This is a genomic window from Kocuria sp. MNB10 (assembly GCF_054073685.1).
Map to the genome: position 1 here is coordinate 1,780,497 of NZ_CM133411.1, position 56,899 is coordinate 1,837,395.

Consider the following 56,899-nt stretch of genomic DNA (forward strand, 5'->3'; position numbering starts at 1 on the left):
GCTCTGGGCACAGATCTGGTCCAACAACCCCAACGAACGCCTCAACCGGGAGATCCGTCGCCGCACCGACTCCGTCGGCATCTTCCCCAACCGCGACGCGATCATCCGCCTCGTCGGCGCGGTCCTTGCGGAACAGACTGACGAATGGGCCGAGGGACGCCGCTACCTCGGCCTCGACATCCTCGCCAAAAGCCGTCTCACCCTCGTTCACGACACCGGAGCGGAGGAGGTGACCGACACCGTTCTCGAGCTCAGCGCCTAACCCTCACACCGAAGGACAGCGCTACACCACTACCCGGGACTTGACCGCGCAGGGGCGTGCCCTCGCGTTCGTAGTGTTCCCGCGCAGTGATCTGCAGGTGGTCGGGCAGCGTGCCGTCCGCGCGCACCACACGCCACCACGGGACGTCCGTCCCCGCCAGGCCCATGGCCATGATCCGCGCCGCGAGCCGCGGGGTGCTCAACCACGCGAGTTCCGCCACGTCCCCGTAGCTGAGCACCGCGCCCGGTGGGATCGCGACGACGACGCCGCGCACGGCCTCGACCGCGTCCGTCCCGGTCCTCGGGGCGTCCGGGGTGTCACTCACGCGACCGGGATCCGCACGTCCAGGTGCCACACGGCATTGCGCGGACCGTACTCCACCTGACCGTTGAGCAGGGCGACCCGTTCCTGGATCCCGCGCAGCCCGAACGCGGAGGTCAGTTCCCTGCGCCCGGAGTCGGTGCCGGCACCCCGGCGGATCTGGTTCTCGGCGTGGACGCGCACGGCGCCGTCCCGGACGAACACCCGCAGGGCGCACCGGGAACCCGTGGGCGCGTACTTGATCATGTTGGTCGAGGCCTCCTGCAGCACCCGGGCCGCGGTGCCGCGGATGGACGTGGGGATCTCGTCCAGGCCGTCGCCCAGTTCGAGCTCCGGCACGAGTGCGGCGCGTTCGAGGCTCGCCGCGAGTGCCCGGGCCACGCCGTACAGGGACCCCGTGGTGAGCCCGGAACTGCTGTCCCGCTCGTCCGGGGCGCCGGGGGAGTCCCGCAGGATGTGCAGCAGCGTGCGCAGCTCATGCAGCCCGGAGCGGGCGGCGGAGTCCATCATGTCGATCGTGCGGTGCAGTTCCCCGGGGTCCTGCTGCCGGTGGGACCCCGCAGCCTGCATGGTCACGAGGGTCAGTTCGTGCGCGACCACGTCGTGCAGGTCCCGGGCCAGGGCGAGCCGTTCCTGCTCCCGCAGCCGCTGGTGGGTGACCTCCAGAACCGCGAGGCGGCGGGTGTTGAGCCGGTACTGGGTCACGAAGAACCGCACGGCCGCACCGATCAGCGCGGACACACCCAGGGGGATGCCCACGGTCCACGCGAAATCGGAATTGCGCAGCACCCCCGCGGACACGACCATCCACGTGGCGGTGACCGCGAGGTGGGCCAGTGCGGTCCCGCGGGAGAGCATCGCGAGCACCGCGACCATCACGACGCACCCGCACAACAGGGCCAGGGCGTAGTCGTGCAAGACCGTGGCCAACACGTACGACAGCGTGATGGCCACGGCGCTCGCGAGGGGCGACCATGCGAGCAGCGCCACGGCCCCGTAGCTCAGGACCAGGAAACTGCTCGAGAGCACGGCGGGTGCCGGGGGCATGAACGACCACGGCATGGACCGCAGGTCGTCGAGCAGTGCCACCGCGGCGAAGAGCACCACGACGACACGCAACCAGCTCGGCATACCGCCGGATCGAGGGGCGGGGTCCACTCCGATAGCAGTACCCCCCGGGATCACCGGTTGGGGCAGAGAACGGGCCAGTAGTGGCAGATCACGTTCGTGGGGCCGCGCGGGACCGTGGGGGACGCGGCGTGCGCCGGCGCCGCGCTGAGGATGAGGGCTCCGCTCAGCAGGGCCGCGGTGGCGGTGCGCACCCAGCGTGTGCGGGTCGAAGTGGTGGTGGTCACGGGGGACGAATGCTCAGTCATGCGCTCAGTTTATGATCAGGCCATGGATTTGTGCAGGCTTCTCTTGGTGGACGATCATCCGCTCATGCGTGACGCCCTCGCGAACCTGTTCCGCGCGGAGCCGGGTTTCGAGGTCGCGGGGGAGGCCTCGGACGGCGCGGAGGCCGTGGCCACGTGCCTGGAACTGCGCCCTGACGTGGTGCTCATGGACATCCGTATGCCGGGGATGGACGGGATCGAGGCCACCGGGGAGATCGTGCAGCGCTGCCCGGAGACCAAGGTGCTCGCGCTGACCACGTTCTCGACCCTCGAGTACGTGGTCCCCGCTCTGCGCGCGGGGGCCTCCGGGTACCTCGTCAAGGACGCCCGGCACGACGAGATCGTCTCCGCCGTGAGCCTGATCCGCGAGGACGAACTCGCGCTGTCCCCGTCCGTGGCCAGCTCGCTGGCCAACAACGTGTTGGGGGACGTCCCGGTGCCCTCCGTGCGCCGCGGTCACCTGCGCGCGGCGGCGGCCGGCGCCGTCGAACCCGCATCCCGGGGACCCCACCCGGACGCGCCCAAGCTCTCGCCGCGCGAACTCGAAACGCTCGAGTGGATCGCCAAGGGGCTCAACAACAATGAGATCGCCGAGCGCATGTCCGTCTCGCACGGCAGTGTGAAGGCCTACGTGTCCCATCTGTGCGAGAAACTCGCGGTGCGGGATCGGGTCCAGGTGCTGATCTCGGGCATCCAGTGGGGCCTTGTGCATCCCGAGCTGGACGACGAGCGGTACCCCCGCCTGACCTGATTCCCAGGTTACCTTCAGGTTCACGCTCGAAGACTGGCCGAATGGCCATGGTGGCGCGGGTCCCCGGTACGGCACAGTTAGTGGTGGACATCGGAAGAGATGTCCACCACTCCACGGGGGTCGAGCGAGTGTACGGCCTGCGGCCCCGAGTAGGAGCGGACCGCTGAACTCGCGGCGGGGGTCCTCGTACCCCCTTATGACAGAGCTCCGCGAGGCCTGGATCACCTCGCGTGCAGTTCCGAGGTCCTCCGTCGCGTCAGCGGGCCAGGGCGGATGCAAGCCTGACCCCGGCGCCTCCCGGCCAGGAGGCGCCGGGGTTTTTCCTTTGTCAGGGGAGTGCCGGGGAGTTTCCGACGTGCGGGTCAACGGCGCCCCTTCATCGATCCGACGCTGACGCCCGGGTCGGTCGTGGCCGGTCTCGGGACCGTTCGCTGCTGGGCCGTTCAGTCCTGTTCGGCTCGGTTTCTACCCGGCTCAGTCCCGTTCAGTTCAGTCCTGCCGGGCCCGGTCCTATTCGGCGCGGTCGTGGTTGGCTCGGTGCTAGTCGGCCGTGCCGGTCGCATCCGGCACGAAGCCGTAGAACCACATGATGTGCTCGCGCAGCAGGCGCGCGGTCAGGGCGCCGTCGCGTTCGGTGGTCGCGCGCAGGATTGCGCGGTGCTGTTGCTGCAGGTGCGCGCGGATCTCCGGCCAGCCCGTGACCTTCGCGACCGTCTCCTGGACGTACCCGATCGTGGCCTCGCGCAGGGACGCCATGATCGTCTCGAGCACCACATTCCCGCTCAGGGATGCGAGGCGCACGTGGAACTGCGCGTCCAGCGCGTGGAACTCGGCGTCGCTCACCTCGGGGTCGTCCATGCGGTCGAGCAGTTCGCCGGCCTGCGCAAGGATCTCGTCCCGGTGCGGATCGGTCGACGACGCCGCCTCAAGACTCGCGTGGCTCTCCAGCAGCACGCGTGTGCCCACCACGTCCGCGACCGGCAAGGAACGGGTGGCAATGTGCATCCGCAGGGCCCAGCCGAGCGCCGCGGAGGGGTCCGAGATAACGGAGGCCCCGGACTGCGGGCCCGAGCCCGTGGCCGTCCGTACGAGCCCCATGGCCGCGAGGATCCGCACGGCCTCCCGTACCGACGCCCGGGAGATGCCGAAGTCCTCGGCGAGCGCGCGTTCGGCGGGGAGCTTGTCGCCCACGTGCAGCCCGCCCGTGCGCAACTGGTGTTCGAGCCAGTCCAGCACGAGGGTGTAGGCGGGGGTGGTGCTCATTGATTCCTCTCGGGGCGGGTCCGTGGTCCGTTGCGGCGAGGTGCCGCCGGACCGGGCTCCTCACTGTGCCCACAGGGTTGCGGGTGCCATGGCGTGCTGAGCCCCATGGTGCTCGGCGTCCCCGAGGTGCCCGCAGCTCCGCGGCGCCCGGACGGTCTGGTATCTCAGGAGTGCTCAGGCGGCGGGCAGCATCCATGCGAGCACGTTGGACTGCAGGAACACCAGGCAGCACAGCACCAGCAGCATGCCCAGGGACCACGGGACCACGGAGCGGAAGATCTGAGACTCCTTGCCCTGCATGCCCACCGCTGAGGACGCGATGGCCAGTGACTGCGGCGAGATCATCTTGCCCACCACACCGCCGGACGTGTTCGCGGCGGTCATCAGGTACGGATCCAGCCCAGACCCCAGGGCCGCGGTCTTCTGCAGGTTGGCGAACAGTGCGTTGGCGGACGTGTCCGAACCGGTGACCGCGGTGCCCACCCAGCCCAGCACGGGGGAGAAGAACGCGAACGCCGCGCCAAGACCGGCCACGAACGTGCCGATCGCCAGGGTCTGGCCGGAGAAGTTCATCACGTAGGCCAGTGCCAGCACGGACATGATGGTCAGGGCGGAGAAACGCATCTTCCAGAAGCTGCGTCCGATTTCGGCAAGGGCATCCGCGATCGAGAGTCGGAACATCCCGTGGTGGTTGAACAGGGCGTAGATCACGGCCACCAGCAGGCCGGTGATGAGCAGCAGCGTGCCGGGGCTGGAGAGCCACTGGAAAGAGTAGACCGTGCCCGAAATGGCTTCGCCCTTGGCATTGAGCAGGTGCCCGTTCAGGCCGGGCCACGGGATCTTGACGTCCGTGGACGCCAGCGCCTTGGGCACATTGACCCCGGCGGTCCAGAGCTTGGCGACGCCGAAGACGGCCACCACCAGCAGGTAGGGCAGCACTGCCATCCACACGCGCCCGGCCGTGAGCACCGCAGCATCCTCCGGGCGGGAGACGCCCAGGTCCGCGCGCACGGCCTCGGCGCCCTTGGGACGCCAGAAGCGCATGAGGATCACCACACCGGCGAGCCCGGCGAGGGACGCCACCACGTCGGTGAGCTCGTACGAGAAGTGCGTGGCGCACCACCACTGGGCGATCGCGAAGCTGCCGCCCACCACGAGGGCGGCGGGCCAGGCCTGCTTGAGACCGCGGGCGCCGTCGACGATCAGCAGCAGGAAGAAGGGGACCACGAACGCGAAGAACGGGGCCTGGTGACCCACCACGGCACCGATGTGGGCCGGGTCGAGGTCCGTGAGCGTGCCCGCGGTGGTGATGGGGATCGCGATCGCGCCGAAGGCCACGGGGGCGGTGTTGGCGATCAACACCAGCGTGGCCGTCTTGAGAGGCTTGAGCCCAAGGGCCAGGATCATCGTGGCGGTGATCGCCACGGGTGCGCCGAAGCCTGCGAGAGCCTCGAGCAGACCGCCGAAGCAGAACGCGATGAGCATGGCCTGGATGCGCAGGTCACCGCCCCCGATGGTGTCGAAGATGGTGCGCAGGTCCTCGAAACGCCCGGAGAGCACGGTCACCTGGTAGAACCACAGGGCCATGACCACGATCCACACGATCGGGAACAGTCCGTAGACGGCGCCCTGGGTGGCGGTCAGTGCGGCGAGGTGCGCTGGCATGCCGAAGCCCAGGGTGGCCACCAGCAGGGCCACGGCGAGGGACGTGAGACCCGCCACGTAGGCGCTGGCCTTGAAGGCCAGCAGCATCACGAAGAAGGTCAGCAGGGGCAGGCAGCCGACTAGGGCGGACAGCCCGACGCTGCCTCCCACGGCGTCGGTGGCGGCGGTAAAGGTATTCACGCGTTCTCCAAGGGGTGGGGCCGGATCGGAACCGTGGTTCCCGGATCGAGAGTGTGGTCTCGGCGGGGCGGTGTGCGCCACGTCCGGGCAAGTCGTACGATGAGTGGTCAGACCACATTGGTCCTACCGCACAGCGTACATGATGCAGGTCACATGGTGAACACCTCGCGCCCCGCCGCGGAGAGCCCGCGCACGGCCTTTCATGCCTGTCCCATGCCACGCCGTACGTTGTTGTGACCGGGCTCACGGGCGTAGCCTGGTATGGCCACAGAGTATGGACCGGGGCAGACGGTTAGGAGACCACACACATGAAAATCGCGCTCTTCGCCACATGCATTGTGGATGCCATGTATCCCAAGGTGGCGCTGGCCACCGTGCGGATCCTCGAGCGGCTGGGACACGAGGTCGTGTTTCCCCAGGGGCAGGGCTGCTGTTCCCAGATGCACGTCAACAGCGGGTACTTCCAGGACGCTGTGCCGGTGATCCGCAACCACGTGCGCGCGTTCACCAGCGTGGACTACGACGTCGCCGTGGCCCCCTCCGGCTCCTGTGTGGCCTCCCTGGGGCACCAGCAGCCGATGGTTGCGCGCCAGTGCGGCGAGGACGCCCTGGCCGAGGATGCCGCCATGGTGGCCAAGAACACCTACGAGCTCTCCGAGCTGCTCGTGGACGTGCTGGGCGTGACGGACGCCGCCGAGCAGCTCGGCTCCTGGTTCCCGCACCCGGTGACCTACCACCCCTCGTGCCACGGCATGCGTCTGCTGGGACTCGGGGATCGCCAGAAGGACCTCGTGCGTTCCGTAGCGGACATCGAGTTCCATGAGCTACCCGACGCCGAGGAGTGCTGCGGCTTCGGCGGCACGTTCTCCTTCAAGAATCCGGACGTCTCCGGTGCCATGGCGGACGCCAAGCTCAACAACATCCGCAGCTCGGGCGCCTCGCTGTGCACCGGCGGGGATGCCTCGTGCCTGCTGCACCTGGGCGGAGCCGCATCCAAGCGGAACGTGGACGTCCAGACCGTCCACTTCGCGGAAATCCTCGCCTCCACCCGGGCCAACCCGCTGCAGGTAGAGGGCCCCGTTGAACTGTCCATCCCCCAACCCGGCCGTCGCGCGGCGAGCCCGGCCACCACTGCAGGAGCAACTCGATGAGCGTCACGTCCCTCGGCATGCCCGCCGTGCGTCCCGTGCACGGGCAGGGCAACCTGCACGCGCAGGTCGCCTTCCCCAAGGCCGCCAAGAAAGAGCTGCAGAACAAGCAGATGCGCGCCAACATCCGGCACGCCACCCACACCATCCGCGCCAAGCGCGCCGGCGTGGTGGGGGAAGTCCCGGACTGGAGCGAGCTGCGCGACGCCGGCTCCGCCATCAAGGAGACCGTGATGGCGGAGCTGCCCGAGCTGCTCGAGCTGTTCGAGGCGAACGTGACGGCGCGCGGCGGCGTCGTCCACTGGGCCCGGGACGCGGACGAGGCGAACGCCATCGTGACCCGCCTGGTCCAGGAGCAGGACACCACGGACGTGATCAAGGTGAAGTCCATGGCCACCCAGGAGATCGGGCTGGACGAGCACCTCTCCGAGCACGGGATCACCGCCACGGAGACGGACCTCGCCGAGCTCATCGTGCAGCTGGGGCGGGACAAGCCCTCCCACATCCTGGTGCCCGCGATCCACAAGAACCGCGAGGAGATCCGCGAGATCTTCAGCCGCGAGATGCCCGGCGTCACCGAGGAGCTCACGAGCGAGCCCCGAGTGCTCGCGGAGGCAGCGCGGCAGCACCTGCGGGAGAAGTTCCTCACCTCCAAGGTGGCCATCAGCGGCGCGAACTTCGGCATCGCGGACACTGGCACCCTGTCCGTGGTGGAGTCCGAGGGCAACGGGCGCATGTGCCTGACCCTGCCCGAGACCCTGATCACCGTGATGGGCATCGAGAAACTATTGCCCACCTACCAGGACCTCGAGGTGTTCTTCCAGCTCTTGCCGCGCTCCTCCACTGGCGAACGCATGAACCCGTACACCTCCCTGTGGACCGGCGTGACGCCCGGGGACGGCCCCAAGAACTTCCACGTGGTGCTCCTGGACAACGGGCGCTCCGCGGTGCTCGCGGACCCGCAGGGTCGCTCCGCACTGCACTGCATCCGGTGTTCCGCGTGCCTGAACGTGTGCCCCGTGTACGAGCACGCGGGCGGGCACTCCTACGGCTCCACCTACCCCGGTCCCATCGGGGCGATCCTCTCGCCGCAGCTCACGGGCATCACGTCCGAGAAGAATGCCTCCCTGCCGTACGCGTCCTCCCTGTGCGGGGCGTGCTACCAGGTGTGTCCCGTGAAGATCAACATCCCCGAGATCCTCGTGCATCTGCGGGACGAGGACATCCGCACCCAGCACGGGCAACGCGCGGACCACGCCCACCCTGCACCGGTCTCCAAGGACCCGGCGGTGGGCGGGGACGACAACTGGCGCGAGGAGAAGTCCCTGACCGCGGACGAGGGCCGGGGTGGGCAGGACACTGCCCCCCAGAAGGGCACCCTCCAGGAGCTCGGTTCTCGGGCGCGTCGCGCAGGACGCCGCATCCGAGGAGCCGTGCCTTCCCGCGGTGTGCCCACGCAGATGGACGCCATGATGAAGGGCGCTTCCTTCGTGATGTCCTCTGGTCAGCGGATGTCCTTGGCGGAGCGCGGGCTACCCATGGGCCGTGTCATCGCCGGCCGCGACCGCGCCATCGGTTGGCTGCCCGGCATGGTGGGCGGCTGGACCGCCGAGCGCGACATCCCCGAGCCCCCCAAGGAGTCCTTCCGCAACTGGTGGAAGAAGCACGAGGGGGAGACCGGGGAACGACTCGAGCGCGACGGCGTCACTGCGGCGTCGGGAACCGCGCGCACCGGTGCGGGGCCCGCGGAGGACCACCCGGCGTCGTCCGTCGAGGTGGCACCCACCCAGGGCCCGCACGGCGAGTCCAAGGCAGCCCGGACCGAGGAGACCGCGGCCGGCACCGGCCAGGACGCCGCCACCCCGGGTGCCGGCGCGGATGCCGTGGCCGGGGCGTACAGTGCTGCCACGGGCGACCCCCACGAGGACAACATCGCACCCCGCAACGGCCACGCAGGCCGCGGGAACCAGGACGGAGAGCCGGCATGAGCGCCGACGCCAAGACCGAAATCCTCGAGCGGCTCAACGGTGCGCTCGCGGACCACCCGCGGGCACCCCACGTGCCCCGCGACTACCGGCACACCTCGGACCTCGGGCGGGACGAGATCATCGACATGCTCGAGGACCGGTTGCTGGATTACAAGGCCAACGTCTACAGGGAGACCGCGCAGACCGTGGCGCAGCGCGTTGCCACCCAGCTCGGGACCTCCGCGCGCTACGTGATCCCCGAGGGCCTCGACACCGCGTGGTTGCCTGAGGAGACCGCCGCGCGCCGGGCCATCGTGGACCCCAATGACGGTCGCAAGGCCTCCGCGCTGACCGTGCGGGACCTCAACCAGGTGGATGCCGTGGTGACCTCCTCCACGGTCTCGTGCGCGCAGACGGGCACCATCTTCCTGTCCGGGCGCCCGGACGAGGGTCGGCGCGCCATCACCCTGGTGCCGGACCACCACATCTGCATCGTGCCGCTGGAGTCCGTGGTGGAGCTCATCCCGGAGGCCATGGCCCGTGTGGAGCCCACTGCGCCCACCACCATGATCTCGGGGCCCTCGGCCACCTCGGACATCGAGCTCGAACGCGTGGAGGGTGTCCACGGTCCGCGCACGCTGGACGTGATCCTGCTGGGTTGAGGCCGCGCGGTCCTGTCCCGCATACTTGCGAGAAAGGTCCCCGTCGCCCGCGTTACCGCGGTGACGGGGACCTTCGCGTTCACACGTTGCTCACCAGCAGTGATCGCTCACGAGGAGCTGCCGCGCGCTACAAGCGATCAGTCAGTCCGACGGCTATTCACCACGAACCGCTGGACCTCATGGTGACACACACGCGGAAACCGCTCCTTGAGGAGGAGCTGTGATCGAACGGGTCAGTAGCGCGGCAGCGCCGGGTCCACCCGGTCGATCCACGCGAGCACCCCGCCGTCCAGGTGCTTCACGGTGTCCTCCCGCAGGGCGTAGTCCCTGCGCAGTGCCGCGAGGGCCTGGGCGGAACGGGCACCGGCCTTGCAGTGCAGGATCACGGTGCCCTCCGCCTCATCCGGAAGAGCCGTGACACCCCGGTCCAGGACGTCCTGCAGCGGCACGTGCACGGATCCGGGGATGGCCACGAGTTTGCGCTCCCAGTCCTCGCGCACGTCCACGAGCGTGAAGGACGTCTCCCCGAGGGACCGGGCGGTCAGTAGCTCGGCCAGCTCCGGGGCGGTGACGGTCTCGTGGGGGGCGGGAGCGGCGTCGTCGTCGGAGGGCAGACCGCACGCGAGCGCCACCCGTGAGAGATCCGTGACGGGCGGGCGGTGCGGGTCCGGCAGGACCGTGAGCTCGCGCCACGTCTGGGCCAGGGCGTCGTGGATGAGGACCCTGCCGAGCAGGGGACGGCCGATGCCCGTGATGAGTTTGAGCGCCTCGGTGACCATGACCGAGCCGATCGTGGCCGGGAGCATGCCCAGCACACCGCCCTCGGCGCACGAGGGGACCTGGCCCGGCGCGGGCGCTTCCGGGAACAGGTCGCGGTACACGGGGCCGTGACCGGACCAGAACACGGAGACCTGGCCGTCGAAACGCAGGATGGAGCCCCACACCACGGGGATGCCGGTGAGTTCGGCGGCGTCCGAGACCAGGAAGCGTGTGCCGAAGTTGTCTGCGCCGTCCATGATCAGGTCGTAGCCGGAGAAGATCTCCAGGGCGTTGTCGGTGCTCAGCCGCTCGGGATGGCGGTGCACGGTGACCAGGGGGTTGAGCCGGGCCACGGCATCCGCGGCGGAATCGACCTTGGGCCGGCCGATGTCGGCCATCCCATGGACCACCTGGCGTTGCAGGTTGGACACGGATACGACGTCGTCGTCGACCACGCCGATGGTCCCCACCCCGGCGGCCGCGAGGTACTGCAGCGCGGGAGCGCCGAGCCCGCCCGCGCCGATCACCAGGACGCGTGCGTTCTTGAGCCGACGCTGCCCCTCCTCGCCCAGTTGCGGCAACGTGAGGTGGCGTGAATAGCGTTCGAGTTCCTCGCGACTCAGATCGGAGGCGGGGGCCACGAGGGGTGGTAGTGGGGTGCTCATGAAACCTGCGATTCCAGCTGTGGGGTGGTGGATGAAGGCGCGGGCCAGTCCCCGCGGGGCGCGTCGGCGGTGTCGATGCGCCCGGCCATGGGCGAGGACGCCACGGCGTGCGTGCGCCGCGCGATCCGCCCCGCGCCGCGGGCCAGGTGCCCCGCGAGCACGGCGTGCTTCATGGCACTCGCCATGGCCACGGGATCCTGCGCGCGGGTCACGGCGGACGCGAGCAGGACGGCGTCGCACCCGAGTTCCATGGCCAGGGCCGCCTCGGACGCCGTGCCGATCCCGGCATCCAGCACCACGGGCACGGACGCGCGGGACGCGATGAGTTCGATGTTGTGCGGGTTGAGGATCCCCAGACCCGTGCCGATGGGAGCACCGAGGGGCATCACGGCCACGGCCCCGGCGTCCTCGAGTCGCAGCGCGAGCACGGGGTCGTCGGACGTGTACGCGAAGACCTTGAAACCGCGCCGAGCGAGTTTCTCGGTCGCGTCCAGCAGCTCCACACCGTCCGGGAGCAGGGTGTCCTCGTCCGCGATGATTTCGAGCTTGACCCAGTCCGTCTCCAGCGCCTCGCGCCCCAGTTCAGCGGTCAGCAGGGCGTCCCGCGCGGTGTAGCACCCCGCGGTGTTGGGCAGCACCCGGATGTCGTTGCGGCGCAGCAGCCCGTACAGGCTGTCCTGCGGTGTCCCGGTCGACGAGGCCGCTGCGCCACCTCCCGCGCGACCGCTCGCCCGGTAAGCCGTGCCGGATGCTTGCGCGCCCGCTGGCGAGGCGGGGCCGGGCGCGAAGCGGCGCAGGGCCACCGTGGTCAGTTCCGTTCCGGAGGCCAGCAGGGCCCGTTCGAGCATCGCGAAATCGGTGAGGCCCCCGGTGCCCATGATCAGCCGGGACGAGAGCTCCACCCCGGCCACGGTCAGGGGGGTTCCGTGCGTGGTCATGTTCAGCCTCCCTGCACCGCGGTGACGATCTCCACGGATTGACCCGCTTCCACGGGGGTCGTGGCCCACAGGGAGCGGGGGATCACGGCGTCGTCCACCGCCACGGCGATCCCCAGGGGATGGCCGTCCGCGGCGGTGCCCTCGGGGGTGATCTCGCGGCCCGTGAGGTCGCCCACGGCGCTCGCGACCGTCAACCCCGGGGTCACCGCCACGGGGGAGCCGTTCACGACGGCCGTGGAGGAATTGTCAGTGGTCTCGGGCGCGGTCATGCGAGTCCTCCATGCATCTGGGGATAGCTCTCGGGTGTAGTGAACGGGGCCTCGGGGGCGGGGTTCGAGTGCCGGGCCGGGTCGGTGTCCGCGAGGAACGCGGCGTCGGACCCGTGCTCCGTACGCGGGTCCAGGACGCCGGTCACGAGCTCCGCCGCGAGCCGGGACGCCACGGGGGTCAGCAGGATGCCATGGCGGAAGTGACCCGTGCTGATCACGAGCCCGGCCACGGAGGTCTTCCCCACGTAGGGCAGGTCGTCGGAGGTTCCCGGGCGGGCGCGGGCCATCATCTCCAGGACGTCGCAGTCGTCGATCGCGGGCACCACGGCGCGCGCGTCCCGCAGCAGTTGATGCACGCCACCGGCCAGGACGGATTCGCGCCCGTCCTCGCGGCTCGTGGCACCCAGCACCAGGGTGCGGTCCTCGCGGGGGACCATGTACACGGGCCGGCCCAGGACCTGGGCGCGCACCGTGCGCGTGAGCAAATGCGATTCCCCGGGGGCCAGGGCGGTCTCGGGGACCCGCAACCGCAGGATGTCCCCGAACACCGGGCGCAACCGGAGGTCGAGTCCCTCGGGCAGCCCACCCATGGTGTTGGCGGTCAGCCCGGTGGCTACGACCACGGCGTCCGCGGGGATCAGCTCACCGGTGTCCAACTGCACACCCGTGGCCTGCCGGGGTTCCCTGCGGGACGTCAGCACGGTGTCCACGCGGGAGGTCAGCCACTGCGCCGGCCCGGCGTCGGGGACGTCCCCGATGGTCGCCACGTGCGGGCAGTTCAGGGTTTCCACGAGGGCGGACGCGAGCATCCGGGGGTCCACCTGGCGGTCGGAGACGATGCGCACCGCGCCGCTCAACCGCGGGGCGAGGGCCGGTTCCAGGTGCCGGGCCTCGCGCGTGGAGATCTCCTGCGCGTCCATCCCGGAGGCGATTTGGTGGGAGGCGAGGTCGGAGAGGGACTGGGCGTCCGCGGCGTCGGCGGCCACCACGAGCGTCTCCTCGGTGCGGTAACCCGTGGGCAGGCCCGTGGCCGCGGTGACGCGCTCCACGAAGTCCGGGTACTCCGCGGCGGAGGCCCGCATGAGGGGGTAGAGGCGTTCCTGGCCGTATTGGGTCTCAGCGATCGGCGCGAGCATGCCCGCGGCCGCGCGGGTGGCGCCCCACGCCGGGCGGGGATCGACGACGGTCACGGCGGCCCCGCGGCGTCGTAGTTCGAAGGCCGTGGCCAGGCCCACGAGACCAGCTCCGGCCACGACCACGTGGTCACCGAGGTGCTCGGGCATTGTTCCTCCCTCCGGCGGCATGATCCGCATCAGGTGATCCGGTCGGCGGCTCACGCCCTCTCAGCCCGCTGCGGTGGTTGTTGCCAACGTGTGCGGGCTCCCGTGGAGTTCGTCGAACGGCGACGAACGGCCCTGCCAGTCTAATCACCCCTAGCTGTGGAACGCAGGGGGACTTCGCGGCGGGCTGATCGGGCGAGGTGTCCGCGGGCGCGCGGTTCGTGCCACGATGGCCGCATGGGACACACGAGCCAGACGGGTACCGGGCGCCGCGCCGTCCTCGAGAACGCGCGACTCTACGTGTGCGTCACGGCACGCCGCGAGCGCGGTGACCTGCGGGAATTCCTGCACGCCGCGTACGAGGGCGGGGTGGACATCATCCAGTTGCGGGACAAATCCCTCGAGGCCGCCGCGGAGATCGAGGCCATCCAGGTACTCGCGGAGGTCGCGCGGGAGCACGGCAAGCTCTTCGCCGTCAACGACCGTGCGGACGTCGCGCTGCTCCCCGGCGCGGACGTGTTCCACGTGGGCCAGGGCGATCTCACCACCGTGCAGGCGCGGCGAGTCCTGGGCGACGACGTCATCATCGGGCGGTCCTGCCACTCCCCGGCCCAGGTGGACGCCGCCGTGGCCGACGCCGGGCTCGACTACTTCTGCACGGGGCCCGTGTGGGAGACCCCCACCAAACCGGGTCGCGCGGCCGTGGGGCTCGAACTGCCGCGCTACGCCGCCGAGCACGCGGGGGACAAGCCGTTCTTCGCGATCGGCGGGGTCGACGCCGCGCGGTTGCCGTCCGTGCTCGACACGGGTGCTTCGCGCGTCGTGGTGGTGCGCGCCGTGACCGATGCGGAGGACGTCACCGCGGCGGCAAGGGCGCTGCGGGACGCGCTGCCCGGGTGAGCGCCGGCCCCTGAACGCGGTGGAGCGGCGGCGCCGCGGTGGGGCGGCGTCGTGGAGCCGTAACGCTGCGGTGTGGTGGCGCCGCGCGGATAGTGGCGTGCCCGGTGGGCGGAGCGGGACCGCTACGGGGTGCCGCACCGTCCGGGGTGCTGCTGGCACCACGGGGTGACGCCGGGGAACTTCCCCCGGTGATCGGCCACCCACCGGTACACGCGGTCCTGGACCCATCGCACGGGCGGTAACCGGTAGAACCGCTCGAACACCCGGGTGCCCAGGGCGCTGTCCAGGATGACGGCCACCGCGTGCGCCCCCGAGGACCGTTCGTCCGAGCTGTTTCGGACGGCCCAGACCGACGCATTGCCCTGCGCGTCCGTGAGTCCGAACCGCTCCAGTACGCCGGGGACCTGGTAGGCGTGCAGGGCGATCCGGTCATGGCGGTCCAGTGTCCGGGCCCATCCCACGCAGCGCGTGCAGAACCCGCAGTTGCCGTCGAAGACCAGGTGCAGGGACGCGCCCTGCTCGGTGCCCGGGGGTTTCACAGCAGCACCGTCCCGTCGATGCACGCGGTGCAGTGTCCGCCCACGAACACGTGGTCCCCGTCCGACGTCACGGTCACGAGGCCGCTGCGTCCCATGAGGGTGCCCTGTCGGGCGATGTAGTTCGCGGGCGCCCGGTCCGTACGGATGAGCCACTGGGCCAGGCTCGCGTTGAGGCTTCCCGTGACGGGGTCCTCGTACCCGCCGGTCCCACCCACGAAGGCGCGGACCTCGAACTGGTGCGGACTGCTCTGCGGGTGGGGACCCACCACGCCGATCTTGGCGCCGTGGAGAGCGGGAAGGTCGGGCTCGATCGCCAGGACGTCCTCGGCGCCAGCCAGAAGCAGCGCGGCCCAGCCGGGGCCGTTGTCGACCCACTGATGGGCGACGACCTGCTCGTCCCGCAGGCCCAGGGCCGCGGTCACGCCCCCGAGCAGTTCCGGGCCCAGGTCTCCCGTGCGGTCGGTGGGTGGGGCCTCGAAGGTCAGTGCGCCGTCGTCGGACGGGCGGATCCGCACGAGGCCCGCGGCGCATTCCTGGACGATGACGTCCTTGGCACGCGCGGTGTTGCCCGCGGTGAGCCATGCGTGAGCCGAGCCCAGGGTGGGGTGACCGGCGAACGGCAGCTCACGGTCCGGGGTCCAGATGCGCAACCGGTAGTCGGCGTCCGGGTCCGTGGGTGGGAGCACGAACGTGGTCTCGGACAGATTGGTCCAGCGCGCGAAGCGGGCCATGGCGTCGTCGGTGAGATCGGTGCCATCCAGGACGACCGCCACCGGGTTGCCCAGATAGGGCTCCCGGGAGAAGACGTCGACCTGGGTGAACGGGCGCGGACGAGGTATTGGGCTCATGGGGTGATTCCATCACGATGCGCCGACGGGGTGTCATCTCGCGCCCGGGCCTCACACGGCGCGGCCAGAGACAACATGTCCGGCGCATACGCGTGCCGGACGGGCGTCCGGCACGCCATGCCCCGCACCCCCGGTGGGCTCACCCCCGCCGCAGCACCACCCCGCGGCGGGGCTGCAGCACCAGGTGGGACCCCGCCGCCCGACCCCGGACGTCGACCATGCCGCGCGGCACCCGGACGCGGCGGCGTCGTCGGCGGTCGGCGTTGAAGTTCACCGCGGCCCAGCCGTGCGTGAACTCGCGCCACCACGTGTGACCGCGGCGCACGGGGTCCTGCACCGGTGTGCCGAGGTCCCAGTCGAGCTGCGCGGTGTGCTGGGTGCGGCTGTAGTCGTCGTGCGCCGTGGCCGCGTACGCGCCGCGGCCCGCCCCGAAGATCCAGAACGCGGCCAGACCGTACTCGACATTGGGGTGGTCGTCGTCGCCGTCCGTGGGCACCCGCAGGATGCTGATGCCCGGCCCGTCCGCCTGGGGCAGCTGCGCCTCGGTGGTCTCCGGGTCGAACAGGTCCACCGGGCTGAAACCCAGCCACACCTCCTCGAATCCGCCGCCGTAGGCCGCGTGACTCGCCCAGCGGCCGGGCTCGCGCCGCGATTCCGCGATGTTCGGGACCAGGATCTTACCGACCTCGTTCAGAGCCGTGCCCGCGGCATGCACCAATTCGCCCGCGCCGTCGCGGAAATCCGCCATCGTCCGGGCATGACGGATGGGCAGGTCCAGGCCGTAGTAGTCGTCGAACACGTCGTTGTCCGCCATCACGCCGTCGAACGGCGAATCCCGCAGCTCGGCGACGACGTTGCGCACCCAGCGCTCGCGGTACTCGGGCGACCACACGGTCATCTGCCAGTGTCCGCCGTAGCGGGCCCACTCGATGCGTTCACCGTCCAGGCGCCGCGCGAACCACCGGTCCGGGGCCTCTGCGTACGAGACCCCGGAACTGTGGATCGGGCCCGGTTCGTAACTGCGGGTCGAGGACAGGCACTTGTAGCACAGCACCGTCATGTCCGGGCGGCGCCGCTTGAGGTCCGCGGCCGCCGCCGTCTCCCACGGCTGCAGGATCGCCGCCCGGTAGTGCTGCGCGGCGAAGTCGAGCTGCTCGGGGCTGATCGGGCCCCCGTACCGGATCCAGGCGCCGACGCCGCTCACTCGCCCGCGCCCGCCAACGGCGCCTCGAGCGCCGGTTGACGCAGGTCCGAGTACTCGAAGTTGCGCTTCTCACCCATGTTGCCGAGCATCCGGTAGATCTTGTTGTAGGAGGACATGACCTCGTGGAGCTGGAAGAAGTCCTCCACGCGGCCGCGGGCGTTGGTGCTGTAGGAGCGGTAACGATCCACGTTCCCGATCACGGCCTGGACCTTGTCCGCCATGGCCACGATGTCACCGGGTGCGAGCAGTTCACCACACGGTCCCCACGTACGGCCGTCGGGGGTCACCAGGTCGTCGCCCACGAGCTGGCTCATGCCACCCACGTCCGAACCCACCGTGGGGATGCCCGCGGCCATGGCCTCGAGCACCACGATCGGCTGGCCCTCGTTGTAGCTCGGGAGCACCAGGAGGTCGAACTGGTCGAGCATGTCCCGTACGTTCACGGTCCCGTGGATGGTCACGAGGTCGTGGAGGCCCAGGGCCTCGATCTTCTCGAGGCACGCCTCGTAGTACTCGGGCACATGCTCGGTGGGGCCCAGGACGTCCAGGTGGATGTTGGGGTACCCGCGATCCCGCAGGATGTCCATGCTGGAGAGCAGATCCATGAGTCCCTTGATGGGCACCACGCGGGCGATGTACACGAGTCGCCAGGTGTGTTCCTCCGGGGACTGCGCAATGCGCTCCACCGCGGCTTGGCGGGCGTGGTACTTCTCCTCGAACTCCTCGATGATCATGCCGTTGGGCAGCACCACGGACTTGTCCACGTCCGCGCCCAGGCTCGCGGCCTCCGTGATGGCCGTGGGGTAGAGGTAGGTCACGAGCTCGGCGCTCGGGTAGCAGAAGTGCCCGATCTCGATCCACCACGCCATCCACGCCCGGTCCTCGGCACTGACGTCGAACGTGCGGTAGTCCTCGGACGTGATAGACAGCGCCATGTTGCGGTCGAGCAGGGTGTTCACGGTGTCGCGCACGTACAGGTTGTGCTCGGTGAGCAGGAACGACGTGCCGTGATCGCGCGCGGCCGCGGCACCCAGCAGGGACGCGTAGCCGGTCGTGTGCGCGTGGTACACCCGGGCCCGGGGCATGGTCTCGCCCAGGATCGCGTGGGCCAGGGAGAAGAATCCGCGCAGCAACCAGAACGATTCGGACAGGGAGAGCCCGAGCTGCGGCATCCGCTCCGTCAGCGCATGCAGGAACTCGCGGGAGCCCAGGACGGCCCACAGCGGGTACTGCCGGGTGCGTTCATTGAGTCCTTCGTCGATGAGCTCCCACAGTGGCTCGGTGTCCCGGGCACCGGCCAGGGCGTAGATCGCGTCGAAGATCCGGTGGGACAGCACCGTGCGCTGCTCAGCGGTCATGCCCAGATCCTTGGGGCGCACGGACATGAAGTCGTCCCGGTGCTCCTGCATGCTCAGGTAGACCACGCGGACCCATTTCACGTTCTCGGGCATGGAGTAGAGGTCCTCCTGGGGTGCCTCGGAGTCCCAGGAGATGTGGATGATCCCGTAGCTCAGGTCGGGGTTCCCCGTGACGATGTCGTGGACGACCGCCGAGACCCCGCCCTTGAGGAAGGGGTAGGTGGATTCCATGACGATGGCGACGTCCACGTCCTCGTACTGCTTCTGGCGCTGTTGCGCGGCGGGGGACAGACGGGTGGGTTCCGCGACGGCCACGGACTTGGTGGCGCGGTGCTTGGCGTGTGAGCGCGTGAAAGGGTACATGTCAACTATTCCTCACGGGATGAAAGGGTCCGGGGTCGCAATGTGGCGACCAGCAGGGACGTGCAGTGGGGGCCGAGACCGGGCAGGACTGCGCCCGGGCGCGGCGGATGCGCTTGATAGGAAGCGCTTACGTGGACTGCGTTACCAGGACGTGGCGTGGCGCCAGAAGAGGGTGTACTCGGGCTGGGCCCAGTGACGCTTGTACAGTGCCCAGGCACCGGCGACCAGCACCAGGTCCGCGAGCAACAGGAGGGCGTACGCCCCGTTGGTGGAGAACACCGCGAACGCGAGGATGCTCACGACCAGGTGCACCGCACCCAGGGCCTGGGCCGTGATCTTCTCCCCGATGTAGTCCAGTTCGTAGCTCAACAGCGTGAGCATCATGAACGTCCAGGACGCCACGGCCACGGTCACCGCGAGGAGGACGTGGTGGGGCTGCAGTCCGCCCAGCAGCAGCGCGGCCGCCAGGGTCAGCACCATGCCCACCGCGCCGGTGCGCAGGACGGAGCGGTCCACCACGTAGCTGAGCAGCGTGGAGCGGGAGGCCAGCACGGGCAATGTTTCCTTCTCGATGGCCCGGTGCAGTCCGCTGACGGCGCGGTCCACGTGCGGGGCCATGTTGACGAAGTAGAAGTTGTAGGCGAGCACCGCGGGGAGCATGGCCATGAACACCACGATCACCTGGAAGGTCCCGTCCGTGGCCAGGAACAGCACGAACTTGTCCGCCCACAACACCGATCCGAGCAGCAGTCCGCGCAGGGCGTCCGCGGCGAAGTTGCGGTGGTCCAGGCGTTCGAAGACCCGCACGTGGGACAGCTGACGGCCCATTGCCGCGATCTGGGTGGCCGCGGCGACCAGGGGCGGAAGGATCCATACGGTGGGAACCACGGCCAGGGCCAGGGCGTAGGCGCCCCATGCCACGGCCCATAGGCCGCGGCGTTCTCCCACGTTGGCGAGGACCAGGGACTGTACGAACAGCACGTGCGCGCCCAGCAACAGCAGGTAGGCGCCCATGGCCTGCCAGGACCAGCCGGTGGCCAGCCACAGCGGCAGTGCGAACAGCCCGGCGAGCGGGAGGGTCTGCAGGAACATGGCCGGCCACACCTCGCAGAAGCGCCGGGTGATCTTCTGCATGTCCCGCTCGGCCATGAGTTCACCGATCGCGCGGTACGCGGGCATGCACGCGGCCTGCGCGAGCCAGGGCACGGTGATGGAAGAGGCCAGGACCACGTGGGTCAGTTGGACCCCACCCACGGTCGCCTCCGCCATGCGCGGGCTCACGAGCGGGAAGACGATGTTCAGGAAGATCACCGGCGAGAGGTAGAGCAACAGCTCCACCCCGCCGCGGGAGCTCACGGCGGTTTCCGATGCGTGCTCGGTGTCCGCCGGACGGGAGCCACGCAGCACTAGGAACGCGGTGAGCAACACCAGCAGTCCGCCAGCGATGACCAGGACCTCGGCGTGTGAGCCCACGAGTTCGAGCACCACGGGGACCAGCCCCGTGAGCAATAGGGCCACGACGATCGTGGCGGTACGAGTGCGACTGAAAGAATCGTGCACCAAAGTTCTCAGAGCTGTCACAGCTGTCCCCCGGGGATCCTGGCGCTTCCCGTCAGCCCCCGCTGACGAGAATTCCCCCATGCAAATGATGTGAAGGCGATGAGGCCAGTTCCGCTGTCGCCGCAGTGAATATATACAGTTCATGTGTGCACTAGCAAACCAGCAAATGAATTGTGTCTGAACTGGAGGGGCTCGTCGTCAGTGCTTGTCATCGCGGAGTTCACCGGTGCGCCGGGGGCTGGTGACGGATTGCCGGTTAGCTACGCGATCATGACCGGAGTGCATATCGATTTAGACAATGAATGATTATGCATAGGCTTCTCTGTGCCGCTGCCGAGTATCGCCGGGCCGGAACATGTCGCGGGAAGAGGCTCGGAATGGGTTTCCGGGATCCGGGTCCGTGGGGAAATGCAGAACACCCGGACCCACGATTCATGGGTCCGGGTGTTCAGGAGGTCGGGATGACAGGATTTGAACCTGCGACCTCGTCGTCCCGAACGACGCGCGCTACCAAGCTGCGCCACATCCCGATGTCACACGGCAGAGCCGCGAACAACTGCTCCAGCATAGCGGCAGCACGGGAGGAATGTGAAATCCCCGAGTCACCGAAAACGTCCGAGAGCGGTGTCAGCGGCTGACCCGCTCCAGCACTTGCAGGACGTGTTCGTAGGGTTTGCCCGTGGCCTCGGTCATGCCTTGCTCACACGTCCGATTCAAAGATGCATATGCATCAAAGTCTCCGGCCTGTACCTCCGCCGCCTCGGGAGCCGTGGCGGCCGCCGTGAGCTCGGGATGCAGCATGCCGCGGTCGCCCGCGTACCCGCAGCACCCCCACGCGAAAGGAACGGTGGCGTGCTCGGCACATGCGCCAGCCACGCGCAGGAGGTGATCGTTGATCCCCAGTTGCACGGACGAGCACGTGGGGTGCACCGCGAGCGCGCCCACGGGCGAGGACACGGTCAGCCGGTCCAGCACGTTCTCGGCCACGAACTGCACCGCGTCCACGAACCGCAGTCCGGCGTACCGGGGCGAGTTCGCCGCCAGTTCTCGCATGGTGACGAGCCCCTCGGTGCATGAGGAGGCATCACACACCACCGGGAGTGTGCCGTGCTCGGAGGCCTCCCACAGGGTCTCGAGGGTCCGCCGGGACATGGTCTCGTATCCGGAGGGTAGGCCCTTGGACTTCCACGGCGTGCCACAGCACGTGGAGGTGATGCCCTCGGGAACATGTACGTCCACTCCGGCGCGCTCGCACAACATCAGGAACGCCTCGGACACCGACGGTCCCTCCCCGTGCACCGTGCCGAACATGGCCCCGATGCACGCGGGGAAGAACACGGCCCGGGCGCGGTCGGCAGGGACGTTCGCGGGCGCCGTCGTCAATCCGGCACGGGAGCGACCGCCCGCGGGCAGACGAGGGGAATAGCCGGGGACGGTGTCCGTCCCGAGCGCGGCGCGGGCCACCGACGTCGCGCTGACCGGGAGCGCGGCGGGCATCCGCCGGGCCAGGGACAGCGCGAAGGCCGCGCCAGGAACGGTCACGGGCCACGCCCGGGCGAGCCCTGCCCACACGAGGTCCGCCACGGCGGAACGGTTCTCCGCCCGCAGCCGACGCACCAGGTCACCCGTGTTGATGTCCACGGGGCACGCGGTCACGCACATGCCGTCCACCGCGCACGTCTGCAGCCCGTCGTAGTCGAACTCGCGCCGCATCCGACCGGCCAGTTCGTGCTCACCGCGCGCTTCGGCGTCCGCGATCTCGCGGCGCCCCACGATGCGCTGGCGCGGCGTGAGCGTGAGATCCCGGGATGGGCACACCGGCTCGCAGTATCCGCATTCCACGCACCGGTCCACCTCCTCCTCCACGGCCGGCGCGGTCTTGAGATCGCGCAGGTACGCGCGCGGGTCCTCGGTGAGGATCACCCCGGGGTTGAAGCGGTTGCCGGGATCGATCAGGGCCTTCAGCTCCACCATCACCGAGTACAGCTCGTCCCCGTACTGCCGCCGCACGAACGGGGCCATGATCCGCCCGGTCCCGTGCTCGGCCTTGAGCGAGCCCCCGCGGCCGAGGATGAGCTCCACCATCTCCTCGGTGAACTGCTCGTAACGGCGTAGCGAAGCGGGATCATCGAACTGCTCGTTGAGCATGAAGTGGACGTTGCCGTCCTTGGCGTGGCCGAAGATCACCGAGTCCCGGTAGCCGTGGGCGTCGAAGAGTCCGGTGAGCTCCTCGCACGTGCCGCCCAGCTGGTCCACCGGCACCACCACGTCTTCGAGCAGCGCGTTGGTGCCCTGCGGTCGGTTGCCCGCCACGGTGGTGTAGAGCCCCTTGCGCACGGTCCACAGGCTCGCGCGCTCGCGGGGGTCGGTGGTCAGGGCCACCGGCCCGGCCAGCTCGAGCGCATCGAAGGTGGACGCCGCCGCCTCCGCCAGTTCCCGCACACCTGCCGCGGTGTCGTGCTGGTACTCCACGAGCAGTGCGGCCTGCTGGCCCACCGGGATGTCCATGATCGCGGGCGGCGCGAGTCCGGTGCGCTGCGAGACCGCCAGGGACGTGGCGTCCATCAGCTCCAGGGTGGCGCACTGCGAGCCCACCAGGTCCGGAACGGCACTCGTGGCGGCCACCACGGTGGGGAACACCAGCAGGCCGGTGGCCACGTGCGGGTGCACGGGCACGGTGCGCAGGGTCGCGCTCGCCACGAACCCCAGGGTGCCCTCCGAGCCGATCATGAGGTGCTCCAGGATGGCCACGGGGTCCTCGTGGTCCAGGAACGAGTTCAGCCCGTAGCCCATGGTGTTCTTCATGGCGAACAGTCGCTGGATGGTCCGCACGGACTCCGGATTGCCCCGCACGCGGTCCCGCAGCCGGAGCAGGCCCTCGAACAGGTCGGGCTCTCGGGCCCGCAGCTGCTCACCAGCATCCGGGGCGGCGGTGTCCAGCACCGTGCCGGAGGGCAACACGAGCACCATGGACTCCAGGGTGCGGTACGTGTTGAACTCGGTGCCGCACGCCATCCCGGAGGAGTTGTCGGCCACCACTCCGCCCAGCGTGCACGCGGACTCGCTGGCCGGATCCGGGCCCAGCGCCCGCCCGTGCGGAGCCAGCCGCGCATTGACCTGACGCACGGTGACCCCCGGTTGCACGCGCACGCGGGCACCCCGATCCAGGACCTCCACGCTCTTGAAGTGGCGGCGGACGTCCACGAGGATCTGGTCCGTGACGGACTGCCCCGACAGGGACGTGCCGCCCGAGCGCAGGGTCAGGCCAGCGTCCGTGTCCGCGGCCGCGGCGAAGATCCGCCCCACCTCGTGCGTGTCCCGTGGGCGCAGCACCGCGCGGGGCTGCATCAGGTAGTGGGAGGCGTCGTGGGCCACCGCGCGCCGCTCCAGCTCCCCGGTGACGACGACGCCGCTGCCGCACTCCCGTTCGATCCTCGCCACCGCGCGGTCCAGCGGAGAGTCGCTGGGAGCCGGGGCGGCGTCGTCGGGTCGGCGCGTGGGGAGGGGGAGTCGAATCGATGCCATGGGAAGAACCTTAGTCCGTGAGCGTAACCAGAACGGCCTGTGGTGGGCAGAAAAGCCGCACCGGGGCGAAGCGGGACTCGCCCAGGCCCTGGGAGATGTTCACCGGGACGCCCCTATGGGAGATCAATCCCTTGCACATCGCGGGATCCAGGTCGCAATTGCTCACCAGCGCGCGGCCCCCGGGGAGGCAGACCTGACCGCCGTGGGTGTGACCCGCGAAGACGATGTCCGCACCGTGGGCGGCGAAACGGTCCAGCGTGCGCACGTACGGCGCGTGCGCCACGCCGATGCGCACGTGGGCCGGCCCGTCCTGCTCACGCGGGAAGCCCGGGTGCCGGTCGAGGCGCAGGTGGGGGTCGTCCACGCCGGAGAAGTCGATGACAGTGTCGGCAATGTTGAGCCGCTCGGCGCGGTTGATGAGCCCGGTCCAGCCGCGTTCGTCGAACGCGCGGTGCATGTCCTCGGTGGGCAACCGCGGGGCCTCGTCCGATTTCTCGCCGCTCGTGGTGCGCCACAGGTAGCGCGCGGGATTCTTGGGCTGCGGCGCGAAGTAGCAGTTGGACCCCGGGACGTACACACCGGGGAACGCGAACAGCGGCTCCAGGATCTCGAGCAGATACGGCAGGGCGCGCAGGTGCGAGAGGTTGTCACCCGTGTCGATCACGAGGTCCGGGCGCAGTGCGGCGAGCGAGTGCACGAAACGCTTCTTGGCCTCCTGCCCGGGCACGGTGTGCAGGTCGGAGATGTGCAGGATCCGCACGGGCCGGGAGCCCTCCGGGAGCACACGCACCGTCTCCTGGCGCAGTTGGAATCGACGCCGCTCCCCGAGTGAGGCCCACGCGAGCGTCCCGGCGCCAGCGGCGAACAAGCCCGCTCCGGCCGCGGCGAGGGAGCGGGCGACCGGGGCGGATGCGGTGGAGTCCGCCACTACTTGCGCGCCGACATCACGCTGGGCGTCGGCGAGGAGAACCGGGAGGTGTCGTAGTCGGGGGCCACGGTGCGCATGTAGTTCTGCCACTGGCCACCCGCGTACGTGGCACCGTCCACCCACTCGGTACCCGACCCGCCGGTCCGCCCGCCGATGCTCAGGCCGTTGAGGGAGCGGGAACCGAACTCGTAGTTACCCACCCACGAGGCGGTCGCGAGGCCCTTGGTGTAGCCGAGCATCCAGGTCTGGGTCGAGTTGTCGGTGGTGCCGGTCTTGGCGGCGGAGGCATCCGGCAGCCCGATCGAGCGCTGGTACCCGGAACCGCGCACGAGCACCTGCTTGAGCACCTCGTTCACGCCCTGGGCCACCTCCTTCTTGATCACCTGCTGGCAGCTGTCACCGGGGACGTCGTAGTTCTTCCCGGTGTAGTCCACGACCTTGGTGACAGCGCGGGGCTCGCACATCACGCCGTCGTTCGCAAAGCCGGAGAAGGCACGCGCCATTGTCATGGGGGAGATGTCCACCGAACCACCCAACAGGGAGGACAGGACGGTGGTGTCCACGGGATCACCGGTCTTGCCGTCGTGGATGCCCATGGCCTTGGTTAACTCACCGATCTCGCACAGGTCCAGGTCCGCGGCCATGGCGTACAGCGCCGAGTTGATGGAGTTGTAGATGCCGTAGTCCACGTCCATGACCCGGGCGTATCCCTCGGTCGCGTTCTGGAAGCTGAACCCGTTGCCGTCATCACCCGGTTCGATCTTGTACCCGTTGGGCAGGCACGAGGCCTTCCAGCGGAAGTCCGCGGGGTAGTGCAGACGACGCGCGTCCACGCTCGCCTTGATGCCCTTGCCCGCGTTGATCCACTGGGCCAGGGTGAACGGCTTGAACGTGGAGCCCACCTGGAACCCACCGGCACCGCCCATGGAGCTGTCCACGTTGAAGTTGTACGTGGTGTTGGAGGTGCCCTCCGCGGCGGAGTAGTTGGTGTTCTGCGCCATGGACACGATGTGCCCGTTGCGGGGCTCCAGGGAGACCAACGCCGTGGAGACGTTGTCCGGGTTGTCGTCCTTGGGCTGGGTCGCGTTCACCTGGGTGTCCGCGGCCCGCTGGGCCTTGGGGTCCAGGGTGGTGGTGATCGTCAGACCACCGCGCTGCAGCGTGGCCAGGCGCTCCTCCGGCGTGGCACCGAACGAGTTGGACCGCATGACCTGGTTCTCCACGTAGTCACAGAAGTAGGGAGCGGTCCGCGCGGCCGAGCACCCGGAACTCGTGGGGTGGATGTCCAGGTTCAGGGGCTCGCGGGCCGCCTGGTCCGCTTGCTGCTGCGTGATCGCGCCGGTCTGCACCATGGTGTCCAGCACCACGTTGCGCCGCTGCACCGAGGCCTCCGGGTTGACCTGCGGATCGTAGTAGTTGGGGGACTGCACCATGCCCGCGAGCGTGGCGGCCTGCGCGATGCTCAGCTGGGAGGCCGGGATGCCCCAGTAGTACTCGGAGGCCGCCTGCACACCGTAGTTCTGCCCGCCGAAGAGCACGATGTTGAGGTAGCCCTCCAGGATCTCGTCCTTGGACTTCTCCTGCTCCATGGACAGCGCGAGCTTGATCTCCTTGATCTTGTCCACGATGCCCTTGTCCGCGCCGATGGTGCTGGCCTGCTCGCCGGCCCGGACCTGCTGATCGATGATCAGGTTGTTCACGTACTGCTGCGTGACGGTGGAGGCACCCTGGCGGTTGCTGGGGCGCAACACGTTATTGCCCATGGCGCGCACGATGCCCCAGGGGTCCACACCGCCGTGGTCGTAGAAGTCGCGGTCCTCGATGGACAGCAGCGCCTTCTTCATGTTGGGGGAGATCTGGTTCAGGGAGACCGGTTCCCGGTTCTGCGCGAAGAACGTGGCGATCTCGGAACCGTCCTTGGCCACCACGGTGGAGGAACGGGAGAGGGGGCCCATTTCCATGTCCGCGGGAAGGGACTTGAACCAGCCGATGGACGCGTTGGCGGCCAGTCCGGCGGCCGCGGCGGGGGGAACGAGGAGTCCGGCTGCCACCACCCCGGCAACCACCGACACGGCGATGAACGCCACGATGTTGCCCAGTACCGAGGTGGGCTCGGAGCCCGAGTTGTTGCGTGATGCCATTGGGCCAGTCTATAGGCCGGGTCCTGTGCGAATCGTGTACCGGAGAGGGGGGCACACGGCCCGCGAACCTCGTGCGGGAGCGCTCCCGGCGCGCTGCGGGGGCGGGACCAGTAGGGTGGTGGCCATGACCACATGGGAATACGCCACCGTTCCGTTGATGATCCACGCCACCAAGCAGATCCTGGACAACTGGGGTGAGGACGGCTGGGAGCTCGTGACCGTCCTGCCCGGCACGCAGGCCGCGGACACCCCCGCGGGCAACGTGAACGCCCCCGTCCAGACCAACCCGATCGCCTACTTCAAGCGGCCCAAGAACTGACCCGCGGGGAAGAGGACATCATGGACAAGAGCTACGAAGACCGGCTCGCGCAGCTGGGTCTGGAACTGCCGGACGTGGCCCGGCCGCTCGCGGCCTACGCCCCGGCCGTGGTGAGCGGGAAGCACGTCTACACCGCAGGCCAGCTGCCGCTGGTGTCCGGGTCACTACTCGAGACCGGCGTGGTGAGCGATTCCGGCGCCGAGGGGACCGTGTCCCCGGAACGGGCCGCCGAGCTCGCCGAACGCTGCGCGCTCAACGCCCTGGCCGCGGTGAAGTCCCAGATCGAGGACCTGGACCGGATCCAACGCATCGTCAAGGTCACGGGTTTCGTGGCCTCCGCGACCGACTTCTACGGTCAGCCCGCCGTGGTGGACGGCGCGTCCACCCTACTGGGCCGGGTGTTCGGGGACGCCGGCGTGCATGCCCGCTCCGCCGTGGGTGTCAGCGTGTTGCCGCTGAACTCCCCGGTGGAGGTCGAACTGATCGTCGAGTTCCACTGACGATGAGCGGGGGCCGCGGGAACGAACGCATCTTCGCGGTGCCCCGCGCCTATTCCACGGCCGCCCGGGCCTGGATGGAACGGGGGTTGGGGCTGCACGGTTCCGCCCCCCGCCACGGCGCCGCCACCGTGTTCGTGCGGGACGGCGAGCACGGCGTGGAGACCCTCATGCTCCACCGCCCGGGCCGCCAGTCCATGGGCACGCTCTCGTTCCCCGGCGGGGTGTGCGAGACCAGCGACGACGAACCCCTGGACTGGCACGGCCCCACCCCCGCGCAGTGGGCCCACAAGGTGCTCTCGGAGGACATCGGCCGCACGCGCCGTAGCGTGGTGGCCGCCGCGCGCAAGGTGTTCGTGGAGACCGGGATCCTGCTCGCGGGAACCCCGGGTCACGGTGTCGCCGAGAGCGTGGACGGCGCGGACTGGATGACCTCGCGGGAACGGCTGGCAGCAGAGGAGTTCTCCTTCGCGGACCTGCTGGCCAAGCGCAGTCTCACGTTCCACAGCGAATGCCTCCGGCCGCTGTCCCACTGGATCACCTCGGACTTCATCCACCAGCGCGTGGACCTGCAGTTTTATTCGGCGGCCGTTCCCGTGGGCCAGCGCCCCGTGCCTCTGGCCACGCAGCGCGGTGTGGCGTGGCTCGATTGGGTGGACGCGCGCGCCCTGTTCGAGGACCCGTGGTCCACACCGGTGCCGGAGCTGTTCCGGCGCCAGTCGGAGGAAGCCGGCCTCACCGACGACCCCTGGCACTTCGACCTCAACGAGCTCACGACCCCCGGGGTGCAGTGCGCCCTCGAGGCGGTTGCGCACGCCGGCTCGGCAGTGGCGTTCCTCGCGGCCCGGCGGGACCTGCGGGTCAAGAGTCCCCGACTGGATCTGCGCGACGGCGAACCCGTCCTCGTCCTGGACGAGTGACCTCCCGGGTGGGTCGCGTCCCGCGCGCCCTCACGCACCCCGTGTGAAAGGCGACGGCGCCCGTGGCGGGTGCCACGAGCGCCGTCGGCGGAAGAACCGGTGTCAGCGGGAGCGCTGCTTGAGGCGCTGCAGGTCCAGGATGACCACGGCGCGCGCCTCGAGGCGGATCCAACCGCGCTGGACGAACTCGGCCAGGGCCTTGTTCACGGTCTCGCGGGAGGCACCCACGAGCTGGGCGAGTTCCTCCTGGGTAAGCTCGTGCGCCACCAGGATGCCGTCCGTGGCGGGGCGGCCGAACCGGTCCGCGAGGTCCAGCAGGGCCTTGGCCACGCGGCCGGGGACGTCCGAGAACACTAGGTCCGCGAGGTTCTCGTTGGTGCGGCGCAGGCGCCGGGCGAGCGCCTGCAGCAGCTGCGCGGAGACCTCGGGGGAGCGCTGGATGACCTTGCGCAGGTTCTCGTGCTTGAGCCCGTCCAGGCGGGTCTCGGACACGGCGGTCGCGGAGGTCGAGCGGGGGCTGGGGTCGAACAGGGCCATCTCGCCGAAGATCTCACCGGGACCCATGACGGCCACGAGGTTCTCGCGGCCGTCGCTCGCGGTGCGCCCAAGCTTCATCTTGCCGGAGACGATGAAGTAGAGCTGGTCCCCCGGATCACCCTCGTAGAACAGGGTGGCACCGCGGGAGAGGTTCACCTCGGTGATCTCCTCGGTCAGAGCGGCGAACGCCTCATCGTCCAAGGAAGCGAACAGCGGAGCGCGGCGTAGGACGTCTGTATCCAAGGTAAAACTCCTCACGGATTGCGGATGAGCCCGGACAGGGGCACATGATCTGAGTACGTTCCATCGTAACGAATTTCACACCGCCCGGGTCCACCCCGGTGGTTATGCCCGGTGTGAACGCGCTGCGAATTCCGGGTGTTCCCGCTCGTGTTCATCCACCGTTCACGATCCACGATTTACCCAGCCCCCCACCGTATGCTCGGCTGAGCACGCACCCGATCCCCGCGTGTTCCCCCTCCGTGAGGACTTCGATGACTCTGTCCCTGAACATCCTGGACGTGCTGCTGATCGTGGCGCTGGTGGCGTATCTCGTCGCAGGGCTGAGCCGAGGGTTCTTCCGCTCGTTCGCGTCCCTCGTGGGGCTAGTGCTCGGCGCCGTGGTGGCGTTCTGGGCCGGCCCCGTGGTGTCCGCGTACGTCTCGGACGAATGGCGGATCCCGGCCGTGCTGCTCACCGTCCTCGTGGCCCTGGCCCTGGGTCAGTGGCTGGGGTCGATCGCCGGTAACGCCCTCGCGCGGATCACCGAGAGGACGGGACTGGGGATCCTGGACCGCGTGGGCGGCGGGGTGCTCAACGTGGTCGTGGCCGCCCTGGTCATGGGGCTCGTGGGTTCGCTCGTGGGTCAGCTGGGCCTTCCCGCACTGTCCCAACAGGTCGCGTCCTCGCAGGTGCTGCGCGGTATCGAGCGGGTCACCCCGGAGCCCGTGCGCCAGGCCATGACACAGACCCGCAACGCGATCAGCGGCGCCCAGGGCATCCGGCAGCTGGACGAACTGCTCTTCCCGTCCCAGGCCGCCCCGGACCCCACGGACACCCCGGACACCCAGAGCGTCGCGGACGCGGGCCAGTCCGTGGTCCAGGTCTACGGCACGGCCGCCCAGTGCGCCCAGAACCAGACGGGTTCGGGATTCGTGGCGCAGCCCGGCACGGTGGTGACCAACGCCCACGTGGTCGCGGGCGTGGACCAGCCCGTGGTCCAGACGCGCGACGGTCGCGTCTACCGTGCGCAGGCCGTGCAGTACGACGCCGCGTCCGACCTCGCGGTGCTGCGCGTCCCCGATCTGCCCGAGGCACCCCTGGCCCTGCAGAGTTCGGTGACGAGCGGACAGACCGTGTCCTTCGCGGGCTACCCGCTGGGTGGTCCCTATACGCTGCGCCCGGCCACGATCCAGGGTCAGGCGGTGGCCCCCGTGCAGAACGTGACCACGGGGCAGACCCAGACCCGCAGCATCATCCAGATCGCGGGCAACGTGGAGCAGGGCAACTCGGGCGGTCCGCTGCTCAACGCGGACGGTGAGGTCGTGGGCGTGGTCTTCGCCAAGGCCGTCACGGACCAGGTGGGGTATGCGATCCCCGTGGCTCGTGTCACCGAGATCCTCGCCGCGGCGGGGGACTCCACGGAGTCCGTCCCCACGGGTCAGTGCGTGGTGTCCTGAGCGGATATCCTGCCGGTAGCAGCTGAACACCGACAAGCAGCGGCTGAGCACCGATGACCGGCGGTCGAGCACGGACGAGCGGTGGCCGGGTACCGAGTGCGCCAGCAGGGAGGCGCGGTCCGGGGCCAAGAACGCATTCAGGGGATCACGCAGCGGGCGCAGGTCGTACTACACGTCGTGGAGGTACTGCGGTTGCCACAGGGCAGTGACGAACCAGTCCTCGTCCGCCATGCGCCGGTCGACCGTGTCGATGATGGCCCGCGGGTCACCGATCTCCTGGCGCCACCTCAGTACACCTCATGGCCGCCGGGCAGCCATGCATCGGCGAACAGCTCCACGTCCCCGGCGGCGGCCACCTGGTGGAAGGACTCGTCGATGTGCCTGTACACCAGGGGCACACCGGACCGTGGATCTGCTGCGGTCAGGGTGCGTCCTAACTCTCGATGTTCTTACCCAGTTCGTTGGCGATCACCTGCACACCCAGTTCGTACCCCAGGACACCGGCACCGGCGATCACGGCCGTGGCCTGCGGTGACACGAAGGACGTGTGCCGGAAGGCCTCCCGGCGGTGCACGTTGGAGATGTGCACCTCCACGATCGGCATCTCGCACATCTCCAGGGCGTCGTGCAGGGCCACGGAGTAGTGGGTCAGCGCCGCGGGATTGATCACGATCCCGCACGCCTCGGTGCGCGCCCGCTGGATCCAGTCCACGAGCTGCCCCTCATAGTTGGACTGCTCGAACACCACGTCCAGCCCGTACGACTGCGCGCGGACGCGCACATTGCGTTCGACGTCCGCAAGGGTCGTGTGCCCGTAGATCTCGGGCTTGCGGGTGCCCAGGGTGTTGAGATTGGGCCCATTCAGGACGTGGATCGGCAGCTCACTCATGGCTCCATTCAACAACACGGTCACGTGGAGCGACACGGCACCTCCGAACAAGGCGGCGCCGACGAACAGTGCGGCACCGACGAACAGTGCGGCGTCGTCGAACACCCTGACAACAACGGACGACACCGCCACGATGACCTCTTCACGCGAGGCACCGCAGCGGCGTCGTCCGCCGGGGCCGGGGTTACTTCTGGCCGAGCGAGTCCACGATCTGCTGCATGACCGTCTGGTCCGCGAGCGTGGAGACGTCACCCACGGGGCGGTCCTCGGCGACGTCCTTGAGCAGACGGCGCATGATCTTGCCCGAGCGGGTCTTGGGCAGCTCGGGGACGATCAAGACCTTCTTGGGCTTGGCGATCGGGGAGATCTCCCGGCCCACGTGCGCGCGGATCTCCTCGGCGAGCTCGGCGGCGTCCCGGTTCTCGGCGGTGGCCTGGTCCGAGAGGATCACGAAGGCGAAAACCGCCTGGCCCGTGGTCTCGTCCTGGGCGCCCACCACGGCGGCCTCGGCCACGGACGGGTGGGAGACCAGCGCGGACTCGATCTCGGGGGTGGACAGGCGGTGGCCGGAGACGTTCATGACGTCGTCCACGCGACCCAGGATCCAGACGTCCGCGTCCGCGTCCCGCTTGGCGCCGTCGCCGGCGAAGTACTTGTCACCGAACTGGCCCCAGTAGGTGTTGACGAAACGGTCGTCGTCCCCCCAGATGGTGCGCAGCATGGACGGCCACGGCTTGCGGACCACCAGGAAACCGTCGGTCTCGTTGGGCAGGGAGTTGCCGGCGTCGTCCACGACGTCCACCGCGATTCCCGGCAGCGGGACCTGCGCGGAACCGGGCTTGGCGTGGGTGACCCCGGGCAGCGGGGAGATCATGATCGCGCCGGTCTCGGTCTGCCACCACGTGTCCACGATGGGGCAGCGCTCGCCGCCGATCACACGGTGGAACCAGGTCCAGGCCTCGGGGTTGATGGCCTCGCCCACGGTGCCCAGCAAGCGCAGCGAGCTGAGGTCCCACTCGCCGGGGATCTCCTCGCCCCACTTCATCATGGTGCGGATGGCGGTGGGGGACGTGTAGAGGATGCTCACGCCGTACTTCTGCACGATCTCCCAGAACCGGCCGCGGTGCGGGGAGTCCGGGGTGCCCTCGTAGATCACCTGGGTGGCGCCGTTCACGAGCGGCCCGTAAGTGATGTAGGTGTGGCCCGTGACCCACCCGACGTCCGCGGTACACCAGTAGACGTCCGTCTCCGGCTTGAGGTCGAACACGTTCTTGTGGGTGAATGCCGCCTGGGTGAGGTAGCCGCCGGTGGTGTGCAGGATGCCCTTGGGCTTGCCTGTGGTGCCGGAGGTGTAGAGGATGAACAGCGGATCCTCGGCGTTCTGCTCCGAGGGCGTGTGCTCGGTGGAGGCGTTCTCGGTGACCTCGTGCCACCACACGTCACGGCCGTCCTGGAACGCGACGTCCTCGCCGTTGCGCTTGACCACCACCACGTGTTGGACGGAGCTCCCGCCCTTCTCCAGGGCGGCGTCCACGGCGGGCTTGAGCGTAGTGGGCTTGCCTCGGCGGTAGGAGCCGTCCGCGGTGACCACGAGCTTGGCCTCGCCGTCCTCGATGCGCGAGCGCAGGGCGTCCGCGGAGAAGCCGCCGAAGACCACCGAGTGGATCGCTCCGATGCGCGCGCACGCGAGCATGGTGACCACGGCCTCCGCGATCATGGGCAGGTACACGGCCACGCGGTCGCCCTTGCCCACGCCGAGCGCCTCGAACGCGTTCGCGGCCTTGGAGACCTCGTCCTTGAGCTGCGCGTACGTGTAGGACGCACTGTCCCCGGGCTCGCCCTCGAAGTACAGGGCCACGCGGTCCCCGTTGCCGGCCTCCACGTGGCGGTCCACGGCGTTGTACGCGGCGTTCAGGGTGCCGTCCTGGAACCACTTGGCGAACGGCGGGTTGGACCAGTCCAATACCTCGGTGAACGGGGTGGACCACGTCAGCAGCTCGCGGGCCTGGTCCGCCCAGAACTCCTCACCCTGCTCCTCGGCTCGCGTGTACAGCTCCGCGGTGGCGTTGGCCTGGGCGGCGAACTCCTCGCTGGGTGCGTAGGTCTTCGACTGGGATGCTGCGGATTCCGGGGACATGGTGCTCCTTACCTGGGCCGTCTCGTGCCGCTCGCGGGCACGTGGTGCAGTTCACATTCTTGTTCTCCAGCGTAGTCGAGGTTCCCGCCCGTGCTCGATCCATGGCGGCCGGTGTCGCGCGCACCGTCACGGCGGCCGCGCGGTTTGACCCCCGCCACGGCGGCCACCATGATCGAGGACATGGACTCCCCGGCCGCCGCTGCCCACGTGCGCTTCGTGCCCCCGCGCCAGGCCGAGCAGGCGGCCGCGCGGCGTCGTCGTACCGGGGGCGAAACGTGGTTGGCGACGACGCGGCGCGCGCGGCGGATCCAGCGCGAGCTCGCGCGTAGCTATCCGTACGCCGTGGCGGAATTGGATTTCGACGACGCGTGGCAGCTGCTCGTGGCCACGGTGCTCTCCGCGCAGACCACCGACGTGCGCGTCAACTCGGTGACGCCGGGGCTGTTCGCCGCATACCCCGGGCCTTGGGAGCTGGCCGAGGCGCCGGCCGAGGACGTCGAGCAACGGGTGCGCTCGCTCGGGTTCTACCGGTCCAAGGCGCGTTCCATTCAGGGGCTGGCCACGCGGATCGTGGACGAGTACGACGGCCGTGTCCCGGGTACGCTCGCCGAGCTCGTGACCCTGCCCGGCGTGGGGCGCAAGACCGCGAACGTGGTGCTCGGCAATGCGTTCGGGGTCCCCGGGATCACGGTGGACACGCATTTCGGCAGGCTCGCGCGCCGCTTCGGCTGGACCGACCAGGAGGACCCCGTCAAGGTCGAGACGGACGTGGCCGCCCTGTTCCCGCCCGCGGTGTGGACCGAGCTGTCCCACGAACTGATCTACCACGGGCGGCGGATGTGCCACGCGCGCAAACCGGCGTGTGGAGTGTGTCCGGTCGCGGATCTGTGCCCCTCCTACGGCACGGGCCCCACCGATCCACTGGCCGCCCGGAAACTGTTGGCCTACGAACTCGCCCCGGGCCGCGAGGAGCTGCTCGCGGGCTTCCTGGCCGGGCGCACGCGCCGCGAACTGCGCGCCGACGGACACACCCTCGGCGCGTGAAAGGACTTCGCATGACCCCCTCCGACCCTCACGGGGCCGACCCCCGTGATCAGCTCGTGGAGCTTGCCCGGCACGGTGATTCCGTGATCATGCACGACCGCGAACCGTGGCGGATCGGCGAGCTGGACGAGAACCACCGGCACTCCGCGGTGCTCATCCTCTTCGGCGCGCTGGACGCCGTGCCCTCGCACTACGCCGAGCACACGGACGGGCCGGGACGTGACCTGGACGTGCTGCTCGTCCAGCGCGCCGCGACCCTGCGTGCCCACCCCGGCCAGGTCGCCTTCCCGGGCGGGCGCCTCGATCCGCCCGACGGCGAACCCGACACCTTCCTGGACGTGCCCGGCGGGCGCGTGAGCGCACCCCATATCCGGGCGGCACTGCGGGAGGCCCACGAGGAGACCGGGGTGGACCCGGACGGCGTGGAGGTCCTCGGTGCACTGCACCCCGTGCCGCTGCCCGTGAGCAACCACCTGGTTACGCCCGTGATCGGCTGGTGGCGCAGCCCGTCCCCCGTGGACGTGGTGGACCACGCCGAGTCCTCCCTGGTGTTCCGGGTGCCGGTGCTGGACCTGATCAACCCCGCCCACCGGTACTACGCGACCGTGACCCGCGGGCAGCACACCTACGAGTCCCCGGCGTTCGACGTGCGCGTGGCGGGCGTGGCCGAGCCCATCACCGTGTGGGGGTTCACCGGCGTCATCATCGACCGCGTGCTCGACTGGCTCGGCTGGTCCGTGGAGTGGGACCGCTCGATCAGGCGCCCCGCGCCGAGGTTCGGGCCGAAGGCGTAACCCTTTCAGCGCCGTTCACCCTCGGTCCCCGTCGAGGCGCATGGTGCGGACGGTCCGCGAGGTCACCAGCAGGACGCTATTCACGAGCGGGACGTCTCAGCGTAATGCTGGTGCGCGCAGCCGCGGTCACTTCGCATCCGCGTACGACGTCACCACCGTCGTGGCCACCGGGACCGCTACGGGTACCCTGCCGAACACCGTGATCACCGCTTGTTCGGCCGCCTGCGTCACGAGGTCCCGCACCCGGGGCGCATGCTGCTCGGCACAGTGGACCATGACCTCATCGTGCAGGAAGAACACGAGCTGTGCGTCCAGGCCGGCGTCGTGCAGACCCTGTCGGATGTGCCCCAACCACGCGAGCGCCCACTCGGCGGCCGAGCCCTGGACCACGAAGTTCCGGGAGAACCGGCCGTGACCGCGCGCGGCCTGGGTGGCCCGGCGCTCGCCGGCCTGGGTGGCCGTGGCGCGCTGCACCTCAAACCATTCCGCCCCGGGAACGGGTGACCAGCGGCCCAGGTAGGTGCAGACCTGGTGCCCCAGCTCGCCCACGCGCGCGGCGTGTTCCACGTAACCCACGGCGCGCGGGAACATTCGGGCCAGGTGAGGCATGAACCGCCCGCCGGCCCCGGACGTCGCACCGTACATCGCGCCCAGCAGCGCGAGCTTCGCGTGCGCCCGCTCCTTGAGTTCCGAACCGCGTGCCTCGCCCTGCAGTGCGATGGACTCGTAGAGGTCACGGTCGCGCGACGCCTCGGCCAGAGCGTCGTCGCGCGCGAGGATGGCCAGCACTCGCGGCTCGAGCTGGGCGGCGTCGGCCACGACGAGCGCGCAGCCGGGATCCGCGCGCACGGCGCCGCGGATGTACTTGGGGATCTGCAGCGCACCGCCGCCGCGCGCGGCCCATCGTCCGGTCACGACGCCGCCCACGACGTACTCGGGGTGGAAGCGCTCCTCCCGCACCCATGTGTCCAACCAGTGCCACCCGGTCGCGGAGAAGATCCGGGAGAGTTTCTTGTACTCGAGCACCGGTTCCACGATGGCCACGCGCTGCTCCTGCGGCCGGCCGTTGACGAGGGCCCAGTCCTGCAGTTTCCACGCGCGCGTGGTGTCCACGTCCACCCCGGCGTTGCGCAGGGCCTTGAGCAGCTCCACGGGGGAGTCCGGGTTGAGGGTGGGGGCGTCGAGCACGTCACGTACCTGCCGGGCGAGTTCTTGCATGCGCGCGGGCCGCTCCTCACCGACCGGACGGGGACCGAGCAGCTCCTCGAGGATCTCCTCGTGGGCCCGGGGGCTCCAGGGGACGCCGTGGTGGCGCATGTCCGCGGCCACCAACGCGCCCTGGGACTCGAGGGCCAGCAGGCGTTCGATCCGCCGGGGATAGCGCGCGGTCTCGCACGCCCGGTTCTGCGCGGCGAGCTCCGCGATCAACTCGTCCGTCCCGGGCCCGCGCTGCTCGACGACGGCGAACAGCGACCCCTGGCTGCTCGGTTCGGCCGGGGCGCGCGGACCGGGCACGCGGCGCGGGTCCGCGGGTTCGATCACGGGACGGTAGTCGAGTGGGCGGGGCTCGTCCGAGGTGGGATCGGGCGCGCCGGATCCGGGGGCGGTCGCGGCCGTGGCAAGGATCGTGGCGCACAGTCCCAGGTCCCGGCAGCGGGTCACCCACACGCCCGCGGCGAGCAGCAGTGCGGCGGGGACGGAAGTCTCGAGCCACGTCCACACGGGAGGCACCACGCCCGCGGCACGTGCCGCGTTCTCGCGCCGGGCGACCTCGAAGGCGAGGCCCTCGTCCGTGACGGTGTGCGGTTCCCCGGCGGGCTTGCCGTTCGCGGAGGCCACCCGCAACACCCAGGACCCGGGCTCTGCGGCGGCCACCACAATGTGCATGCTCCCAGTATGGGGCGTGGATCGGGTACGCCCGGGCCTCCTGGCGGAGCCGCGCGGGATAGGCGTAGTGACCTGCATCACAGAGACCTCATGACAATTGAATACGCGTTACTTCGAAGAGCGACATGAACGTTCACAACGAGGTGATGGATCCGGAACGAACGGGACTGTGTGAACCTCATCCCGTGCAGATGATCAGTCCCAGCGGCGAGCGTCTGTCCCCGAACGGATACGAGCTTGATACCCTCGAGATTACCGACCTGATGACCATGTACCGATCCATGGTCCTGTTACGCAGATTCGACCAGGAGGCCACGGCTCTCCAGCGCCAGGGCGAGCTGGGACCGCGGCCCAGGCACCCGGGGCCGAGAACACCACCATGACCCTGGCCGCTGCCATCAACCGGGGACTGCACAAGGCCCTCGAGGACGATCCCAGGGTCGTGCTGTTCGGGGAGGACATCGGCGCGCTGGGCGGGGTCTTCCGCATCACGGACGGGCTGCAGAAGGACTTCGGTGACCAGCGGGTCATCGATGCTCCCCTCGTGGAAGCGGGCATCGTGGTGACCTCCGTGCGCAAGACGGGTCGTCTCGTGATCGTCCATGAAGCGCCCACGAGTTTCGGTGTGGGCGCTGAGATCGCCGCGCGGGTCGGGGAGAAATGCTTCTACGACCTCGAGGCACCCGTGATCCGCGTGGGCGGGTTCCACACCCCGTACCCGGCGTCGCGTTCCGAGCACCACTACTTGCCCGACGTGGACAGAATCCTCGACGGGATCGACCGGGCTCTCGAGTATGCAGGAGAAGATCATGAATACAGCCCAGTTCAAGCTCCCCGACGTCGGCGAGGGCCTCACGGAAGCGGACATCCTGACCTGGAAAGTCGCCGCCGGTGACGCCGTGAAGGTCAACCAGGTGATCGTGGAGATCGAGACCGCCAAGTCGGTCGTGGAACTGCCGTGTCCCACCGCGGGATCGGTGGCGACGATGCTCGCCCCCGAGGGAGCCACGGTGGAGGTGGGGAGGCCCATCATCGACATCGTGGCCGAGGACGCCGGAGTGGATCTCGCCGCGCTGACCGGAACGGGTCCGGCCGGCGAGGTCACCCGCAGGGACCTCGCGCAGCACCTGGTAGGCACCGGTGGTCTCCCGGAGGTCGCGCCGACGACGTCGCCCGGCGCCCCGGAGGGCGACGAGACGTGGACCATCCCGTTGAAGGGCGTCCGCAAGGCCACGGCGCAGGCGACGTGGCTTCTGCGTTCACCGCGCCGCACCTCACCGAGTTCCTGGACGTGGACGTCACGCGCACCATGGAGCTCGTGGCGCGCAGCCGCGGTGCGGAGGGATACGCCCGGGTCAACCCCCTGGCCGTGCTATCGCGGGCCATGTGCTGGGCCCTGCACCGGACTCCGGAGCTCAACCCCTCGCTGCAGGGTGAGCAGATCTCGGTCTCCCGCCGCGTGCACCTGGGGATCGCCACGGCCACGGACCGCGGTCTCATGGTCCCCGTGGTCCCGGACACGCACGCGCTGTCCGTGGGCGAGCTCGCGCTGCGGATCCGCGTGGGAGACTCGGGGCCATGAGTGCCGAGCCGACTGAGACCCACGACGTCCCCTGGGCCATGCAACTGGTAGTGTACCGGGATCGTGGGCGCCCCGCACGGGAGGTAGACGTCGCGGAAGCGGCGGCGCGCGCCGTCGTGATGCTGCTGGCCGACGAACGCAGCGTCCCGGGTGGGCCATGGCACGAGGCCGTGCGGACGTGGCGGGACGTGCAAATCCGCAAACTTGTGCGGCGCGCGGACGGCAAGCGCTGGGAGGACGTGCAGGCGTTACCCGGTGTCACGGTGGCGCAGAAGGCGCCGACGACGGCAGCGGACGAGCACGGCACCGCGGCCGTGAGGGCGTTCGTGCCCGCACCCGTGCAGCCCCTGCCCAAGCAACTGTACAAGCTGCAGGTGTCCGGCACGCAATTCCCCGCCGTCGGGGCCTCGGCCACGCAGAATGCCGTGGTCACCGTGGAGGTGGCCCCGGGACTCGGGATCTCGAGCGGCAAGCTCGCGGCGCAGTGTGGGCACGCCGCGCAGCTCGCGTGGGAGGCCATGCCCGAAGCAGTGCGGGAACGCTGGCGCGTGGACGACTACCGGGTGCGCGTGGAGTTCCCCTCGCGGGAGGAGTGGGGCGGGGTCCAGAGGCCGGTCACGGTCACGGACGCGGGGTTGACCGAGCTGGACGGCCCCACCGACACCACCCGGGCGTGGTGGGTGGAACCCGCCTGAGCGGCGGCTCAGCTGAGAGCCGGGCCTCATGGGGCATGCACCGCGCGCGGTCGGGCGGTGCTCAGGCCACGCTCGTGTGCGTGCGCTCGGCCTCCTGTGCCACGCCGCGGAACAGCACGGACAGGTTTGCCTCGCTCCCGGCCCGACCCAACAGTTCCAGTGGCATCCGAGGACGCGAGGTCGCCACGATCTGCGACGCGGTCTCCGAGACGGGTCGCAAGACGAATCGGACGCGCGCGCCCCACGACGAGAACGTGATTCCCACCGAGATCCGCCCGCCCTGCACATCGAGTTCTCGCAAGCCCAGTTTCGCGTGCTGGGCGCAGGCACGCTCGACCAGTCTCGGAAGTTCGGAGACGGGCACCGGTACCGTGAGTTGCCCTTGGCCGCGGGCACCGTATGAGGTGATGGTGTAGTCCTCGCCCCGCTCGGTCTGCGGGCGCAGAGCGAAGAACCCGGGGATGATGATGACGGCCAGGAGAAGCAGAGCCACCACTATGATGCTGACCCGGCCCCAGTGGAACACCCAGAGCAGCAGGGCGAGCACCAGCAGGCAATAGAGCACATTCAGGATCAGCGCCGCGACGGCCGATGTTCGTGTCACAGGGTTGAGGTCCATCAGCTCATGGTGGTGCTTCCCCGGACAACTGTGCACCACCGGTGACCGTTTCGTAATACTCGGCGAGCACGCACGACGGGGAACCCTCCGTCCCCGCGGCGGGCGATCTGCACAGCACCCGGCACGCCGCGGCGGGTGCCCGCAACGCTGCACAGTGCGGGCCAGCGGGCGCGGAACGTGGGTGTCACCGGCCAGGTTGGTGCCATGAACACCGCATCCATCACGGCTCCCGTCGACCCTCCGGGCGCCTCGCGTCGAGCCCGCCGCGCGGCCAGTCGGTCTTACGCAGCCTTTGACAGTGGCCATGGCGATCAGGGGTGTGGTCCGCTCCCTGCCGGGCCGGTCCCCGCGGATCGCGAGTCCCCGATCGCGGCGCGCTCGCGGGCCAGCGCAGCGGGGGGACGTGCACCGAGGGGAAGCACGGCGACGGGCAGCGTGCAGTTGCTCAGCACCACCCCTGACCTCGTGGAGGCCGTTGAGGCCGTGTGTATCGGCGCCGGGGTTGCGCTCAGGGTGACGGACGACGGTGCGGGGGCGCGAGCGGCGCCGTCGGACGTCGTGCTCGTGGATGCCGCCTGGGCCGGGGACGTCGTACCCCGCGGGGCGGTGGTCGTGGCGCTCACCGAACACGCCGACGCGTGGGACACCGCGGTGAGGTTCGGGGCGTCCGCCGTGGTGGTGTTACCGCACGCGGCCGCGTGGCTCGCGGACATGATCTCCCGCTCGTCCGATTCCGAACTGCCACGCACGACCGGGCGGGTGTACGGCGTCGTCGGCGCTACCGGGGGAGTGGGCGCGTCCACGGTGGCGTGCTGGCTCGCGGGGCACTTCGCGGCCCGGGGGGTGGGCACCGCGCTCGTGGACGGTGACCCCCTGGGCGCGGGCCTCGATCTCGCGCTGGGGGAGGAAACCACCGACGGGCTGCGGTGGCCCGAGCTCAATCAGTTCTCGGGCACCGTGGCGGCCGATCAACTGTGGGCGGCCATGCCGCGCCTGGATGCCCTGCGGTACCTCTCATGGGATCGCCACGCGAGCCTAGCGCACACCGTTCCGATGGCCACAGTGATCGCCGCGCTGCGTGGCGCCGCTGCGGTCCAGGTGGTGGATCTGTGCCGCTCGGACCTCGAACGGCAAGCGCGCTGGTGCGATGCCGTGCTGGTCCTGGCTTCCCGCACCGTGCGCGGGATCCTGGCCGCGGAACACACGGTGCGGCGTTGCGCACCCGTTCCCGTGGTGAGTGCGGTGTGCGGGGTCAACGTCGCGGACGTGGATCCCCCGGTCGTGGCCGAGGCCACCGGCGTGCCGTGCGTCGCGGCCGTTGCGTTCGACGCTCGCGTGCCCCAGCACCTCGACGACGGCACCGTCCTACGTCGCGGCCGGCACACCCGCCACGCGAAGACCGTGGCGCAGATCGCCCGGGCATTGGAGGAGCTGCCATGACGGTCTCATGCACGGTGTCCCACGATCACGACGCCGCCCGGCCCGGTCCGCGCGACGCGTCGGGGTCGGAAGTAGTCGACCACACTGCAACCCGGTCCGGCCCGTGCGTCACGCCAGGGCCGGAAGCTGCCGCGCACGACGCCGCGTTCGTGGACCTGGTGCGCGAACGCCTCCTGGCCGAGGGCGGTCCGGTCACCGACACCAGGATCGCCAAGGCCGTGCGGGAGACGGGCCGGGTGCTCGGGGCCGTCGGCTCCGTCCGAGCCGCGCAGCACGTCAAGGCGCAATTGACCGGGCTCGGGCCGTTGGAGCCACTACTGCCGGCGACCGGACTGAGCGACGTCTACGTCAACGGCCACGAGAACGTCTTCGTGGAGACCCACGACGGGATCCAGCGTGTCACGAGCCCGTTCACGTCCGAGGCGCACGTGCGTGCGCTCGCGGTGCGGCTCGTGACCGCGGCCGGGCGAAGGCTGGACGATGGCCACCCGTGCGTGGACGTGCAGACCGCCACCGGGCTTCGGGTGCATGCCGTGATCCCGCCGGTGTCCACGTCGGGGACACTGCTGTCCATCCGTTTCCGGGCTCCGCAGCGGCTGTCGCTCGCGGATCTGGTGCACTCCGGGACCGTGCACCCGTTCCTCGCGGACGTCCTCACGGATGCCGTGGCCGCACGGGCGAATCTCATGATCAGCGGCGCCACTGGTTCCGGAAAGACCACCGTGCTGTCCGCGCTACTGTCCCAGTGCGCGCCGGGACAGCGCCTCGTGCTCGTGGAGGACGCCGCGGAGCTGAACCCCGATCATCCCCACGTGGTCGGCATGCAGTCCCGGCAGGAGAACGTGGAGGGGGCCGGTTCCGTGGACCTCACGGACCTGGTCCGGCAAGCGTTGCGGATGCGCCCGGATTGGCTCGTGGTGGGGGAATGCCGTGGCGCGGAGGTCCGCGAGTTGCTGACCGCCCTGAACACGGGGCACTCCGGTGCGGGAACCGTGCACGCGAACTCCGCGCGGGCGGTTCCGGCCCGGCTCGCCGCCCTGGGGTCCCTCGCGGGACTCAGCCGTAGCGCCGTGGATTTGCAGGCTGCCAACGCGCTGGACCTCGTGGCCCACGTGAGCCGCACCCCCGCCGGACGCAGGCTGGATTCCCTGTGCACTCTCCACCTCGAGGACGGTGTGCTGAGCACCCGGCCCGCTCTGACCGTGGAGTCCGGGCATCCGGTCGAGGGGCCCGGGTGGCCACAGCTGGCACGGCTGCTGGCCCGAGGGCGTGACGCATCATGATGCTCGCGTTTCTCCTCTTCGTCCTCACCGCGGCCGCGTTGCTCGTCTGGAGCAGTGGCGGCGCGCGCGGGGGCAGCCTCGCAGTACCCGCACACCGCTCGGGTGATGACGACGCCGACGGCGGTGCCGAGCGTTCGGTGGGCCCGGGCGTGTTCGCACGGTGGCGTCGTCGTGATCGTGCCGCGGAAGCGATGCAATGGGTGACCGTGGTGCGCCGACTGGCCGCGCTGCTGCAAGCGGGGCGGGCACCCGCCCGGGTGTTCGGCGAACTGCCCGCGGTCTCCACGGGCTCGGGACCCACGGGGCGGTGGATCGCCCGGATGTGCGGGGACGTCCACGCCGCCGCCCAGGTCGGGATCCCGGTGTCCGCCAGTCTGACGCGCTTCGCGAGTGCTCCCGTGCCCGTGGGTGATCGCGCCCTCGCAGCCACCGCGCGGTCCGTGTGCGCCCAGCTCGCCGCGTGCTGGGAGATCTCGGAGCGTTCCGGGGCGCCCCTGGGACGCACGCTCTCGGGCGTGGCGGAGTCCCTAGAATCGCAGCTGGACGCGCAGGCCGCCCGGGACAGTGCCCTGGCAGGACCGCGGGTCACGGTGCGGACGCTGTCGTGGCTGCCCGTGCTCGCGCTGGGGCTCGGTGTGCTCATGGGCACGGATCCGATCACCACGCTGCTGACCACGTGGTGGGGTCGGCTCGCGCTCGCGGCGGGTGCCGCCCTCAGCATCGCCGGGCGATTGTGGACCCGGGCCCTGATGCATCGCGCCGAAGTGGAGAGCGCGTCATGATCGGGGCGCTGATGGCGGGTGTTCTCGCGGGATGCGGTGTACTTGTGTGGCTTTCTCCCGGCTCGCGGCTGCGGATCCCCCGCGGACGACGACGTTCCCCGCGTGAGCTCGGGTCGTCCCGTTCGGGGTTGAACGGTGGGTTTCTTCGTCCTGGCTCAAGGGCCACGTCGACCGTTCACGGCGGATTGGCCCGGGGCGGGGACATCGGATCGACCGGGGTGAACGGGCGGTCGTCTGGGTCATCCACGACCCCGGGAGCGACCGGGGATGCTCGGAGTGTGGCAACCTGGGCAATGCCGGCGGACGCATCGCTGGGTCCCTCGGTCCGTGCAGCAACTGCGACGGCGGCGTCGATCCCCCCTCTACCCGCCGCGGCACTCGTGGAACTCACGGCATGCCAGCTTGAGACCGGACTGCCCCTCGCGGAGGCCGTGTCCGTCCTTGCGAACAGCTGCGCTGGAGCTATCCACCAGCAGCTGGGTCGGGTCGCGGCCGCCCTGCGACTCGGGCTCCCGTGGGACGCGGCGTGGCCCGCGGATCAAGAACTGTCCCGGGACATGCGCGACTTCCGCGACGCTCTCGAGTTCACGGCCACCTCCGCCACGGCCTCGGCGTCCGTCCTGCGGGGTCAGGCGGACCTCGTGCGGCGAGCGCAATACCGTCGCGCCGAACGGGCGGCCGAGGCGCTCGCCGTGAAGCTCGTGCTGCCGCTCGGCCTGTGCTTCCTGCCCGCGTTCATGTGCTGGGGTGTGGTCCCCGTGCTCATGAGTTTGCTGCCCAGGGTCTTCGGATCATGACCGGCCACGCGCGCCTGCACGGCGCTCACGCTGCGGGGAGGGGGAGGGGGCCGCCCGCAGGATGCTGCGCCCCGATCTAGACACGTATTTGCAACCTTCCACTTGTCACGAAGGCGGGTGCGCGACACCGCTGCCATCTCACCCCTCAACACATCACGAACACCCAACGAACAGGAATACCACCATGTCCACGATCACGCTTCCCGCCTGCACCACCGCGTTCGACGATCCCACGGAGATCCCCGTGGAGGATGCGACCCAGTCGATGCCGACCGCCGAGGTGCGGCCCCGCACCGCCGTCGATCCGGACGACCCGGACCTCGGGGCGTCCACGGCGGAGTACGCGGTCATCGTGCTCGCGGCCGCCGCGTTCGGCGGCGTCATGGCCGCGGTGCTGTCCTCGGACTCCGTGTCGGGCATGTTGCTCGGCATCATCCAGAAGGCCCTGGCCGTCTGAACCGCGCACCCACCGGGCCCGGGCCGTGGGAGGGCCGCGTAGGACCGGCCACCCTGCGGCCCGGGCCCGGTGCCAGAACCGCATACACCCGAACCACTCCGAGCCCCCGGGCCTGCCGCGCTTCTGTTCCGGCGGACCCGTTCGTCGGAGTGGGGCCACCACCACGCCGCCCGGAACTGCCACGGTCCCCAGTCACACCGTGGTTCGAACACCGTGGAGTGCCGGTGAGCGAGCGCGTGGCCGTCGGTAGAAGGAGGACTCCCATGAGAAGGTCAAGAACCGTGCCGGCGCACGATCGCGCCGAAGCCTCACCGGGACAGCCGGAGCACCCACCACGACATCCGGATGCCGGAGCGGTCACGGTGGAAACGGCCGTGATGATGCCCGGTCTCGTCCTGCTCCTGGCCGTTCTGCTCGCGGCCGCAGCTGCCGGGATGACGACCGTGCGCTACGAGGAAGCCGCCCGGGCCTCCGCGCGCGCCGCCGCCCGGGGAGAAACCGGCGAGGTCGTGGAACGCACGGCGCGTGAGATCGCCGGGGACACCGCCGTCGTCCGGGTGAGCGTCGCGGACGACCGGGTCACGGTCGCGGTGAACGGCCCCGCCCCGGGGATCCTGGGGACGTGGAGTGATTGGCGCTTGCAGGCCACGGGCAGCGCGGCCGTGGACACCGCTCTCGGAACCACCGGGGGTCCGAGCGCCGGGCCGGGGACGCTTGATCATGCGAGGCCGTGACATGACGTCGGACGAGGTGCACGAGCATCATCGGACTCGAGCAGTGGGCGCGGGGGATCATCGCGACGAGGGGTCCGGCACGGTGCACGGTCTGACACTGGCCGTGACGCTGTGCTTTGTCCTCGTGGTGGTCCTGCTCGTCGGGCAGGCCGCGATCCTCACGCACCGTGCGGCCAAGGCGGCGGATTTGGCAGCACTCGCCGCGGCCGACGTCGCTCGCGGCCTGAGCCCCGGCGTCCCGTGCGATGTGGCTGCGCGGGTGGCCGCCGACAACGGGGCGCAGTTGTCCGAGTGCGCGGTGGTGGCCCCTGAGAACACGATCGTGGACGTCACCGCGGTGATCGAGTTGCCGCAACCCCTCGCGTCACTGGGCCCGGCCACCGGGGTGTCCCGGGCCGGACCGCCGCCGGGGGAGCCATGAGCTCCGGGAACTTCACCCCCGGAACAGCCATCAGCCCCGCAGCAGGCGCCCGCCCCGGAGTGGTCCCCCACCTCGGAGTAGTCAGCCATTGCGGGACGGCCACCCGCCGCGTGACAGCCGCGAGCGCATCACGGCGCGAAGGACAGCACCCCGTTGAGCAGCTTGAGCGCCCCCGCCTTGTCGAGTGGATTGTTGCGGTTGCCGCACTTGGGGGACTGCACGCACGAGGGGCAACCGGACTCGCATTCGCACTGCGCGATCGCGTCCCGGGTGGCGGTGATCCAGTGCCGGAACATGTCGTACCCGCGCTCGGAGAAGCCCGCACCGCCGGGGTGGCCGTCGTGCACGAAGATCGTGGGCAGTTCGGTGTCCACGTGCAGGGCGGTCGAGAGCCCGCCCACGTCCCACCGGTCACAGGAGGCCAACAGTGGCAGGAGCCCGATCATCGCGTGTTCCGCGGCGTGCAGGGAGCCGGGGATGTCCGGTTCCTCGATCCCCATCGCGGCCAGCTGACCCCCGGAGACCGTGAACCATGTGGCCGTGGTGGACAACTGGCGGGGCGGCAGATCCAGGGGTTCCTCACCCGCCACCTCGTTGGACGCCACCAGTTTGCGTTGATAGCTGACCACCTGGGTGGTCACGTCCACGGCCCCGCGGTGAATGCTCACGGGACCCCACTGCATCGAATCGCGCACGTCCCGCACGCGGACCTCGGTGATGTCCCGCGCGACCGTGTAGAAGTCCGGGAACGCGCGGCGCACCGCCGCCACGTGCAGTTCCTCGTCCAGTTCCTCCACCAGATAGGTTCGGCCCTGATGCACGTAGACCGCGCCCGGGTGGGCTTGGTAATGCGATTGCGGAGCGCCCATGGTGCCGAGCACCGAGCCGGTCTCCGAGTCGATGATCTGCACGGGACCGCCGTCCCCGGAACGGATCGACACCATGGTGGCGGGCTGTTCGGACCGGGTCCAGAACCACCCGCTCGGGCGTCGGCGCAGGTGCCCCGCGTCCGTGAGGGAGTCGACGACGTCGCGCGCGGTGGGCCCGAACAGCTCGAGTTCGTCGGGGCGCAGGGGCAGTTCTGCGGCGGCCGCGCACAGGTGCGGTGCGAGCACGTAGGGGTTGGAGGCCTCGAACACCGTGGCCTCCACGGGGACGTCGAAGATTGCCTCGGGGTGGTTGACCAAGTAGCCGTCCAGGGGATCGTCACCGGCGATCAGCGCCGCCAAGGCGTGCTGGCCCGCCCGCCCGGCGCGGCCGATCTGTTGCAGGAAGGACGCGCGGGTGCCGGGCCACCCGGCGACCAGGACGGCGTCGAGCCCCGCGATGTCGATCCCGAGCTCGAGTGCGGACGTGCTCGCGACCCCCAGCAACCGCCCGTCCCGCAACTGCTGTTCCAGCTCGCGGCGTTCCTCCGGCAGGAATCCGGAACGGTAGGCGGCCACGCGATGACCGAGCGAGGGGTCCACCTCCTCGAGCTGCCGGTGGGCCGCCTGTGCGATGGTCTCCGCGCCGCGGCGGGAACGGATGAACGCGATCGTGCGGATCTGACGCAGCACCAGGTCGGTGAGCATGTCGGAGGCCTCGGCTGTGACCGTGCGGCGACGGGGCGCGCCGTTGTCCGAACCGCCGGGCGACTGTTCCGGCTCCCACAGCACCACGGTGCGCGAACCGTGGGGCGAGGTGTCACGGGTCACCGCCGTCACGTCCTGTTCGGACGCGCCGATGAGCTTGGCGAATGACTGCTGCGGGGACGCACTCGTGGCGGACGCCCCCACGAACACGGGGGAGGCCCCATAATGCGCCGCGACCCGGACAAGTCGGCGCAACAGGACGGCCACGTGCGAACCGAACACCCCCCGATAGGAATGTGCCTCGTCCACGATCACGAATCGCAGCCGCCGGAAGAACCGAGACCAGCCGATGTGATGCGGCAGGATCCCGTGGTGGAGCATGTCCGGGTTGCACAGGATCACGTCCGCGTGCTCCCGGATCCAACGGCGCTCGCCGGGATCGGTGTCCCCGTCGTAGGTCGCCGCGCGCACGTCCGCGAAACCGAGTGCACGCAGGGACGTGAGCTGGTCCGCGGCCAGGGCCTTGGTGGGCGAGATGTAGAGGGCCGTGGCCTCGTCCGGATGGTGCAGCAGGCCGGGGCGTTCGGCCACCGCGAGTTTGCCCCGGTGCACGGCGTCGAGCACGAGGGACTGGTAGACCAGGGACTTCCCCGAAGCGGTGCCCGTGGCCACGATCGCGTGTCGCGGAGCGGTCAGCGCAGCGATCTGGTGCGCGTACGGTTCATGGATACCCAGCCGTTCATATGCGCTGACCACGTCCGGGTGCAGCCATTCGGGCCAGGGCGCGTGGGTGGGTTCGCGTTCCGGGATCTCGCGCACATGACGTACCTGCTCGGGGCGGGGTCCGCGTCCGAGCAGGTCCACCATCTCCTGCGAAGTCGTCACCGTGACATTGTGGCCCACACCGGGCGGGGACGACGCCGCCCGGCCACCAATGCGCGGGGCCCGCCACGCGTCGTCGGCTCCCTGCCTGTGCGGGGACCCGGTGCCGGAATCCGATGCGGGGACGACACCGCCACCTGGCCCACGTCCCGCACCCGCATGGAATCATGGGGGTATGAGCAACGCTGAGCACCCGCACCCCATGAACATCGCCCACGAGCACGATGACGCGTCCCAGGTCCCGCCCATCACCGAGCTGAGCGAACAGGAGAGCTGGGAGCTGCTCAAGCAGGCACGCTTCGCGCGGCTGGCGACTCGCGACGGCGACGAGATCGACATCACCCCGCTGAACATCGTGACCGACGGCGAGAAGATCTTCTTCCGCTCCGCCAAGGGCACCAAGGTCCTGCACCTGCAACTGAACCCGAACGTGACGGTCGAGATCGACCGCGCCGCCGGTTCACAAGCGCACTCCGTGGTGGTGCGCGGCACGGCCGAGATGATCACGGACACGGACCGGATCGCGTACGTGGAAGAGCTTGGTCTGCGACCGTGGTTGGAGACGGAGAAGATCGAGTTCGTGGAGATCACACCCACGCGCATCACGGGTCGCGCCTTCCGGTTGGGTCACTGACGGGTGGCCTCTTCCTGTCCCAACGACGCCGCTCCCGGGCCCGCGTTCAGCGTGGTCCCGGATGCCCCGCGCTCCGATGACCCGGCGCTGATCGCCCGCCTCCACGACGACCTCGTGGCCGCGGGGTTCAAGGTGGACGGGGTCACGGACCTCGTGGGCGAGCAGGCCATGTCCGCGTGGTCGCGGGACCAGGCGGTCCCTGCCCGTCGCGCCCTGCAACGGCGCTCGCAGGACCTCGGTTCCGCGCCGGGCGGTGCGGAAGATACTCACTCCTCACCGCGCGGCGTCGGCAACGCTGCGGATTCCGCGGGCCATGACGTCGCCGCGTTGATCACCCTCGCCGCGTTCTTCCTGCTCGGGGACCCCGTAACGGCCACATCGCTCGACGCCGCGCTGCCCTCCGTGGGCGCTTCCGGCCTGCAACGGTTGGGTCTGGTCGAGGCCGGCGTTGAGCCGGCCGATGGTGCCGCCGATGCCGCCACCGAGTCGGCCGAAGGCGCCGTCGACGCCGCTGCGCGCGGGCTCGGCGAGAACTGCCCGTCCCACGCGAACCCGGACGAGAGCGCAGCGGCGGATACCCCCGCGCCCTGCGTCACAGTGCGCTCCGCGGTGGATCTGCGGCCCTACGCCACGGATTCCTCGGCCGAGCTGTACGTCGCGAGCGACCTGGGTGCGTTCCAGCGACCGGGCGTGCTGCGCCATGACCACGTGCTGGGCATCGGGGGTGCATCGCTGACCCTCGTGCAGTCCACACCGCGCCGGCCCGTGGACACCGCCCTGGATCTGGGGACCGGATGCGGGATCCAGACCTTCCACCTCTTGGCCCACGCGCGCCACGTCACGGCCACGGACATCTCCGACCGCGCCCTGGCCACCGCGCGGTTCAACCTGATCCTCAACGCCGAGGCATTGGACGTGGACCCGTGGGACTTGCCCGCCCGGGTGAGCCTGGAGCGGGGGAGCCTGGTGGAGCCCGTGGCAGATCGCCGGTTCGACATGGTCGTGTCCAACCCGCCCTTCGTGATCACGCCGCGCAGCCCGGACGAACACGCCGAGGACCGCTTCACCTACCGGGACGGCGGTCTGCCGGGGGACCGGCTCGTGCGGGAATTATTGGGCGCGCTGCCCACCGTGTTGAACCCGGGGGCCACCGCGCACCTGCTCGCGAACTGGGAGATCCCGCGCGATCCGCACGAGGAGCCCTCGACCACGTGGTCCCGCGGGCCGGCATCGTGGGTGCCGCCGGGAACCGGCGCGTGGCTCGTCCAACGTGAAGTGCAGGACCCGTGCGAGTACGCCGAGACCTGGTTGCGGGACGCGTCCCAGCAGCGTGACGTCGCCGACTACGAACGTGCCTACGCGGCCTACCTGGACGACTTCGACTCCCGGGATGTGGCCGCGGTGGGCTTCGGCATGGTGTGGTTGTACCGCCCGGGTGAGGAAACACCGGATATTGCACCGCGGATCTTCGAGACCGTCTCGCACCCGATCCAGCAACCCATCGCCCCGGCGCTCGCCGCGGAGTGGGAGCGCATGCTGCGCATGGCGCGCGACGAGGCGGACCACGGCGCTCGCGGCCCGGCAGCGGCGTCGGGCACCGATCCCGCGTGGCTCGCGCGGCACTACACCGTGGCGCAGGACGTGACCGAGGAACGCCACGGCACACCCGGGGCCCCGGACCCGGCCCTGATCCTGTTGCGGCAGGGGGCGGGACTGCGTCGGAGCGTAATCCTCTCGAGCGAGGCGGCGGGCTTCGCGGGCGTATGCGACGGCGAGCTCAGCGCGGGGCAGATCCTCACGGCCCTCGGATCGCTGCTGGGGTGGCAGGACGGCCCGGCACCCCAGCTGCTGCGTGAAATCAAAGGCCTGATCACACATGGCTTCCTGACGGAGGTGTAAGACTGAACCCATGAGCGAGAACCTGAATCCCTTCCGGGTCATGGATTCCCAGCGGGTCTGGGAGTTGTTGGGCGACATGCCGTACGGCCGCCTTGCCGTCCAGGGCGCGGGCCTCGTGGACATCTTCCCGGTCAATCACGTGGTCAATCAGCGAAAGATCTATTTCCGCACGTCACAGGGCACCAAGCTGGCCAGCCTGGTGGTGAACAACCACGTGGCGTTCGAGGTGGACAAGGTCGAGGGCACCCACGTTGAATCCGCGGTGGTCCACGGCCGGGCGCGCCGGTTGGAGACCCGGGCGGAGGTGGAGGCGGCGGAACAATTGCCGCTGACCCCGTGGGCACCGAACTACAAGTTCCACTACGTGGTCCTGGAGCCGGACGACGCCACCGGACGCGAATTCACCATGGGTGAGGAACCGGATCACGACCTGTAGTGATCCAGCGTGTCGTACGCTGACGTCCCGGGCACGGAGTGAACGCGGCGCGCGGAGGAATCGAGCGCCGTCGCCCACGCCCACCGGCCGATCAGCATGAACGGCCAGCATTGAACACAGACCCGCCCCGCAACCACGGGTCATGACGAGGAGCACCTTTGGCATCCAAGGCCACCAAGAACGCCGGTACGGGCAAGAGCCTGCTGATCGTGGAGTCACCGTCCAAGGTGAAGACGATCGCGGGGTACCTGGGGGACGCCTATGAAGTGGAGTCCTCCATGGGCCACATCCGTGACCTGCCGCAGCCCTCCGAGCTGCCGACGGACATGAAGAAGGGCCCGTACGGCAAGTTCGCGGTGGACGTGGAGCACGAGTTCGACCCGTACTACGTGGTCAACCCGGACAAGAAGAAGAAGGTCACGGAGCTCAAGCGCAAGCTCAAGGACGCGGACGCCCTGTACCTGGCCACGGATGGTGATCGCGAGGGTGAGGCGATCGCGTGGCACCTGTTGCAGGTGCTCAAGCCCAAGGTCCCCGTGTACCGCTTGACGTTCCCGGAGATCACCCGGGAGGCCATCGAGCGCGGGTTCGCGCAGTTGCGGGAGATCGACCAGGACCTCGTGGACGCCCAGGAGACCCGCCGCATCCTGGACCGGCTCTACGGCTACGAGATCTCCCCTGTGCTGTGGCGCAAGGTTTCCTCGGGGCTCTCCGCCGGGCGCGTGCAGTCCGTGGCCACCCGCCTGGTGGTCCAGCGCGAACGGGAGCGGATCGCGTTCGTGCCCGCCGACTACTGGGACCTCACCGGCACCTTCTCCCGGCCCGAGGGGCAGGACGCCGGGCGGGCCTTCACCGCGCGGTTGAGCTCCCTGAACGGCCGCCGCGTGGCCACCGGCAAGGACTTCACGGACCGCGGCGAGCTCAAGGCCTCCGGTCAGAACGCCCCCGCCGCGCTGGACGAGACCGTGGCCACGGCGCTCGCGGCCGGATTGCAGGACGCCGAGTTCTCGGTCCGTTCGCTCGAGACCAAGCCCTACACGCGCCGTCCCGCCGCACCGTTCACCACCTCCACGCTGCAGCAGGAGGCCGCTCGCAAGCTGCGTTTCACCTCGCGCACCACCATGCGGGTCGCGCAGCGGTTGTACGAGAACGGCTACATCACGTACATGCGTACCGACTCGGTCGCGCTGTCCGATCAGGCGGTCAACGCCGCGCGCTCGCAGGCCAAGGAGCTCTACGGCGCGGAGTTCGTTTCCGCCTCCAAGCGCGTGTACGCGTCCAAGTCCAAGAACGCGCAGGAGGCCCACGAGGCCGTGCGTCCCGCGGGGGACACCTTCCGCACCCCGTCGCAGGTGCGCTCGCAGCTGTCCGTGGACGAATTCAAGCTCTACGAGCTGATTTGGAAGCGCACCGTGGCCTCCCAGATGGAGGACGCCAAGGGCAGCACCGCGACCGTCCGCCTGGGCGCCACGGCCACCTCCGCCGCCGGTGAGCATTCCGGGGCCGACGCCGAGTTCTCGGCTTCCGGGACCGTCATCACCTTCCGGGGGTTCCTGGCCGCGTACGAGGAGGGCCGGGACGTGAACCCGGATCTCGCCCATGAGAACTCGAAGCAGTCCGAGAAGTCCGAGGACAAGCGGCTGCCCGTGATGGCCGAGGGTGACGCCCTGGACGCCTCCGAGGTCACCGCGGACGGGCACACCACCACGCCCCCTGCCCGCTACACCGAGGCCTCCCTCGTGAAGACCCTGGATGAACTGGGGATCGGGCGGCCCTCCACGTACGCCGCGACCATCTCCACGATCATGGACCGCGGTTACGTGCAGGTGCGCGGCTCGGCGTTGATCCCGTCCTGGCTCGCGTTCTCCGTGGTGCGGTTGTTGGAGGAGCATTTCTCCGACTACGTGGACTACGACTTCACGGCGGAGCTCGAGGAGGACCTGGACCGGATCGCCCGTGGCGAGGCCGAGCGGGTCAAGTGGCTCGAGCGGTTCTACTTCGGTGACACCGTCTCCGAACCAGGACTCAAGCCACTCGTGGACGACCTCGGGGAGATCGACGCCCGCGCCGTGAACTCGATCCCCGTCACGGACGAGATCACGTTGCGCGTGGGCAAGTTCGGTCCGTACCTCGAGACCGGTGGCACGGTGGACCCGGAGACCGGGGAACTGACCGACCCGGTGCGCGCGAACGTCCCGCTGGACCTCGCCCCGGATGAGCTCACGCCCGAGAAGGCGCGGGAACTCATGGAGATCGGCAAGGCGGACGGCCGTGAGCTGGGCGTGAACCCGGACACCGGTCGGATGATCGTGGCCAAGGACGGCCGTTACGGTCCCTATGTCACGGAGGTGATCCCGGAGCCCACGCAGGAGGAACTGGACGCGATCCCCACCGAGTACTACAAGAACGGCAAGCCCAAGCCCAAGAAGGTCGAGCGGCCCAAGCCCAACACGGCATCCCTGTTCTCGTCCATGAACCTGCAGGACATCACCCTGGACGACGCCCTCAAGCTGCTGTCCCTTCCCCGGGTACTGGGTGAGGACACCGACGGTGAGACCATCACGGTGCAGAACGGGCGTTACGGCCCGTACCTGAAGAAGGGCGCCGACTCCCGGTCGATCGGTTCCGAGGACCAGATCTTCACGATCACCCTTGACGAGGCCAAGACCATTTACGCGCAGCCCAAGCAGCGCGGTCGCCAGGCCGCCAAGCCCCCGCTCGCGGATCTGGGCGCGGATCCCCTGACCGAGAAGCGCATGGTCATTAAGGAAGGCCGCTTCGGCGCGTACATCACGGACGGGGAGACCAACGTGACGGTCCCGCGTGCCGAGGCGATCGAGCAGATCACCGCGGCCCGCGCGTCCCAGTTGCTCGCCGAGAAGCGGGCGAAGGGCCCGGCGCCCGCCAAGACGACGTCGCGCTCTCGCAGCTCGGCCAAGAGCGGCACGGCCAAAAGCGGGACGGCGAAACGTTCCACGGCCAAGGGTGCGACTACCAAGAGTGGCGCGGACAGGAAGACCACGCGCAAGACCGCCGGCGCGGGGCGTTCCGCGAGCAAGTAGGACCGGTTCGTGCGGCGGCGTCCCGGCGGCGTCGTCCCCGCGGTCGTCCCGAAGCCCCGCGATCCGGTCCGGCCCAACGGCCCCCACCCAACGCCTCCACCCAGCGAGCGAAGGAACTCACATGCGGCTCTCCGTCCTGGACGTCGGCTCCAACACGGTGCACCTGCTCCTGCTGGACGTCTACCCGGGGTCGCGGCCGGAACCGTACGCGTCCCACAAGATGGCGCTACGGCTCGTGGACTACCAGGACGACGACGGTCGGATCACGGACGAGGGCCGTGACCTGCTCACCGGGTTCGTGGTGGAGGCGCGTGACTTTGCCGTGGAGCACCGCGCGGAGGACCTGCTCGCGTTCGCGACCTCCGCGATCCGGGAGGCCACCAACGGCAACGCCGTGCTGGACCACGTCCAGTCCACGTCCGGGGTCACGCTCACGGAACTGTCCGGGGACCAGGAGGCGGCCGTGACGTTCTCCGCGGTGCGCCGCTGGTTCGGCTGGGGCGCCGGACGCGTCCTGGATTTCGACATCGGCGGAGGGTCCTTCGAGATGGCGATCGGCACCAACGCGTTGCCCACGGTCGCCACGTCCGTCCCGCTCGGTGCGGGTCGGCTGTACCGGGCATATCTCGCGGGGTACGACGTCGCACCCCCGGCCCGCTTCAAGGCCTTGCGCAAGCACGTGCGCACCACGCTGCGTCCCGCCGTGGACCGGATCGCCGCCGGGGGACAACCGAATCTGGTCGCGGGCACGTCCAAGACGTTCCGCTCGCTCGCGCGGATCTGCGGGGCGGCGCCGTCGGGCCAGGGACCGTATGTGCAACGCGTCATGCACCTGGAGGACCTACGCTTGTGGACGCGGCGCATGGAGGCCATGACCGTGGCCGAACGCGCGGACCTGCCCGGTGTCTCCGAACATCGTGCCGCGCAGGTGGTGGCCGGGGCGATCGTCGCGGAGACCGCCATGGACCTGCTCAAGGTGGAGTCGCTGCGGATCTCCCCGTGGGCCCTGCGGGAAGGACTCATCCTGCGGCGCATGGACCGGTTGCTGCGGGACTCCACGAGCTCGACCGTCGATCCCAAGGACCTGGTGACCAGCTCATGACCGACACACCCGTCTACCGCCCGCACGTGGCCCTGTCCACGAGTTCGCTGTACCCGCAGGGTGTCCCCGAGACGTTCGACGCCGCCCAGCGCCTGGGCTACGACAGCGTGGAAGTGCTCGTGACCCACGAGCGCATGAGTCAGCTGACCCACCAACTGCTGGACAACATCCAGAAGTACCAGCTGCCCATCTCCACGATCCACGCGCCCACGCTGCTGTTCACGCAACAGGTGTGGGGCAAGGCGTGGACCAAGATCCAGATGGCCGCCAAGCTCACGCACCAGGTGGGCGCGGAAGTCGTGGTGGCCCACCCGCCGTTCCGGTGGCAGCGCAAGTACGCGCGCAACTTCGTGGCCGGTGTGCGTGAGGTCTCCCGGATGACCGACACCAAGATCTCCGTGGAGAACATGTACCCATGGCGCGTGGGCGGGCGTGAGGCCGTCGTCTACTCGCCGCATTACAGCCCCCTGGGTCAGGACTACGAGTGGGTCACGTGGGACTTCTCCCACGCGGCCACCGCCAAGATGGATTCGCTCGCGGCCGTCAAGGAACTCGGTTCCCGGTTGGGCCACGTGCACCTCACGGACGGTTCGGGTCAGACCATGGCGGACGAGCACCTCCTGCCGGGGCGGGGCGTACAGCCGGTCGCCGAGACCCTCGAGTACCTGCGTGATCAGCGCTGGCAGGGTGTGGTGGGGGTCGAGGTCTCTACACGCAAGACCAAGGACGCGGACGAGCGGGACGAGTGGCTCGCCGAAGCCCTGTCTTTCGCGCGCCGCCACATGACGGTGGAGGGCTAGCCCGTCGGACCCCGGACCCGGTGCACCGCGGCGGGCCGGTGCCGCCACCCCTTCCGCCTCACACCGCCTTGCACCGCCACCCGTCCAGGGTGGCGCGCACATCTGCG

At 69.8% G+C, this 56,899-nt stretch carries 50 protein-coding genes, 1 tRNA gene and 2 pseudogenes (1 of these 53 running past the window's edge); 29 read left to right on the forward strand and 24 right to left on the reverse strand.

From position 1 onward, the window contains the following. Window positions 1-262 carry the 3' end of an IS256 family transposase gene (locus ACW9PK_RS08005; protein WP_457015501.1) on the forward strand. The gene continues 986 nt to the left of window position 1, outside the view, so only the last 262 of its 1,248 coding nucleotides appear in the window; its start codon lies beyond the left edge, outside the window; it ends in the stop codon at window positions 260-262. On the opposite strand, the gene ACW9PK_RS08010 is transcribed toward ACW9PK_RS08005, so the two are convergent. The 3 genes from ACW9PK_RS08010 to ACW9PK_RS08020 are packed head-to-tail and all read right to left on the reverse strand — an operon-like array spanning window position 252 to window position 1,959. Beyond that, window positions 252-587 (reverse strand): MGMT family protein, encoded by a 336-nt coding sequence (locus tag ACW9PK_RS08010; protein ID WP_457015502.1) that lies wholly within the window; start codon window positions 585-587, stop codon window positions 252-254. The two genes, ACW9PK_RS08005 and ACW9PK_RS08010, sit on opposite strands and share 11 nt — an antisense overlap. Continuing rightward, on the reverse strand, window positions 584-1,714 hold the full coding sequence (locus ACW9PK_RS08015) for a sensor histidine kinase (protein WP_457015503.1): 1,131 nt from the start codon (window positions 1,712-1,714) through the stop codon (window positions 584-586). Before ACW9PK_RS08015 ends, ACW9PK_RS08010 begins: the two co-directional genes overlap by 4 nt. A 50-nt stretch (window positions 1,715-1,764) precedes the next feature. Further along, a complete protein-coding gene (locus tag ACW9PK_RS08020; RefSeq protein ID WP_064846363.1) occupies window positions 1,765-1,959 on the reverse strand; it encodes a hypothetical protein in 195 nt (64 codons plus the stop codon). A gap of 46 nt (window positions 1,960-2,005) precedes the next feature. On the opposite strand from ACW9PK_RS08020, the gene ACW9PK_RS08025 reads away from it, so the two are divergent. Beyond that, window positions 2,006-2,728 (forward strand): response regulator transcription factor, encoded by a 723-nt coding sequence (locus ACW9PK_RS08025; protein WP_260981520.1) that lies wholly within the window; start codon window positions 2,006-2,008, stop codon window positions 2,726-2,728. A gap of 540 nt (window positions 2,729-3,268) precedes the next feature. Here ACW9PK_RS08025 and ACW9PK_RS08030 read toward each other — a convergent pair. Together ACW9PK_RS08030 and ACW9PK_RS08035 are read right to left on the reverse strand one after the other, a co-directional pair. Next, entirely contained in the window at window positions 3,269-3,991 is a 723-nt protein-coding gene (locus ACW9PK_RS08030; RefSeq protein ID WP_035964141.1) for a FadR/GntR family transcriptional regulator, read from the reverse strand. 174 nt (window positions 3,992-4,165) lie between these two features. Further along, window positions 4,166-5,836 (reverse strand): L-lactate permease, encoded by a 1,671-nt coding sequence (locus ACW9PK_RS08035; protein ID WP_085106190.1) that lies wholly within the window; start codon window positions 5,834-5,836, stop codon window positions 4,166-4,168. Window positions 5,837-6,144: 308 nt separating this feature from the next. Here ACW9PK_RS08035 and ACW9PK_RS08040 point away from each other — a divergent pair, with 308 nt between their 5' ends. From ACW9PK_RS08040 to ACW9PK_RS08050, 3 genes are read left to right on the forward strand one after another with little or no spacing between them, the layout of a single operon-like run. After that, window positions 6,145-6,987 (forward strand): (Fe-S)-binding protein, encoded by an 843-nt coding sequence (locus ACW9PK_RS08040; RefSeq protein ID WP_144931716.1) that lies wholly within the window; start codon window positions 6,145-6,147, stop codon window positions 6,985-6,987. Beyond that, on the forward strand, window positions 6,984-8,972 hold the full coding sequence (locus ACW9PK_RS08045; protein ID WP_144997299.1) for a LutB/LldF family L-lactate oxidation iron-sulfur protein: 1,989 nt from the start codon (window positions 6,984-6,986) through the stop codon (window positions 8,970-8,972). Before ACW9PK_RS08040 ends, ACW9PK_RS08045 begins: the two co-directional genes overlap by 4 nt. Then, complete coding sequence (locus ACW9PK_RS08050; RefSeq protein WP_144931711.1) at window positions 8,969-9,613, forward strand: LutC/YkgG family protein; 645 nt, start codon at window positions 8,969-8,971, stop codon at window positions 9,611-9,613. Before ACW9PK_RS08045 ends, ACW9PK_RS08050 begins: the two co-directional genes overlap by 4 nt. A 233-nt stretch (window positions 9,614-9,846) precedes the next feature. Here ACW9PK_RS08050 and moeB read toward each other — a convergent pair whose 3' ends face one another. The 4 genes from moeB to thiO are packed head-to-tail and all read right to left on the reverse strand — an operon-like array spanning window position 9,847 to window position 13,527. Further along, window positions 9,847-11,037, reverse strand: coding sequence for a molybdopterin-synthase adenylyltransferase MoeB (gene moeB, locus ACW9PK_RS08055; RefSeq protein ID WP_144997301.1), 1,191 nt, complete (start codon window positions 11,035-11,037; stop codon window positions 9,847-9,849). Then, window positions 11,034-11,975: a thiazole synthase gene (locus tag ACW9PK_RS08060; protein WP_457015504.1), complete on the reverse strand. Its 942-nt coding sequence runs from the start codon at window positions 11,973-11,975 to the stop codon at window positions 11,034-11,036. Before ACW9PK_RS08060 ends, moeB begins: the two co-directional genes overlap by 4 nt. Before the next feature lie 2 nt (window positions 11,976-11,977). Then, window positions 11,978-12,244 (reverse strand): sulfur carrier protein ThiS, encoded by a 267-nt coding sequence (thiS, locus tag ACW9PK_RS08065; RefSeq protein ID WP_270263398.1) that lies wholly within the window; start codon window positions 12,242-12,244, stop codon window positions 11,978-11,980. Further along, complete coding sequence (gene thiO / locus ACW9PK_RS08070; protein ID WP_457015505.1) at window positions 12,241-13,527, reverse strand: glycine oxidase ThiO; 1,287 nt, start codon at window positions 13,525-13,527, stop codon at window positions 12,241-12,243. Before thiO ends, thiS begins: the two co-directional genes overlap by 4 nt. A 234-nt stretch (window positions 13,528-13,761) precedes the next feature. Between thiO and thiE the strand changes: the two genes are divergently transcribed. Next, entirely contained in the window at window positions 13,762-14,424 is a 663-nt protein-coding gene (thiE, locus tag ACW9PK_RS08075) for a thiamine phosphate synthase (RefSeq protein ID WP_457015506.1), read from the forward strand. 122 nt (window positions 14,425-14,546) lie between these two features. Here the strand turns inward: thiE and ACW9PK_RS08080 are convergent, their stop codons facing one another. From ACW9PK_RS08080 to ACW9PK_RS08120, 9 genes are all read right to left on the reverse strand, one after another. Next, window positions 14,547-14,963: a thiol-disulfide oxidoreductase DCC family protein gene (locus tag ACW9PK_RS08080; RefSeq protein WP_457015507.1), complete on the reverse strand. Its 417-nt coding sequence runs from the start codon at window positions 14,961-14,963 to the stop codon at window positions 14,547-14,549. Continuing rightward, a complete protein-coding gene (locus ACW9PK_RS08085) occupies window positions 14,960-15,811 on the reverse strand; it encodes a PhzF family phenazine biosynthesis protein (protein WP_193518991.1) in 852 nt (283 codons plus the stop codon). Before ACW9PK_RS08085 ends, ACW9PK_RS08080 begins: the two co-directional genes overlap by 4 nt. 139 nt (window positions 15,812-15,950) lie before the next feature. Further along, on the reverse strand, window positions 15,951-17,015 hold the full coding sequence (locus ACW9PK_RS08090) for a putative glycoside hydrolase (RefSeq protein WP_457015508.1): 1,065 nt from the start codon (window positions 17,013-17,015) through the stop codon (window positions 15,951-15,953). Then, entirely contained in the window at window positions 17,012-18,736 is a 1,725-nt protein-coding gene (gene pelF, locus ACW9PK_RS08095; RefSeq protein WP_457015509.1) for a GT4 family glycosyltransferase PelF, read from the reverse strand. Before pelF ends, ACW9PK_RS08090 begins: the two co-directional genes overlap by 4 nt. Before the next feature lie 141 nt (window positions 18,737-18,877). Further along, window positions 18,878-20,296 carry a hypothetical protein gene (locus tag ACW9PK_RS08100; protein ID WP_457015510.1) on the reverse strand — a complete coding sequence of 473 codons (1,419 nt, stop codon included), beginning with the start codon at window positions 20,294-20,296 and terminating at the stop codon, window positions 18,878-18,880. Window positions 20,297-20,752: 456 nt separating this feature from the next. After that, a tRNA-Pro gene (locus tag ACW9PK_RS08105) sits at window positions 20,753-20,826 on the reverse strand. 97 nt (window positions 20,827-20,923) lie between these two features. Beyond that, the gene (locus ACW9PK_RS08110; RefSeq protein WP_457015511.1) at window positions 20,924-23,821 is read right to left on the reverse strand and encodes an FAD-binding and (Fe-S)-binding domain-containing protein; all 2,898 of its coding nucleotides are present in this window, start codon (window positions 23,819-23,821) and stop codon (window positions 20,924-20,926) included. Between the two features lie 10 nt (window positions 23,822-23,831). Then, window positions 23,832-24,749 carry a metallophosphoesterase gene (locus ACW9PK_RS08115; protein ID WP_144932590.1) on the reverse strand — a complete coding sequence of 306 codons (918 nt, stop codon included), beginning with the start codon at window positions 24,747-24,749 and terminating at the stop codon, window positions 23,832-23,834. Beyond that, window positions 24,749-26,890 (reverse strand): transglycosylase domain-containing protein, encoded by a 2,142-nt coding sequence (locus ACW9PK_RS08120; RefSeq protein WP_457015512.1) that lies wholly within the window; start codon window positions 26,888-26,890, stop codon window positions 24,749-24,751. The genes ACW9PK_RS08115 and ACW9PK_RS08120 overlap by 1 nt, the downstream gene beginning before the upstream one ends. A gap of 124 nt (window positions 26,891-27,014) precedes the next feature. Between ACW9PK_RS08120 and ACW9PK_RS08125 the strand changes: the two genes are divergently transcribed. The 3 genes from ACW9PK_RS08125 to ACW9PK_RS08135 are packed head-to-tail and all read left to right on the forward strand — an operon-like array spanning window position 27,015 to window position 28,626. Beyond that, on the forward strand, window positions 27,015-27,209 hold the full coding sequence (locus tag ACW9PK_RS08125; protein WP_035965209.1) for a DUF4177 domain-containing protein: 195 nt from the start codon (window positions 27,015-27,017) through the stop codon (window positions 27,207-27,209). Window positions 27,210-27,229: 20 nt separating this feature from the next. Continuing rightward, window positions 27,230-27,709 carry a RidA family protein gene (locus ACW9PK_RS08130; protein WP_085106203.1) on the forward strand — a complete coding sequence of 160 codons (480 nt, stop codon included), beginning with the start codon at window positions 27,230-27,232 and terminating at the stop codon, window positions 27,707-27,709. 2 nt (window positions 27,710-27,711) lie between these two features. Continuing rightward, a complete protein-coding gene (locus tag ACW9PK_RS08135) occupies window positions 27,712-28,626 on the forward strand; it encodes an NUDIX hydrolase (RefSeq protein ID WP_144932586.1) in 915 nt (304 codons plus the stop codon). Between the two features lie 102 nt (window positions 28,627-28,728). Here the strand turns inward: ACW9PK_RS08135 and ACW9PK_RS08140 are convergent, their stop codons facing one another. Continuing rightward, the gene (locus ACW9PK_RS08140) at window positions 28,729-29,406 is read right to left on the reverse strand and encodes a Crp/Fnr family transcriptional regulator (RefSeq protein WP_085106205.1); all 678 of its coding nucleotides are present in this window, start codon (window positions 29,404-29,406) and stop codon (window positions 28,729-28,731) included. Window positions 29,407-29,657: 251 nt separating this feature from the next. On the opposite strand from ACW9PK_RS08140, the gene ACW9PK_RS08145 reads away from it, so the two are divergent. After that, window positions 29,658-30,842 carry a MarP family serine protease gene (locus ACW9PK_RS08145; protein WP_085106206.1) on the forward strand — a complete coding sequence of 395 codons (1,185 nt, stop codon included), beginning with the start codon at window positions 29,658-29,660 and terminating at the stop codon, window positions 30,840-30,842. Window positions 30,843-31,275: 433 nt separating this feature from the next. Here the strand turns inward: ACW9PK_RS08145 and aroQ are convergent, their stop codons facing one another. Further along, window positions 31,276-31,731, reverse strand: coding sequence for a type II 3-dehydroquinate dehydratase (gene aroQ / locus ACW9PK_RS08150; RefSeq protein WP_064846707.1), 456 nt, complete (start codon window positions 31,729-31,731; stop codon window positions 31,276-31,278). 184 nt (window positions 31,732-31,915) lie between these two features. Continuing rightward, window positions 31,916-33,868 (reverse strand): acetate--CoA ligase, encoded by a 1,953-nt coding sequence (acs, locus tag ACW9PK_RS08155; protein ID WP_085106207.1) that lies wholly within the window; start codon window positions 33,866-33,868, stop codon window positions 31,916-31,918. A 180-nt stretch (window positions 33,869-34,048) separates the two neighbouring features. Here acs and nth point away from each other — a divergent pair, with 180 nt between their 5' ends. Then, entirely contained in the window at window positions 34,049-34,912 is an 864-nt protein-coding gene (gene nth / locus ACW9PK_RS08160) for an endonuclease III (RefSeq protein ID WP_457017187.1), read from the forward strand. 11 nt (window positions 34,913-34,923) lie between these two features. Beyond that, the gene (locus ACW9PK_RS08165; RefSeq protein WP_457015513.1) at window positions 34,924-35,706 is read left to right on the forward strand and encodes an NUDIX hydrolase; all 783 of its coding nucleotides are present in this window, start codon (window positions 34,924-34,926) and stop codon (window positions 35,704-35,706) included. 126 nt (window positions 35,707-35,832) lie between these two features. Here ACW9PK_RS08165 and ACW9PK_RS08170 read toward each other — a convergent pair whose 3' ends face one another. Next, a complete protein-coding gene (locus tag ACW9PK_RS08170; protein WP_457015514.1) occupies window positions 35,833-37,593 on the reverse strand; it encodes a bifunctional 3'-5' exonuclease/DNA polymerase in 1,761 nt (586 codons plus the stop codon). A gap of 379 nt (window positions 37,594-37,972) precedes the next feature. On the opposite strand from ACW9PK_RS08170, the pseudogene ACW9PK_RS08175 reads away from it, so the two are divergent. The 4 genes and pseudogenes from ACW9PK_RS08175 to ACW9PK_RS08190 all read left to right on the forward strand — a co-directional run. Continuing rightward, window positions 37,973-38,389 (forward strand): annotated as a pseudogene (locus ACW9PK_RS08175) (transketolase C-terminal domain-containing protein); the annotation flags it as partial. Between the two features lie 13 nt (window positions 38,390-38,402). Continuing rightward, window positions 38,403-38,693 (forward strand): annotated as a pseudogene (locus ACW9PK_RS08180) (biotin/lipoyl-containing protein); the annotation flags it as partial. A gap of 146 nt (window positions 38,694-38,839) precedes the next feature. After that, window positions 38,840-39,175 carry a 2-oxo acid dehydrogenase subunit E2 gene (locus ACW9PK_RS08185; protein WP_457015515.1) on the forward strand — a complete coding sequence of 112 codons (336 nt, stop codon included), beginning with the start codon at window positions 38,840-38,842 and terminating at the stop codon, window positions 39,173-39,175. After that, window positions 39,172-39,870: a peptidyl-tRNA hydrolase gene (locus ACW9PK_RS08190; protein WP_457015516.1), complete on the forward strand. Its 699-nt coding sequence runs from the start codon at window positions 39,172-39,174 to the stop codon at window positions 39,868-39,870. Before ACW9PK_RS08185 ends, ACW9PK_RS08190 begins: the two co-directional genes overlap by 4 nt. Before the next feature lie 61 nt (window positions 39,871-39,931). Here ACW9PK_RS08190 and ACW9PK_RS08195 read toward each other — a convergent pair whose 3' ends face one another. Further along, window positions 39,932-40,489 (reverse strand): hypothetical protein, encoded by a 558-nt coding sequence (locus tag ACW9PK_RS08195; RefSeq protein WP_457015517.1) that lies wholly within the window; start codon window positions 40,487-40,489, stop codon window positions 39,932-39,934. Between the two features lie 435 nt (window positions 40,490-40,924). Between ACW9PK_RS08195 and ssd the strand changes: the two genes are divergently transcribed. From ssd to ACW9PK_RS08230, 7 genes are all read left to right on the forward strand, one after another. After that, window positions 40,925-41,929 carry a septum site-determining protein Ssd gene (ssd, locus tag ACW9PK_RS08200; RefSeq protein ID WP_457015518.1) on the forward strand — a complete coding sequence of 335 codons (1,005 nt, stop codon included), beginning with the start codon at window positions 40,925-40,927 and terminating at the stop codon, window positions 41,927-41,929. Further along, window positions 41,926-43,212 carry a TadA family conjugal transfer-associated ATPase gene (locus ACW9PK_RS08205; protein WP_457015519.1) on the forward strand — a complete coding sequence of 429 codons (1,287 nt, stop codon included), beginning with the start codon at window positions 41,926-41,928 and terminating at the stop codon, window positions 43,210-43,212. Before ssd ends, ACW9PK_RS08205 begins: the two co-directional genes overlap by 4 nt. Further along, entirely contained in the window at window positions 43,209-43,994 is a 786-nt protein-coding gene (locus tag ACW9PK_RS08210) for a type II secretion system F family protein (RefSeq protein ID WP_312795614.1), read from the forward strand. Before ACW9PK_RS08205 ends, ACW9PK_RS08210 begins: the two co-directional genes overlap by 4 nt. Window positions 43,995-44,272: 278 nt before the next feature. Beyond that, on the forward strand, window positions 44,273-44,791 hold the full coding sequence (locus tag ACW9PK_RS08215) for a type II secretion system F family protein (RefSeq protein ID WP_368835079.1): 519 nt from the start codon (window positions 44,273-44,275) through the stop codon (window positions 44,789-44,791). 184 nt (window positions 44,792-44,975) lie between these two features. Continuing rightward, window positions 44,976-45,248, forward strand: a complete 273-nt coding sequence (locus ACW9PK_RS08220; RefSeq protein WP_085106218.1) for a DUF4244 domain-containing protein — start codon at window positions 44,976-44,978, stop codon at window positions 45,246-45,248. A 377-nt stretch (window positions 45,249-45,625) separates the two neighbouring features. Beyond that, entirely contained in the window at window positions 45,626-45,982 is a 357-nt protein-coding gene (locus ACW9PK_RS08225; RefSeq protein ID WP_457017189.1) for a TadE family type IV pilus minor pilin, read from the forward strand. A gap of 1 nt (window position 45,983) precedes the next feature. Further along, window positions 45,984-46,403, forward strand: coding sequence for an Rv3654c family TadE-like protein (locus tag ACW9PK_RS08230; protein WP_085106219.1), 420 nt, complete (start codon window positions 45,984-45,986; stop codon window positions 46,401-46,403). Between the two features lie 128 nt (window positions 46,404-46,531). Here ACW9PK_RS08230 and ACW9PK_RS08235 read toward each other — a convergent pair whose 3' ends face one another. Then, window positions 46,532-48,862, reverse strand: coding sequence for a DEAD/DEAH box helicase (locus ACW9PK_RS08235; RefSeq protein WP_400696134.1), 2,331 nt, complete (start codon window positions 48,860-48,862; stop codon window positions 46,532-46,534). Between the two features lie 172 nt (window positions 48,863-49,034). Here ACW9PK_RS08235 and ACW9PK_RS08240 point away from each other — a divergent pair, with 172 nt between their 5' ends. The 6 genes from ACW9PK_RS08240 to ACW9PK_RS08265 all read left to right on the forward strand — a co-directional run bounded on the left by ACW9PK_RS08240 (window position 49,035) and on the right by ACW9PK_RS08265 (window position 56,792). Next, window positions 49,035-49,493 (forward strand): pyridoxamine 5'-phosphate oxidase family protein, encoded by a 459-nt coding sequence (locus ACW9PK_RS08240; protein ID WP_082943346.1) that lies wholly within the window; start codon window positions 49,035-49,037, stop codon window positions 49,491-49,493. A 3-nt stretch (window positions 49,494-49,496) separates the two neighbouring features. Beyond that, window positions 49,497-51,392, forward strand: coding sequence for a DUF7059 domain-containing protein (locus tag ACW9PK_RS08245; RefSeq protein ID WP_457015520.1), 1,896 nt, complete (start codon window positions 49,497-49,499; stop codon window positions 51,390-51,392). A 10-nt stretch (window positions 51,393-51,402) separates the two neighbouring features. Continuing rightward, window positions 51,403-51,828, forward strand: coding sequence for a pyridoxamine 5'-phosphate oxidase family protein (locus ACW9PK_RS08250; protein ID WP_085106222.1), 426 nt, complete (start codon window positions 51,403-51,405; stop codon window positions 51,826-51,828). 158 nt (window positions 51,829-51,986) lie between these two features. Beyond that, window positions 51,987-54,890: a type I DNA topoisomerase gene (gene topA / locus ACW9PK_RS08255; protein ID WP_457015521.1), complete on the forward strand. Its 2,904-nt coding sequence runs from the start codon at window positions 51,987-51,989 to the stop codon at window positions 54,888-54,890. A 121-nt stretch (window positions 54,891-55,011) separates the two neighbouring features. Next, window positions 55,012-55,992, forward strand: coding sequence for a Ppx/GppA phosphatase family protein (locus tag ACW9PK_RS08260; protein ID WP_064846647.1), 981 nt, complete (start codon window positions 55,012-55,014; stop codon window positions 55,990-55,992). Beyond that, window positions 55,989-56,792 carry a sugar phosphate isomerase/epimerase family protein gene (locus ACW9PK_RS08265; RefSeq protein WP_144997344.1) on the forward strand — a complete coding sequence of 268 codons (804 nt, stop codon included), beginning with the start codon at window positions 55,989-55,991 and terminating at the stop codon, window positions 56,790-56,792. Before ACW9PK_RS08260 ends, ACW9PK_RS08265 begins: the two co-directional genes overlap by 4 nt. Window positions 56,793-56,899: the final 107 nt, after the last annotated feature.

What these genes read in the sequence shown, in the direction of transcription:
- ACW9PK_RS08135 (WP_144932586.1), top strand. Translation starts at nt 27,712, where the DNA reads ATGAGCGGGGGCCGCGGGAACGAACGCATCTTCGCGGTGCCCCGCGCC.
- ACW9PK_RS08125 (WP_035965209.1), top strand. Translation starts at nt 27,015, where the DNA reads ATGACCACATGGGAATACGCCACCGTTCCGTTGATGATCCACGCCACC.
- ACW9PK_RS08015 (WP_457015503.1), bottom strand. Translation starts at nt 1,714, where the DNA reads ATGCCGAGCTGGTTGCGTGTCGTCGTGGTGCTCTTCGCCGCGGTGGCA.
- ACW9PK_RS08250 (WP_085106222.1), top strand. Translation starts at nt 51,403, where the DNA reads ATGAGCGAGAACCTGAATCCCTTCCGGGTCATGGATTCCCAGCGGGTC.
- thiS (WP_270263398.1), bottom strand. Translation starts at nt 12,244, where the DNA reads ATGACCGCGCCCGAGACCACTGACAATTCCTCCACGGCCGTCGTGAAC.
- thiE (WP_457015506.1), top strand. Translation starts at nt 13,762, where the DNA reads ATGGGACACACGAGCCAGACGGGTACCGGGCGCCGCGCCGTCCTCGAG.
- ACW9PK_RS08225 (WP_457017189.1), top strand. Translation starts at nt 45,626, where the DNA reads ATGATGCCCGGTCTCGTCCTGCTCCTGGCCGTTCTGCTCGCGGCCGCA.
- ACW9PK_RS08205 (WP_457015519.1), top strand. Translation starts at nt 41,926, where the DNA reads ATGACGGTCTCATGCACGGTGTCCCACGATCACGACGCCGCCCGGCCC.
- ACW9PK_RS08085 (WP_193518991.1), bottom strand. Translation starts at nt 15,811, where the DNA reads ATGAGCCCAATACCTCGTCCGCGCCCGTTCACCCAGGTCGACGTCTTC.
- ACW9PK_RS08220 (WP_085106218.1), top strand. Translation starts at nt 44,976, where the DNA reads ATGTCCACGATCACGCTTCCCGCCTGCACCACCGCGTTCGACGATCCC.
- ACW9PK_RS08130 (WP_085106203.1), top strand. Translation starts at nt 27,230, where the DNA reads ATGGACAAGAGCTACGAAGACCGGCTCGCGCAGCTGGGTCTGGAACTG.
- ACW9PK_RS08020 (WP_064846363.1), bottom strand. Translation starts at nt 1,959, where the DNA reads ATGACTGAGCATTCGTCCCCCGTGACCACCACCACTTCGACCCGCACA.
- ACW9PK_RS08190 (WP_457015516.1), top strand. Translation starts at nt 39,172, where the DNA reads ATGAGTGCCGAGCCGACTGAGACCCACGACGTCCCCTGGGCCATGCAA.
- thiO (WP_457015505.1), bottom strand. Translation starts at nt 13,527, where the DNA reads ATGCCCGAGCACCTCGGTGACCACGTGGTCGTGGCCGGAGCTGGTCTC.
- ACW9PK_RS08210 (WP_312795614.1), top strand. Translation starts at nt 43,209, where the DNA reads ATGATGCTCGCGTTTCTCCTCTTCGTCCTCACCGCGGCCGCGTTGCTC.
- ACW9PK_RS08260 (WP_064846647.1), top strand. Translation starts at nt 55,012, where the DNA reads ATGCGGCTCTCCGTCCTGGACGTCGGCTCCAACACGGTGCACCTGCTC.
- aroQ (WP_064846707.1), bottom strand. Translation starts at nt 31,731, where the DNA reads ATGAGTGAGCTGCCGATCCACGTCCTGAATGGGCCCAATCTCAACACC.
- ACW9PK_RS08240 (WP_082943346.1), top strand. Translation starts at nt 49,035, where the DNA reads ATGAGCAACGCTGAGCACCCGCACCCCATGAACATCGCCCACGAGCAC.
- acs (WP_085106207.1), bottom strand. Translation starts at nt 33,868, where the DNA reads ATGTCCCCGGAATCCGCAGCATCCCAGTCGAAGACCTACGCACCCAGC.
- moeB (WP_144997301.1), bottom strand. Translation starts at nt 11,037, where the DNA reads ATGAGCACCCCACTACCACCCCTCGTGGCCCCCGCCTCCGATCTGAGT.
- pelF (WP_457015509.1), bottom strand. Translation starts at nt 18,736, where the DNA reads ATGTACCCTTTCACGCGCTCACACGCCAAGCACCGCGCCACCAAGTCC.
- ACW9PK_RS08120 (WP_457015512.1), bottom strand. Translation starts at nt 26,890, where the DNA reads ATGGCATCACGCAACAACTCGGGCTCCGAGCCCACCTCGGTACTGGGC.
- ACW9PK_RS08060 (WP_457015504.1), bottom strand. Translation starts at nt 11,975, where the DNA reads ATGACCACGCACGGAACCCCCCTGACCGTGGCCGGGGTGGAGCTCTCG.
- ACW9PK_RS08230 (WP_085106219.1), top strand. Translation starts at nt 45,984, where the DNA reads ATGACGTCGGACGAGGTGCACGAGCATCATCGGACTCGAGCAGTGGGC.
- ACW9PK_RS08050 (WP_144931711.1), top strand. Translation starts at nt 8,969, where the DNA reads ATGAGCGCCGACGCCAAGACCGAAATCCTCGAGCGGCTCAACGGTGCG.
- ACW9PK_RS08040 (WP_144931716.1), top strand. Translation starts at nt 6,145, where the DNA reads ATGAAAATCGCGCTCTTCGCCACATGCATTGTGGATGCCATGTATCCC.
- ACW9PK_RS08265 (WP_144997344.1), top strand. Translation starts at nt 55,989, where the DNA reads ATGACCGACACACCCGTCTACCGCCCGCACGTGGCCCTGTCCACGAGT.
- ACW9PK_RS08145 (WP_085106206.1), top strand. Translation starts at nt 29,658, where the DNA reads ATGACTCTGTCCCTGAACATCCTGGACGTGCTGCTGATCGTGGCGCTG.
- ACW9PK_RS08170 (WP_457015514.1), bottom strand. Translation starts at nt 37,593, where the DNA reads ATGCACATTGTGGTGGCCGCCGCAGAGCCCGGGTCCTGGGTGTTGCGG.
- ACW9PK_RS08195 (WP_457015517.1), bottom strand. Translation starts at nt 40,489, where the DNA reads ATGGACCTCAACCCTGTGACACGAACATCGGCCGTCGCGGCGCTGATC.
- ACW9PK_RS08110 (WP_457015511.1), bottom strand. Translation starts at nt 23,821, where the DNA reads ATGGCATCGATTCGACTCCCCCTCCCCACGCGCCGACCCGACGACGCC.
- nth (WP_457017187.1), top strand. Translation starts at nt 34,049, where the DNA reads ATGGACTCCCCGGCCGCCGCTGCCCACGTGCGCTTCGTGCCCCCGCGC.
- ACW9PK_RS08030 (WP_035964141.1), bottom strand. Translation starts at nt 3,991, where the DNA reads ATGAGCACCACCCCCGCCTACACCCTCGTGCTGGACTGGCTCGAACAC.
- ACW9PK_RS08045 (WP_144997299.1), top strand. Translation starts at nt 6,984, where the DNA reads ATGAGCGTCACGTCCCTCGGCATGCCCGCCGTGCGTCCCGTGCACGGG.
- ACW9PK_RS08165 (WP_457015513.1), top strand. Translation starts at nt 34,924, where the DNA reads ATGACCCCCTCCGACCCTCACGGGGCCGACCCCCGTGATCAGCTCGTG.